The sequence below is a fragment of the Rhizobium leguminosarum genome (genome assembly GCF_019798305.1).
In the GTDB taxonomy this organism is placed as follows: domain Bacteria; phylum Pseudomonadota; class Alphaproteobacteria; order Rhizobiales; family Rhizobiaceae; genus Rhizobium; species Rhizobium leguminosarum_U.
Genome location: NZ_JAAXDD010000012.1, coordinates 1 through 57,010 on the forward strand (window position 1 = coordinate 1; position 57,010 = coordinate 57,010).

The 57,010-nt window shown below is 60.8% G+C and carries 50 protein-coding genes and 4 pseudogenes (1 of these 54 cut by a window edge); 26 read left to right on the forward strand and 28 right to left on the reverse strand.

Annotation, left to right across the window (positions count from 1 at the left end):
• Positions 1-421: 421 nt before the first annotated feature.
• The 8 genes from hflX to HFO99_RS21290 all read right to left on the reverse strand — a co-directional run bounded on the left by hflX (position 422) and on the right by HFO99_RS21290 (position 8,836).
• Positions 422-1,747 (reverse strand): GTPase HflX, encoded by a 1,326-nt coding sequence (gene hflX / locus HFO99_RS21255; protein WP_222363425.1) that lies wholly within the window; start codon positions 1,745-1,747, stop codon positions 422-424.
• Between the two features lie 77 nt (positions 1,748-1,824).
• Positions 1,825-2,067 (reverse strand): RNA chaperone Hfq, encoded by a 243-nt coding sequence (gene hfq, locus HFO99_RS21260; RefSeq protein WP_003539403.1) that lies wholly within the window; start codon positions 2,065-2,067, stop codon positions 1,825-1,827.
• Positions 2,068-2,179: 112 nt separating this feature from the next.
• On the reverse strand, positions 2,180-3,043 hold the full coding sequence (locus HFO99_RS21265; RefSeq protein WP_222335330.1) for a D-amino-acid transaminase: 864 nt from the start codon (positions 3,041-3,043) through the stop codon (positions 2,180-2,182).
• 64 nt (positions 3,044-3,107) lie between these two features.
• Complete coding sequence (locus HFO99_RS21270; protein ID WP_017960314.1) at positions 3,108-4,472, reverse strand: sigma-54-dependent transcriptional regulator; 1,365 nt, start codon at positions 4,470-4,472, stop codon at positions 3,108-3,110.
• Positions 4,462-6,729 (reverse strand): sensor histidine kinase NtrY-like, encoded by a 2,268-nt coding sequence (locus tag HFO99_RS21275; RefSeq protein ID WP_222363427.1) that lies wholly within the window; start codon positions 6,727-6,729, stop codon positions 4,462-4,464. Before HFO99_RS21275 ends, HFO99_RS21270 begins: the two co-directional genes overlap by 11 nt.
• 340 nt (positions 6,730-7,069) lie before the next feature.
• A complete protein-coding gene (locus tag HFO99_RS21280; RefSeq protein WP_222363429.1) occupies positions 7,070-7,411 on the reverse strand; it encodes a hypothetical protein in 342 nt (113 codons plus the stop codon).
• Positions 7,408-7,689 (reverse strand): hypothetical protein, encoded by a 282-nt coding sequence (locus tag HFO99_RS21285; protein ID WP_012757344.1) that lies wholly within the window; start codon positions 7,687-7,689, stop codon positions 7,408-7,410. The genes HFO99_RS21280 and HFO99_RS21285 overlap by 4 nt, the downstream gene beginning before the upstream one ends.
• 157 nt (positions 7,690-7,846) lie before the next feature.
• Positions 7,847-8,836 carry a potassium channel beta subunit family protein gene (locus HFO99_RS21290; RefSeq protein WP_222363431.1) on the reverse strand — a complete coding sequence of 330 codons (990 nt, stop codon included), beginning with the start codon at positions 8,834-8,836 and terminating at the stop codon, positions 7,847-7,849.
• A gap of 1,577 nt (positions 8,837-10,413) precedes the next feature.
• Here HFO99_RS21290 and HFO99_RS21295 point away from each other — a divergent pair.
• Positions 10,414-12,044: pseudogene (locus tag HFO99_RS21295) on the forward strand (ArnT family glycosyltransferase).
• Positions 12,045-12,185: 141 nt separating this feature from the next.
• Here the strand turns inward: HFO99_RS21295 and HFO99_RS21300 are convergent.
• Both HFO99_RS21300 and HFO99_RS21305 read right to left on the reverse strand, forming a co-directional pair.
• Positions 12,186-12,956 (reverse strand): alpha/beta fold hydrolase, encoded by a 771-nt coding sequence (locus tag HFO99_RS21300; protein WP_222363433.1) that lies wholly within the window; start codon positions 12,954-12,956, stop codon positions 12,186-12,188.
• A gap of 311 nt (positions 12,957-13,267) precedes the next feature.
• A complete protein-coding gene (locus HFO99_RS21305) occupies positions 13,268-14,020 on the reverse strand; it encodes an SDR family oxidoreductase (RefSeq protein WP_222363435.1) in 753 nt (250 codons plus the stop codon).
• A gap of 409 nt (positions 14,021-14,429) precedes the next feature.
• Here HFO99_RS21305 and HFO99_RS21310 point away from each other — a divergent pair.
• The 4 genes and pseudogenes from HFO99_RS21310 to HFO99_RS21325 all read left to right on the forward strand — a co-directional run bounded on the left by HFO99_RS21310 (position 14,430) and on the right by HFO99_RS21325 (position 19,776).
• A pseudogene (locus HFO99_RS21310) lies at positions 14,430-18,064 on the forward strand (PAS domain-containing protein).
• Positions 18,061-18,702, forward strand: a complete 642-nt coding sequence (locus HFO99_RS21315) for a response regulator transcription factor (protein ID WP_222331936.1) — start codon at positions 18,061-18,063, stop codon at positions 18,700-18,702. Before HFO99_RS21310 ends, HFO99_RS21315 begins: the two are co-directional and overlap by 4 nt.
• A gap of 2 nt (positions 18,703-18,704) precedes the next feature.
• Positions 18,705-19,082, forward strand: coding sequence for a response regulator (locus HFO99_RS21320; RefSeq protein WP_003550117.1), 378 nt, complete (start codon positions 18,705-18,707; stop codon positions 19,080-19,082).
• A 1-nt stretch (position 19,083) separates the two neighbouring features.
• Positions 19,084-19,776, forward strand: a complete 693-nt coding sequence (locus HFO99_RS21325; protein WP_222331935.1) for a response regulator transcription factor — start codon at positions 19,084-19,086, stop codon at positions 19,774-19,776.
• 1 nt (position 19,777) lies between these two features.
• Here HFO99_RS21325 and HFO99_RS21330 read toward each other — a convergent pair whose 3' ends face one another.
• A complete protein-coding gene (locus HFO99_RS21330) occupies positions 19,778-20,044 on the reverse strand; it encodes a hypothetical protein (protein ID WP_222248143.1) in 267 nt (88 codons plus the stop codon).
• On the opposite strand from HFO99_RS21330, the gene HFO99_RS21335 reads away from it, so the two are divergent.
• Positions 19,968-20,321: an ArsR/SmtB family transcription factor gene (locus HFO99_RS21335; protein WP_222247767.1), complete on the forward strand. Its 354-nt coding sequence runs from the start codon at positions 19,968-19,970 to the stop codon at positions 20,319-20,321. The genes HFO99_RS21330 and HFO99_RS21335 overlap by 77 nt on opposite strands.
• Here the strand turns inward: HFO99_RS21335 and HFO99_RS21340 are convergent.
• Positions 20,217-20,555, reverse strand: a complete 339-nt coding sequence (locus HFO99_RS21340; protein WP_222363702.1) for a hypothetical protein — start codon at positions 20,553-20,555, stop codon at positions 20,217-20,219. The two genes, HFO99_RS21335 and HFO99_RS21340, sit on opposite strands and share 105 nt — an antisense overlap.
• Before the next feature lie 174 nt (positions 20,556-20,729).
• Between HFO99_RS21340 and HFO99_RS21345 the strand changes: the two genes are divergently transcribed.
• Both HFO99_RS21345 and HFO99_RS21350 read left to right on the forward strand, forming a co-directional pair.
• Positions 20,730-21,398, forward strand: a complete 669-nt coding sequence (locus tag HFO99_RS21345; RefSeq protein WP_222363437.1) for a nitroreductase — start codon at positions 20,730-20,732, stop codon at positions 21,396-21,398.
• Positions 21,399-21,432: 34 nt separating this feature from the next.
• On the forward strand, positions 21,433-22,005 hold the full coding sequence (locus tag HFO99_RS21350) for an NADPH-dependent FMN reductase (RefSeq protein ID WP_222363439.1): 573 nt from the start codon (positions 21,433-21,435) through the stop codon (positions 22,003-22,005).
• A gap of 138 nt (positions 22,006-22,143) precedes the next feature.
• On the opposite strand, the gene HFO99_RS21355 is transcribed toward HFO99_RS21350, so the two are convergent.
• The 6 genes from HFO99_RS21355 to HFO99_RS21380 form a co-directional block, all read right to left on the reverse strand.
• Complete coding sequence (locus tag HFO99_RS21355) at positions 22,144-23,331, reverse strand: galactarate dehydratase (protein WP_011649533.1); 1,188 nt, start codon at positions 23,329-23,331, stop codon at positions 22,144-22,146.
• 12 nt (positions 23,332-23,343) lie between these two features.
• Positions 23,344-24,555, reverse strand: coding sequence for a mandelate racemase/muconate lactonizing enzyme family protein (locus HFO99_RS21360; protein ID WP_222363441.1), 1,212 nt, complete (start codon positions 24,553-24,555; stop codon positions 23,344-23,346).
• The gene (locus HFO99_RS21365) at positions 24,552-26,273 is read right to left on the reverse strand and encodes an ABC transporter ATP-binding protein (protein WP_222363443.1); all 1,722 of its coding nucleotides are present in this window, start codon (positions 26,271-26,273) and stop codon (positions 24,552-24,554) included. Before HFO99_RS21365 ends, HFO99_RS21360 begins: the two co-directional genes overlap by 4 nt.
• Before the next feature lie 7 nt (positions 26,274-26,280).
• On the reverse strand, positions 26,281-27,402 hold the full coding sequence (locus HFO99_RS21370) for an ABC transporter permease (protein ID WP_130720867.1): 1,122 nt from the start codon (positions 27,400-27,402) through the stop codon (positions 26,281-26,283).
• A gap of 8 nt (positions 27,403-27,410) precedes the next feature.
• Complete coding sequence (locus HFO99_RS21375; protein ID WP_222363445.1) at positions 27,411-28,397, reverse strand: ABC transporter permease; 987 nt, start codon at positions 28,395-28,397, stop codon at positions 27,411-27,413.
• Between the two features lie 122 nt (positions 28,398-28,519).
• Positions 28,520-30,457, reverse strand: a complete 1,938-nt coding sequence (locus HFO99_RS21380) for an ABC transporter substrate-binding protein (protein WP_222363448.1) — start codon at positions 30,455-30,457, stop codon at positions 28,520-28,522.
• 320 nt (positions 30,458-30,777) lie between these two features.
• Here HFO99_RS21380 and HFO99_RS21385 point away from each other — a divergent pair, with 320 nt between their 5' ends.
• The 9 genes from HFO99_RS21385 (at position 30,778) to HFO99_RS21425 (ending at position 39,510) form a co-directional block, all read left to right on the forward strand.
• Positions 30,778-31,491, forward strand: coding sequence for a FadR/GntR family transcriptional regulator (locus tag HFO99_RS21385; RefSeq protein ID WP_222332219.1), 714 nt, complete (start codon positions 30,778-30,780; stop codon positions 31,489-31,491).
• 21 nt (positions 31,492-31,512) lie between these two features.
• Positions 31,513-32,343 carry an NAD-dependent epimerase/dehydratase family protein gene (locus HFO99_RS21390; RefSeq protein WP_222247757.1) on the forward strand — a complete coding sequence of 277 codons (831 nt, stop codon included), beginning with the start codon at positions 31,513-31,515 and terminating at the stop codon, positions 32,341-32,343.
• Positions 32,340-33,233, forward strand: coding sequence for an SMP-30/gluconolactonase/LRE family protein (locus tag HFO99_RS21395; protein WP_222363450.1), 894 nt, complete (start codon positions 32,340-32,342; stop codon positions 33,231-33,233). Before HFO99_RS21390 ends, HFO99_RS21395 begins: the two co-directional genes overlap by 4 nt.
• Before the next feature lie 62 nt (positions 33,234-33,295).
• A complete protein-coding gene (locus tag HFO99_RS21400; protein WP_222331929.1) occupies positions 33,296-34,246 on the forward strand; it encodes a dihydrodipicolinate synthase family protein in 951 nt (316 codons plus the stop codon).
• A 42-nt stretch (positions 34,247-34,288) separates the two neighbouring features.
• Positions 34,289-35,875, forward strand: coding sequence for an ABC transporter substrate-binding protein (locus HFO99_RS21405; RefSeq protein ID WP_222363452.1), 1,587 nt, complete (start codon positions 34,289-34,291; stop codon positions 35,873-35,875).
• 6 nt (positions 35,876-35,881) lie between these two features.
• Positions 35,882-36,979: an ABC transporter permease gene (locus HFO99_RS21410; RefSeq protein WP_222363454.1), complete on the forward strand. Its 1,098-nt coding sequence runs from the start codon at positions 35,882-35,884 to the stop codon at positions 36,977-36,979.
• Between the two features lie 4 nt (positions 36,980-36,983).
• Positions 36,984-37,919 (forward strand): ABC transporter permease, encoded by a 936-nt coding sequence (locus tag HFO99_RS21415; protein ID WP_222363456.1) that lies wholly within the window; start codon positions 36,984-36,986, stop codon positions 37,917-37,919.
• Positions 37,916-38,770 carry an ABC transporter ATP-binding protein gene (locus HFO99_RS21420; RefSeq protein ID WP_222363458.1) on the forward strand — a complete coding sequence of 285 codons (855 nt, stop codon included), beginning with the start codon at positions 37,916-37,918 and terminating at the stop codon, positions 38,768-38,770. The genes HFO99_RS21415 and HFO99_RS21420 overlap by 4 nt, the downstream gene beginning before the upstream one ends.
• On the forward strand, positions 38,767-39,510 hold the full coding sequence (locus HFO99_RS21425; protein WP_222247748.1) for an ABC transporter ATP-binding protein: 744 nt from the start codon (positions 38,767-38,769) through the stop codon (positions 39,508-39,510). Before HFO99_RS21420 ends, HFO99_RS21425 begins: the two co-directional genes overlap by 4 nt.
• Before the next feature lie 14 nt (positions 39,511-39,524).
• Here HFO99_RS21425 and HFO99_RS21430 read toward each other — a convergent pair whose 3' ends face one another.
• Entirely contained in the window at positions 39,525-39,971 is a 447-nt protein-coding gene (locus tag HFO99_RS21430; protein ID WP_222247747.1) for a GNAT family N-acetyltransferase, read from the reverse strand.
• A 315-nt stretch (positions 39,972-40,286) separates the two neighbouring features.
• Here HFO99_RS21430 and HFO99_RS21435 point away from each other — a divergent pair, with 315 nt between their 5' ends.
• Complete coding sequence (locus tag HFO99_RS21435) at positions 40,287-40,907, forward strand: hypothetical protein (protein WP_222363691.1); 621 nt, start codon at positions 40,287-40,289, stop codon at positions 40,905-40,907.
• Between the two features lie 112 nt (positions 40,908-41,019).
• A complete protein-coding gene (locus tag HFO99_RS21440; protein WP_018480679.1) occupies positions 41,020-41,223 on the forward strand; it encodes a cold-shock protein in 204 nt (67 codons plus the stop codon).
• Between the two features lie 192 nt (positions 41,224-41,415).
• On the opposite strand, the gene HFO99_RS33970 is transcribed toward HFO99_RS21440, so the two are convergent.
• Together HFO99_RS33970 and HFO99_RS21450 are read right to left on the reverse strand one after the other, a co-directional pair.
• Positions 41,416-41,601: a hypothetical protein gene (locus HFO99_RS33970; RefSeq protein ID WP_409994942.1), complete on the reverse strand. Its 186-nt coding sequence runs from the start codon at positions 41,599-41,601 to the stop codon at positions 41,416-41,418.
• 134 nt (positions 41,602-41,735) lie between these two features.
• Positions 41,736-42,753: pseudogene (locus HFO99_RS21450) on the reverse strand (YeiH family protein).
• A gap of 10 nt (positions 42,754-42,763) precedes the next feature.
• On the opposite strand from HFO99_RS21450, the gene HFO99_RS21455 reads away from it, so the two are divergent.
• Positions 42,764-43,693 carry a LysR substrate-binding domain-containing protein gene (locus HFO99_RS21455; RefSeq protein WP_222363460.1) on the forward strand — a complete coding sequence of 310 codons (930 nt, stop codon included), beginning with the start codon at positions 42,764-42,766 and terminating at the stop codon, positions 43,691-43,693.
• A gap of 119 nt (positions 43,694-43,812) precedes the next feature.
• A pseudogene (locus HFO99_RS33820) lies at positions 43,813-43,898 on the forward strand (type II toxin-antitoxin system VapC family toxin); the annotation flags it as partial.
• Between the two features lie 45 nt (positions 43,899-43,943).
• On the opposite strand, the gene HFO99_RS21460 reads toward HFO99_RS33820, so the two are convergent.
• Entirely contained in the window at positions 43,944-44,756 is an 813-nt protein-coding gene (locus HFO99_RS21460) for an AraC family transcriptional regulator (RefSeq protein ID WP_261323265.1), read from the reverse strand.
• 258 nt (positions 44,757-45,014) lie between these two features.
• Here HFO99_RS21460 and HFO99_RS21465 point away from each other — a divergent pair, with 258 nt between their 5' ends.
• Together HFO99_RS21465 and HFO99_RS21470 are read left to right on the forward strand one after the other, a co-directional pair.
• Positions 45,015-45,731, forward strand: a complete 717-nt coding sequence (locus HFO99_RS21465; RefSeq protein ID WP_020047160.1) for an SDR family oxidoreductase — start codon at positions 45,015-45,017, stop codon at positions 45,729-45,731.
• Between the two features lie 265 nt (positions 45,732-45,996).
• On the forward strand, positions 45,997-46,914 hold the full coding sequence (locus tag HFO99_RS21470; RefSeq protein WP_168342446.1) for a DMT family transporter: 918 nt from the start codon (positions 45,997-45,999) through the stop codon (positions 46,912-46,914).
• A gap of 3 nt (positions 46,915-46,917) precedes the next feature.
• On the opposite strand, the gene HFO99_RS21475 is transcribed toward HFO99_RS21470, so the two are convergent.
• Positions 46,918-48,165, reverse strand: coding sequence for a DUF763 domain-containing protein (locus tag HFO99_RS21475; RefSeq protein WP_222363463.1), 1,248 nt, complete (start codon positions 48,163-48,165; stop codon positions 46,918-46,920).
• A gap of 112 nt (positions 48,166-48,277) precedes the next feature.
• Between HFO99_RS21475 and HFO99_RS21480 the strand changes: the two genes are divergently transcribed.
• Entirely contained in the window at positions 48,278-49,783 is a 1,506-nt protein-coding gene (locus HFO99_RS21480; protein ID WP_222363465.1) for a phospholipase D-like domain-containing protein, read from the forward strand.
• Here the strand turns inward: HFO99_RS21480 and HFO99_RS21485 are convergent.
• Positions 49,730-50,692 carry a lysylphosphatidylglycerol synthase domain-containing protein gene (locus HFO99_RS21485; protein ID WP_222247708.1) on the reverse strand — a complete coding sequence of 321 codons (963 nt, stop codon included), beginning with the start codon at positions 50,690-50,692 and terminating at the stop codon, positions 49,730-49,732. The genes HFO99_RS21480 and HFO99_RS21485 overlap by 54 nt on opposite strands.
• A gap of 169 nt (positions 50,693-50,861) precedes the next feature.
• Here HFO99_RS21485 and HFO99_RS21490 point away from each other — a divergent pair, with 169 nt between their 5' ends.
• A complete protein-coding gene (locus HFO99_RS21490) occupies positions 50,862-51,590 on the forward strand; it encodes an endonuclease/exonuclease/phosphatase family protein (RefSeq protein WP_222247706.1) in 729 nt (242 codons plus the stop codon).
• A gap of 23 nt (positions 51,591-51,613) precedes the next feature.
• Here HFO99_RS21490 and HFO99_RS21495 read toward each other — a convergent pair whose 3' ends face one another.
• From HFO99_RS21495 to HFO99_RS21510, 4 genes are all read right to left on the reverse strand, one after another.
• Positions 51,614-52,123, reverse strand: coding sequence for a hypothetical protein (locus tag HFO99_RS21495; RefSeq protein WP_222248103.1), 510 nt, complete (start codon positions 52,121-52,123; stop codon positions 51,614-51,616).
• 74 nt (positions 52,124-52,197) lie between these two features.
• Positions 52,198-53,334: an NAD(P)/FAD-dependent oxidoreductase gene (locus HFO99_RS21500; RefSeq protein ID WP_222363467.1), complete on the reverse strand. Its 1,137-nt coding sequence runs from the start codon at positions 53,332-53,334 to the stop codon at positions 52,198-52,200.
• A 95-nt stretch (positions 53,335-53,429) separates the two neighbouring features.
• Positions 53,430-54,965: an amino acid ABC transporter permease/ATP-binding protein gene (locus tag HFO99_RS33825; RefSeq protein WP_222247702.1), complete on the reverse strand. Its 1,536-nt coding sequence runs from the start codon at positions 54,963-54,965 to the stop codon at positions 53,430-53,432.
• A 90-nt stretch (positions 54,966-55,055) separates the two neighbouring features.
• On the reverse strand, positions 55,056-55,883 hold the full coding sequence (locus tag HFO99_RS21510; RefSeq protein ID WP_222247700.1) for an ABC transporter substrate-binding protein: 828 nt from the start codon (positions 55,881-55,883) through the stop codon (positions 55,056-55,058).
• A gap of 181 nt (positions 55,884-56,064) precedes the next feature.
• On the opposite strand from HFO99_RS21510, the gene HFO99_RS21515 reads away from it, so the two are divergent.
• Positions 56,065-57,010: the 5' portion of a LacI family DNA-binding transcriptional regulator gene (locus HFO99_RS21515; protein WP_222307512.1), read on the forward strand. 125 nt of this gene lie beyond the right edge of the window; the window shows 946 of its 1,071 coding nt (coding positions 1-946); its start codon is at positions 56,065-56,067; the stop codon falls past the right edge of the window.

Sequence of the window (57,010 nt, forward strand, 5' to 3'; positions counted from 1 at the left end):
CCCAAGGTTCCTGCAACCACACGGGCCAGATGAAGAGCCGGTTGCGATCCTGCTCCCCACAGTCCCAAACGACTGAGAAGGTGACGATCCGACAACCAGCTTCCGGGCGGGCGGCCACCCGCCCGGAGGCGTTAGTATCCTACATTTTTGTCATCCAAGAAGGTGGCCCGAAGGGTCGGATGAGGGGGCCACGCGACACGTCCTTCATTGCTCTTCGCTTGCGCTCAGCGCATTCGCTCCTGTCGTCGCTCACCCCTCATCTGCCTGCCGGCATCTTCTCCCCGCTGGGGAGAAGGGGGATGTGGCAGCGCTCTTGCTTCCTCTCAGCCAAGTCAAACCATACGGTATTCGATAGGCCGCCCGTTACGCCGATTGAGCCGAGCTTATAAAGGGAGGCGAAAGCACATCCTTAAAGGGGCGATTACCGCTCCCAATCTTCCTTATCAGACTTCGGTCCGTTGCCGATGCGGCGCTCGAGTTCGGTCGCCTCGGTTTCGGACAGGCGCAGATCAAGCGTGATCGTGCCGTCTTCGTTATCCTCGCGGCTGTCGACGATCGCGTGATCGTAAAGCCAGGGCAGCAGTGCCAGCTTGTCGACCGGAAGGCGGATCGTCGCCACGGTCATCACGCCGGACAGTCTGCGGCTGATCTCTTCCATCAGCGTATCGACGCCCTCGCCGCTGACGGCGGAAACCGCCACCACGTTGCTGGCGCCGGCCGATTTCTGCACCATGGCATCGTGCACCTCGGGCTCCAGCCGATCGATCTTGTTCCAGACCTCGATCAGCCGTTTTTCAGCTTCGGCCTCATCGATGCCGAGATCGTTCAGGATGCGCATCACGTCGGAGCTCTGCGCCTGGTTGTCGGCATCGGACATGTCGCGGACATGCAGGATGAGATCGGCCTCCAGCACCTCTTCCAGCGTCGCCCGGAAGGCGGCGACCAGATGGGTCGGCAGGTCGGAGATGAAGCCGACGGTGTCGGACAGGATGACGGTGCGGCCGTGCGGCAGCTTCATGCGCCGAAGCGTCGGGTCGAGCGTGGCAAAGAGCATGTCTTCGGCCACTACGCCAGCGCCGGTGATGCGGTTGAACAGCGTCGACTTGCCGGCATTGGTGTAACCGACCAGGGCCACGATCGGGTGCGGCACCTTGCGGCGCTTGGCGCGGTGGAGCTGGCGAGTACGCACGACCTGCTCCAGCTCGCGTTCGAGCTTGATGATGCGATCCTGCAGCATCCGCCGGTCGGCTTCGATCTGGGTTTCGCCGGGGCCGCCCATGAAGCCGCCGCCGCCGCGCTGGCGTTCAAGGTGGGTCCAGCTTCGGACCAGACGGCCCTTCTGATAATTCAGATGGGCGAGGTCGACCTGCAGCGTGCCTTCTTTGGTGGAGGCGCGGCGGCCGAAGATTTCGAGGATGAGGCCCGTCCGGTCGATGACCTTGGCGTTCCATTCCTTTTCGAGGTTGCGCTGCTGCACCGGCGTCAACGGATGATCGACGATGACGAGACCGGAATCGCGCTCATCGAGCAGCGCCTTGATCTCCTCGATCTTGCCGGTGCCGAGCAACGTGGCCGGTCTCGGATCATTGACCGGGACGATCGAGCCATTGACGACATCGAGATCGATCGCCTGGGCAAGGCCCGTCGCCTCTTCGAGCCGGCTTTCCGGCGTGCGGGTCGATGCCGATTCGCTCTGGCCGCCGCGACTGCGCGATTTCAGAACCGGCACGACGACAGTCGCGCGCATGTCGTCCCTGTGCTTGGCGGCCTCAGGGATGATCGAATCGTTCTTGGTATCGCGTGTCGAAATGACGGCTGATCCTGTTAGGACGCGGCTTCTTCGCTCTCGAACATCTGCATGGGCTGGCCCGGCATGATCGTCGATATCGCATGCTTATACACGAGCTGCGAGTGGCCGTCACGGCGAAGAAGAACACAGAAATTGTCAAAAGACGTAACAACGCCCGTGAGTTTCACGCCGTTGATCAGAAAGATTGTCAGGGAAATCTTTTGCTTGCGAACAGTATTGAGAAATAAGTCCTGAAGATTCTGAGAACGTTCCGCCATCGCGCCGCTTCTTTCTTTATTGCCGACCTGATCTGGCCGGTAGAATATCAATCAACCTCACCATGCGAAGACCGGTGGCATCCTCATTCCACCTGTCCAGCAAATCTTGGTATCAAATCGCAATCTTTTCCGCAACGTCGAAAAAGGCCTCGCGGATTTTCTGCGAAACGCTGCCCGGATGACCGTTGGCAATGGCGTGGCCATCGACGGAAACGACCGGAAAACAAATGCTTGTGGCTGCAGTGAGGAAGACCTCGCGGGCCGCGAGCATCTCCGAAACGGAGAAGTTCCGCTCCGCGATCGTCAACCCCAGCTTGGCACCGACATCCATCAAGGTGGTGCGGGTAATGCCGCGCAGGATGCCGTGTTCGGCCGGGCGCGTCACCAGCGTACCGTCGGGATCGACGATCCAGACATTGGTCGCCGCCCCTTCCTTCACCATGCCATCGCCGTCGACATAGATCGCTTCCTGGGCGCCGGCCTCCTTGGCCTGCTGGCGGGCCATGGCATTCGGCAGAAGGCCGATGGACTTGATGTCGACGCGGTCCCAGCGGTTGTCGACAAGGGTAATCGCCTTGATGCCGTTGGCGTTCTTGGCGGCAATGATCCTGGCATCTGTGCTCTTGGCGGTGATGACAAGCGAGGGCGGCGTTCCCTCTGCCGGGAAGACGTGATCGCGGCGGGCGACGCCGCGCGTCACCTGCATGTAGAAAAGCCCGTTGCGGACATGGTTGCGACGCAGCGTCTCGCGAATGACCTGCGTCAGCGCCGCCCGGCCCATCGGCCAGGCGATGCGCAACTCACTAAGCGAACGGTCGAGACGGTTCAGATGGCGTGTGAGGTCGACGATATAGCCGTGGCGCACCTCGCAGACCTCGTAGACGCCATCGGCAAACTGGTAGCCGCGATCCTCGATATGCACGCTGGCATCGGAATGCTTGACGTAGCGGCCATTCACATAGGCAATTCTCGGCATGGGAAACCTGGTCTTCCGGGAAGCAATATGGGACGCGGCGCGGCGTCGGGCGCGCCGGATACATTCAGACGCCGAGCGACTTCAGCTTGCGGTGCAGCGCCGAACGCTCCATGCCGACGAATTCCGCGGTGCGCGAGATATTGCCGCCGAAGCGGTTGATCTGGGCGATGAGATAATCCTTCTCGAACATCTCGCGGGCTTCGCGCAGCGGCAGCGTCATGATGTGATAGTCGTTCTTGGCGGAAACCTTCGGCAGCATGTCGCCGAGATCGGTCGGCAGCATGTCGGCGGTGATCGGCGCATCCGGGCCGTCGGTGCGGGCAAGGATCATCAGCCGCTCGATGTTGTTGCGCAGCTGGCGGATGTTACCGGGCCAATCATGCGCCTGCAGCACCGCCATGGCGTCGTCGCCGATGCGGCGTGGACGGATGCCGGCCTGCTCGGATATCTGGCGCATCAGCTGGTCGACGAGGAAGGGAATGTCCTCGCGTCGCTCGGCAAGGGCCGGCACACGCACCGGCACGACGGCGAGGCGATGATAGAGATCCTCGCGGAACCATCCTTCAGCGATGCGGCTCTCAAGATTATAGGCGGTCGAGGAGATGATGCGGACATCGACCTTGACGCGCTTGGAACCACCAACCCGCTCGAACTGCTGATCGACCAGCACGCGCAGGATCTTGTTCTGCGTCTCGCGCGGCATTTCGCCGACTTCGTCGAGATAGAGGATGCCGCGATGGGCTTCCTCGAGCGCGCCGATCTTGCGTGCCTGGCCGGGTGTGCCCTCGGTGCCGAAGAGCGCCACCTCCATGCGGTCGGGCGTGATGTTGGCGGCGTTGATCGCAACGAAGGGGCCGTTGGCGCGGGCCGACTTCTTGTGGATCATCCGCGCCACCAGCTCCTTGCCGGAGCCGGAGGCGCCGAGGATCATGATGCGGCTGTTGGTCGGTGCAACCTTCTCGATCGTCTGGCGCAGCTGCGAAACGGCGACCGATGTGCCGATCAGCTCCAGCGCGTCGCCGGTGCGGCGCTTCAGATCCGAGACCTCGCGCTTCAGCTTGGAATTCTCTAGCGCGCGTTCGGCGATCAGGATCAGACGGTCGGCCTTGAAGGGCTTTTCGATAAAATCGAAGGCGCCGCGCTTGATCGCCGAGACCGCGGTCTCGATGTTGCCATGGCCTGATATCATCACCACGGGAAGTTCCGGATGGCGGGTCTTGATCTCGTCGAGCAGCGACAGGCCATCGAGCTTGCTGCCCTGCATCCATATATCGAGGAAGATCAGCCGCGGTACGCGATCGGAAATCGCCGCCAGCGCGCTGTCGCTGTCATGGGCCGTGCGCGTCTCGTGTCCCTCGTCGGAGAGAATGCCGGAAACGATCTCGCGAATATCGTGCTCATCGTCGACGACGAGAATATCAGAGGCCATAAACGCTTTCCTTGTCATTGGCTGCGGGAGCAGGCGTCGGATCCAGGCGTGGCAGATGCACGCGGATCATGGCCCCTCTTCCCCGGTCAAAATCGGCGGGCGCATCATGCAGCTCGAGCTGCCCGCCATGTTCCTCGATGATCTTCTTGACGATGGCGAGGCCGAGGCCGGTGCCCTTCTCGCGCATCGTCATATAGGGCTCCAGAATGCTGTGGCGGTTCTCCACCGGCAGGCCGCGGCCATTGTCGATCACGTCGACGGTGAAGCGGTCGCGGCCGGTATCGAGGGCTGCGCGGACGAGAACCTTGCGTTCGTCCCGTTCGTCGCTCGGAACGGCCTCGATCGATTCGACGGCATTCTTGATGAGATTTCCGAAAGCCTGGCCGAGCATGCGGCTATCGAACAAGCCCTCCAGCGGCTGGTCGCCGAAATCCTGCTCGAAGGTGACGTGATGGTTACCCATCTCGCGCAGGAAGATCGCGTCGCGCAGGATATTGCGCAGGTCGCTCGGCTCCTTGGTCGGCTTCGGCATGCGGGCAAAGGCTGAGAATTCGTCGACCATGCGGCCGATATCGCCGACCTGGCGGATGATCGTATCCGTGCACTGGTCGAAGACGGTGCGGTCATCCGGGTCGATCTGCTTGCCGTAGCGGCGCTGGATGCGCTCGGCGGACAGCTGGATCGGCGTCAGCGGGTTCTTGATCTCATGGGCGATGCGCCTGGCCACGTCGCCCCAGGCGGTCGAGCGCTGGGCGATGACGAGATCGGTGATGTCGTCGAGCGTGATCACGTAGGATTCGCTCATGTCGCGCACTTCCTCGCGGGTGACCTGGACGCTCAGCGTCCTCACCGTGCCGCCGCGCACAAGGGCGATCTGCTTGCGGAAATCGCCGCGATAACGCACCGCCGCCTCGGTCAACACGTGATCGACCTCCGGCGCGATGTCAACCAGCCGCTTTCCGAGCATTTCGTCGGCCGACAGCGACATCAGCGTCTCGGCCGAACTGTTGACGATGGCGATGCGGCGGTCCTGCTCGACGCCGATGACGGCGGCGGTGACGCCCGACAGCACCGCCTCGATGAAGCGGCGGCGGTCGTCGACCTCGTCCTTGGCCTCCAGGATCTCGTCGCGCTGGGTGCGGATTTCCGAGATCATCTTGTTGAAGGTGCGCGAGAGGTTGGCGACGTCGCCGTCGACGGCATGCACCGGCACGACGATGTCCATATTGCCCGATGCAACGCTGTCGGCTGCGGTGATCAGCAGGCGGATCGGCCGGACGATGCGGTCGGCGACGGCGATCGCGGTCCAGATCGCCGCCAGGAGCACGATCAGCGCGAAGCCGATATAGAGCACGGCGAAGGCGACCTGCAGCGAGAAGCGGTTGGCCTCCATCGAGCGGTATTCGGTGGCGTTCTCCTCCATCATGCGCATGGCGCCCATGACCTTGGGATCGACGGCGCGCACCGTATAGAGAAAGGTGCCCTGGATGGCATCGAGCTTGATGATGGCGCCGACGAGATTGGTGACGCCGGGCGGGATCAGCGTCGGCTGACCGGCAGCCGCCTTTTCCAACGCGTCCTGCGGAATGGCCGGCAGCGGCTTTTCGGTGGCGATATCGGCCTGGACGATCACCGAGCCGTCGCGCTCGACGAGAAAGGCGCCGAGCAGGCCGCGGCCCCTCGCCTGGCGGGTCATGAGGTCGGCAAAACCCGTCCGGTCGAGGCTGTAGAGCGCTCGGTTGCGCTCCAGGTCGTTGGCCATGGAGACCGTCTGCCCCTGCAGATAGCTGGCATTCTCCATCATGTAGGCCTGGCCGATATTGCGCGACGAACTGACGATCGACTGGGTGCGCAGGGCAAACCAGCGGTCAAGGCCGGCATTCAGCGTGATACTGGCGAAGATGGCGACGAGGATCGCCGGCGTGATCGCCACGATCGAGAAGAGCACGACGATGCGAATATGCAGGCGGGCTGCCGCACGGCCGCGGGTGCGCGCCTTGAGCAGCCTTGCCACCTCGCGAGCGATCAAGGCGAGCAGCGTCAGGACAAAGAAGGAATTGACGATCACCGAGGTGATGACGACATGCGACGTCGGCGCGATCGGCGTCAGACCGAGCAGCACGAAAAGCGTCGCCGTGGCGCAGAGGAGCGCGCCGCCGGCGAGCACGAGGCCGGGCACGGCAAAAAGGGCGCGGCGATCGGTCACCGTCGTCACCGTCTCGCTCGCCGCGGGCGGCGATACCCCATCCTGCGTCATTCGGCCTCTCTTCAGACGGCACCTGCCGCCCTCGCCATCCGATCGAAACCAAGGAAACGCCGGCTTAAAGAAGCCAGCGTTGCAACGACTCGATCGGGAGCGAATGTCCAAAACCCGTGCGTGACCTTTAAGCAACGCATTGTGGCGAAAATGCAACGCGTCTCGTCACATTGTCAAGCCGTATTAACCTTGTCTCGTCGGCCATGCTTTCGCAGTCGCGGCGTCGCGGTTGCCGGATGATGCACTGACGAGCAGGCGCTGTAGGCTGGGCAAATCGCCTGCCGTTTGCCATGCTGTGTGCCGTCAGCCTTTCCGTCGTGTTGGAAACTAGACTGCAGGCTCATTTACTATGATCCCTGTATTGGATCAGAAAATCTAAGACCCGTTTGAGCGTCTTCTCGTCGTCATCGCGTATTACACCCATACCGACCAGGTCAGAGAACTCGTTGATGAGTCGTAGAGACCTTCTGCAACTGGCATCACCGATCGCACTTGCAACGTCCATGGCGATCCGGCAGCGAGTGAAGGATTCATCGAAAGCGTTTATTCTCAGATACATACTGGCAAAGCTATCAGGTCTTGCGAAAAGACTGATCCCTGTCAAATTCGCCTCGATTTTCCCCTGACTGATGGCGCAGAAAAATAACAGCCACGCAAGGATACGAAACTTAGAGCGTTTCATTTTGCCTTACTGATCAAGTAAACCGCCACAGGCATCATGAACACGACCATGAAAACGATCCAACACTGCCGGTAAAGCACGAATTGACTCTTCAATTCCCGTGGAATCACTTGGCTGTTCTGATCAATTTCGGGGAGCGCCCTTCCCCTTTTCGTTACCAAGTTCGGCCCATATTTGTTGATCTTACTGGTCAGGTGCTCGAAGGCGAAGAGCATGCAGACGTGAAAAATTCCAGCGGCTATAAGACTTCCGATCGCGAAAACTTCAAGAAAATGCATCCCGCTTCTCTATCATGTCACTGTTGCAAAAAGCTCATTACAGCCGATCCAACCTAGTCACGGATACGCAGGCCCTCTCACGCGCCATCGCTGGAACGATTGGCCAGCGACGTCTCTCGACGGGCCTTGATCTGGCCCGTCGAGAGGTTTGTTTTCTCTAGAAGCGACGTGGTCCTTCGGGTTTGTTTCCGACGATCGTGTCGATCCGGTCCAGCACGTCAGACGTCATCTTTTCTCGGTGTGAGAGGGCAGCGAGGTTGTCCTGCAGCTGGCTGGCGCGCGAGGCTCCGAGAATGACCGTCGAGACGTTCCGGTTGGCGAGGCACCACAAAAGGGCGAGATGCGTGATCGACATGCCGATCTCGTCGGCGAGCTTTGCGAGCTCGCCAACTTGCCTGAGCTGGACCCGGCCGGCATCGCTGGACCACTTTTCCTTGAGCCATTCGTAGCCCGGCAGGTTCATACGGCTATCGGCCGGCACACCGTCATTGTATTTGCCGGTCAGGACGCCCGAGGCAAGCGGCGACCAGATCGTAGTGCCAAGGCCGATCAGGTCGTAGAGCGGCAGGTAGTCAGATTCAACCTTCTGGCGTTCGAAGATGTTGTACTGCGGCTGTTCCATGGTCGGCGGCGTGATGCGCAAATCCCGGGCGACGGCATAGGCTTCCGTCAATTGCTGCGCGGACCATTCCGACGTCCCCCAGTAGAGCACCTTGCCCTGGGCGACGAGGTCGTGCATCGCCCGGACCGTTTCCTCGATCGGCGTGTCGATATCCGGGCGGTGGCAGAAGTAAAGGTCGAGGTAGTCGACCTGAAGCCGCTTGAGCGCTGCGTGGCAGGCGTCGGTCACATGCTTGCGCGACAGGCCGCGCTGCGTCGGCCTCTCACCTCCCCAGAAGACCTTGCTGGAGACGACGAAGCTGTCACGGCTCCAGCCAAGCCTGCTGAGCGCCTCGCCCATCACGATCTCGGACTTGCCGCTCTCGTATCCTTCGGCGTTGTCGAAGAAGTTCACCCCGTTGTCATACGCAAGCTTCATGAGGTCGACGGCGTCGCCTCCATTGACCTGCTTGCCGAACGTCACCCAGGAACCGAAGGAGAACTCGCTCACCTGCAGGCCCGACTTTCCCAAACGTCGATATTCCATCATGCAACTCCCGCAAATTATGAACATGTGCCGGCCTGTCACCGGGGGCGCATCGCCCGATTGATCGACGACCGATTGGCGTAATCTATGGCATGCGCAACGATATACGAGGCTCAGTGCGCCAAGTTGACCAAAATACGACGTCGCAGTTTCGGTCAGCCCCAGACGGTAAAGAAAAGGGCGCTCCACGACATCAGTCGGAGCGCCCCGTGGCATGCGATCGACGACGTTTGCGGCGGAGGTCGACAGCAGCAACGGCAGAATGATGAGATTCGGAACGGATAGGCAACATGCAATTGGCATCGGCGACGTTATCGCCCGCTGATTGATCGTGTCATCCACCGGATATCCACAGCCTATCCACAGGCACGGCGACGACGACCGCAACAACTTCAATGACATTCGCCTCTCGGCAAAACACTCCTCACAAATGCTTATGTGACTGTCGAATGACACCGCATCTTTGTTTGTCTGCTTGGATACAAACCGTGGCCTGGCTCAGATAGGCTCAGCGCTCCTCCCGACCGTGGCGGCGGACGCCGGGAGGGGTGGGCGGTGGGCAACATGAGGGCCTGCCGCCTTCTTTTAACCGCGACCCGGCCCGGCCGGTTCACACGTAGAGTTTGACAATTCCCTTGGCTGCCCGGCCCTCGACCGACCTCCGGCAAGATACGCCCTGGCGATATCATCGGCGTCGACCTTCCCGGGGCGCCTCACCGAAAACTCGAGGCGGTCTAACATCCGCTAGATCTGTGGGCCACTACCTGCCGCCGCCACTTCGACGCTTTAGCCGTCAGAATCCGGCCCAACGTTGACTTGCCCGGCAAATGAATGTTTGCCATTTCTTGTTTTGCAGTGCACAATATTTGCTGCTAAAAGGACTTGAGCCGGTGAGAATTTGCATCTACAAATCAGATGAAGCTCCTGAAGTAACGCTGTTTTTGCGAGAAGGCGTACCGGTGCCTGCACATCCGACAGGCCAAAAGTGGCGGCACTTAAAAGCGGTTGTTGGCGAAGAGGTAAGGGCGGACCTTCTGACACAAATAGAGATTGGCAATGGATGTCTTTTTGTCAACCTTGGGGCACCCCCGAAGCACTGATCTAGGATGCTGCGGTGCACGCTGTTCACCCGACATGGAAATATACTCGCTCATTATCGTACCCGCCCCCAGATCACCAATCGGCTGTCTTTCCAGCAGAATGCCGATAGTGGCGCCCTTCGATAGGCGATTACCTCCTCACGGTCATCGTCTCCCACGGCTTCGCTGATCGGCGGCTCGCGCATCCCGCACTCCATAGCTCAGTTTTCAGACTGGCAGCCACCCCGTCGATGTTCTCATTATGTTCGAATGGATCAATAATCAATCTTGGTGAATTGCTTTTTAAGGCTTTGCTGATGAACTGCCATCATGAGAAAACCGCCCCGCAAGCCTTCCAAGACGCTGCTCGGTGAAGCCTCCGAGCCGCTCCGCAGCCGACCGCGCCGGCGGCGAGATCCCGCTCAGCCTAATCTTCCTATCGATCCGATGCCGGCGCATATCACGCCGCGTCGGGCGGAAGGGAGGACACGGTTTCAGATAAGGCACGACCCGGAATTGAATCAGGCCAAAGGTCTGCAATGTCAGCAGCAGAGGACCGACCGGGACTTGGCTGCTCGCAACTACCTGAACCTCGACACCGCGATCTTCCTGGGAATCCTGTTTATTGCGATCGTCTTCAGATTCCACAAGATCACCTTGCCGCTGATCGACGGCTTCAGCTGGCGCGAGATAAGCACTGCAATGATGGCCGACAATTTCCGGCAGCGCAGCTGGAACATTTTCTTTCCGGAGGTCAGCTGGACCGGACCCGGGCCAAGCTATCAGGGCCGCGAGTTCCAGATCGTCAGCTATCTCACAGCCCTGCTCTACCAGCTCTTCGGCTGGCACGACTGGTTCGGCCGCATGGTTGCTGCCTTCTTCGGTCTGCTGACGGTGTTTTCGCTACACCGGCTAACTGCGCTCTGCTGGGACGAGATGCACGCCCACGCGACGGCACTTGCCTACGCGCTGATGCCGGCGGCGATCATGATCGACAGCTCGTTTCTTCCCGATCCCGCGATGCTGGCCTTGGTGACCCTTGGCGTCTGGCTGTTGGCCAAATACTGGGCCGGCGGAAGCGGCTGGCTCTTGCCGCTCGCCACCGTCTGCTTCTCTCTCGGCGTGCTGTCAAAGCCACCAGGCATCGCTGCCGGCGCCGTCATCTTCTATCTGATGGTCTGCTGGATTCTGGAGAAGAAGCGAAAGCAGGCGACCTGGGTTTTCCTGTCGGGGCTTTTGAGCCTGGCGATCATTGGCGCCTATTTCAGCTGGGCGATTTATCTCGGCCGCAGCTATCCGCCGTTTCATGTCGCCGGCACCGGCGGCTATATCTGGGATTACGGCTTCTGGACATATGTCAGGGACAGGTTCTATTTCGAATCCTTATGGAACACCTCGGTCTTGTGGTTCTACGGCTATCCGTTCTTGGTGCTGCTGGCCGTCGGCTTGTGGCTGCCGCCCAGCCCCGCCGAAGACCCGAAGCAACGCACCCTTTCGGCCATTCCCTATGTGTGGCTGGCTGCTGCCATGATCGTCTATCTGGCTGCGGCCGGCGAGATCACCAGCAATGTGTGGAACTTCCACATCTTCCATGTGCCGGTCGCGATGTTCTGCGGCCACGGCGCGCTTCTTCTGGCAACGCTTGCATCGCGAAGCATTCTGACGCCGGCGGTTGTGCTTCGCTCGATCTGCATCGTGGCCGTCGGGCTCGCCTGGTCGACCTTGCCCCTCGTCAGGACGATGAAGAAGCCAATCGCCATGAAGGGCAAGCTGCTTGGCGAGGAACTGGCGCGGTTGGCGCAACCGGGCGACCTTGTCGTCGCCATCGCGCCCGAGGTCGGCGATCCCGTCGCAGTCTACTACAGCAGGGCGCGCGGCTGGTGTTCCCGCCTGGCGGAGGCGATGTCGAATGGTCGAAATTCGTCGCGGATGACGCCACCGCGATCGCACAGCTCGAGGAACTGCGCGCGCAGGGCGCGGATCTGTTCGGCGCGGCCAAGAACGCCGTCGACAAGCAGGACCGGCTATTCGTCGAGCATCATGATGGTGTCATCGACTATCTGGACAAGACCGCAACCAAGCTTGTGGATTCGGATGATTTGCTGGTCTATAGGATCACCCGTCCATGAGATCGCGACTGTCCAGGGCCATCGGCCCCGGGATATGGCCTCGACGGTTCGAGAGAAAAGAGACTTCGGTATCTCGCATTGCGTATTGCCTTGCCACGACCGGATCAATGCTGATCCGGTCGCAGAAATACAATGCGCCGTTTATTTGTTGGACGCAGCGTCTTCGATGATCTTCGCGACTTTATCGGGATGAGAGACCATCACGACGTGAGACGCGCCTTTAACCACAACCGTCTCTTTAGAACCCGCTCGTTCTGCCATCCATCCTAGCGCCTTTGGCGGTATGTTTTTATCCGCGTCACCATAGACGAACCAAGACGGGATCTTCTTCCAGCTCGCCACAGTCGAGGCCTCGCCAAGAGCCTTATCGGTGATTGGGCGCTGTGTTGCGGCCATCAGCTTGCCCTCCGCCTTGGATACATCTGCAGCGAATTGATCGTGAAACGCGCTCTGCTTGATGTACAGGTCCTTTACTCCACCATCCAACGGGACGGGTTCCGCAAGGGTCGGCGCGAGCGTGCTTCCGGGAAACTTGCCCGAAAGCACGAGGGCAGTTTCCCCAACATCGGGCGCGAACGCCGCGACGAAGACGAGCGATTTGACATTGGTGCTGCCTGCTGCTGCCTCGTTGATCACTGAACCACCGTAGGAGTGCCCGACGAGAACGACGTCGGTCTTCAATCCCGCAACCACTTTGCCTACGTAATCGCCATCGGACGTTACACTTCGAAGCGGATTAGCGACCGCCACCACCGGATATCCATCTTTTTCGAGACGTGTGATCACGCCATTCCAACTGGAGGCGTCGGCAAATGCGCCATGCACAAGGACGACCGTCGGCTTTTCGGCCGCATGGGCGTTCAAAAGGCCGCCTGCGGTGATCGCGACAGCGGCGACAAATATCTTCAACATAGTCAAACTCCTTTTGTATCGCGCCCGATTCCTTAGTGCACAATCTTTCAGAAGACAAGTCCTGAAATTCCCGTTCACCTCGATTGACGATTGCGGTGAGCCATGAGGCCACACGCATTGCTCAGACCAGACCCGGCAACGATGCCGGTCCATCGCCGCATCCGGCTCTTACTCTAGGAAACTGTTGCGATTCCACTGGGCCGCGCCATTTGGCGTATTCAAAAGGCGCCAGGGCTCCAATCGAAGTGAGGTGAAAGTTCAGCGGCAGGTCAATTTTAAATCCCTTAGCTGCCGGCAAAAAGCCGTGCGGCCTACTCCCCCATCGATTGATAGAGCCAGTCGGAGAGCTTCTCGGTCGCCACTCGCGCGCCGGCGCCCGGAAGCAACGCGTCGTCGGTCAATTCAACGCCGAAATAGGAGGCGGATCGATCCGTTATCACCTGCCGTTCATCTTCATTCGCGGCGAGATAGATCCGAGCGATTTCATCAATACCGAGTTGCTCCGGGCCGCCGATTTCGGCGACATCGTCCAGCGGCGCTCCCATTGCCAGTTCCGCCAGCAACGCGGCGACGTCTCCAGCTGCGACCGGTTTCATGAACGCCGGCGGCAATCGAAAGACATCACCATCGGCACCGGTATCGATCAATCCGCTGATGAACTCGTAAAACTGTGTGGAGCGGAGAATGGTATAGGGTCGCTTTGACGCCCTGATGAGATTCTCCTGGACCATTTTCGCGCGGAAGTAATCGCTTTCAACGAGACGCGGCGTGCCGACGACGGAAAGTGCAAGATAGTGGCTGACGCCGGCCTCAGCTGCGGCAGCAAGCAAATTCCTGGTCGAAGCCCTGAAAAATTCGTGCGCTGCGCGGTCGCCGAAGGACGCCGCGTTGGTAACATCAACAATGACCTCAGCCCCTGCCAAGGCCGTATCAAGGCCTTTTCCGGTGATGGTGTCGACGCCGAGCGACAACGACGCGGCCGCGACTTGATGACCGGACTGGCGCAAGTTTTCACTGAGCCGTGTTCCGACAACACCGGTTGCTCCCGCCACTGTGATTTTCATCTCAGCACCCCTTTGTTGCATTGCGCGGCGCGAATAAGGACGAGATCGCCGACGGGCTTCCCGTCTTCAATGTCTGGCGATCGATTGGATCGACAATGACCGGAAAGCCAGGCGCGCTCTATCGTCCATGGGGTTCGGTCGCTTTAGCCGTAGGTCTAGGAAAGCCAGCCCAACGGTTAGGATGACGCACCAGGAAGGCAGAACAGGTCCCCAATTCCTCGTGCGCGCAAAAGTGCCGACCCCGGCACGGCGGCTACATCCCCGCGCAATGCATGGGTTTCCATGAGTTGCGGTTGTAATGTGGCGGGGTTACGGTTTGAACATGAGCTCGCCAGCCCCGAAATCGAGAAGAACTACGGTACGAAACGCCGACGATCCGTTGGCTTTGTCTGTCCGGCAGGAGCAGCTGATGATGAGCGTCTGGTCGCACCGCCCCCAACCCCTGTATCTAGGGCTTTTCATCGTGGCCTATGTGCTGGCCTGCGGATTCGCACAGTCGCTGGCGATCGTCCCTGGAACCGGCATTTCCATCTGGCCCGCGAGCGGGCTTTTCATCGCAACACTTGTCCTCGCCTCCCGCTACAGCTGGCCTTGGTGGGTACTGGGGGGCTGCCTGGCTGAATTGTTCAGCAATTACGTGTGGTTTCACAGCCCCCTGCCTGCGGCCGTCCTGATCTACATCGGCAACGCTCTTGAAGCGGTGGCCGGAGCATGGCTCGTCAACCAGGCTTTGAAGCGGCCAGTTCGGTTTGAAACCCTGCAGGACGTTTTCGCATTTGTCGTACTGGGCGCAGGGATTGCGCCCATCGTCAGCGCGACTGTGGGAAGTGCGACCCTGGCATGGTTTGGCATGCAATCGCAATCCTTCGCAACGGCTTGGCCTCTATGGTGGATCGGAGACGCCACCGGTGTCTTGATCGTCGCGCCGCTGGCGCTGGTTGTGTTTCATAGCTGGCGCGGCAAGACCCAGCTCTCGGCCGCGCAATGGGTGGAAGCTGGCGTCCTGGGGTTAATCTTTCTCGGCGTTGCCGCTCTTTCTCTGAGCGGCTACCTCCCCTTCGCATACATCATCATGCCGCCCCTTCTTTGGGCTGCCGTTCGCTTCGAGTTCAAAGGTGCTGCCGTATCCTTGGCTCTCCTCGCACTGATCACGGCGCTGTTTACGATAACGGGGACCAGCCAGTTCGCCGGCGATCCCGAGTCCCAGAAGCACAAGCAGGTCATGCTGCAGCTTTTTTTGGCCATCTCGGCATTTTCGGCGCTCATCGTGGCCGCCATTTCCCGGCAGCACCAGTCGGCATTGCTCAATTTGCGCCAAAGCATAGAAACATTGCGGGAACGGGAGGAGGAGCTTTCGCATCTCGTGGATATGGTTCCGAGCCATGTGTGGCGCCTGACGCCCGATGGCGAGCCGACATTCTTCAATAGGCGGATGGTCGATTTTCTCGGTCTGGATGTCGTGGATTTCGACAAGCCGGGCATGAGTCGGCTGGAGGCGCTCCTGGACGCCACTGTTCATCCCGAGATGCGGTGGGGTTCGGTGATGCCCTGCGGAGGTGTATTCTCACGGGCGAGAACTTCGCCATCCGCTATCGCTTGCGCCGCGCCGACGGAATTTATCGCTGGATGTCGAGCCGGGCCGAGCCAATGCGGGATCAGGCGGGGCGCATCGTCCAGTGGTACGGCCTTTGTCACGACATCGACGATCAGGTCCAGGCCGAGGACGCTGTGCGTCGGAGCCAACAACAGCTTCAGCAGATCATAGACGCCGTGCCGGTCCGCATCTGGAGTGTAGAGCCTAGCGGCGGGTCGTTCTATTTCAACAAGCGGTATCAGGACCATTTCCGCTCGGTTATCGCCGATTTCGACGCTCTCGGTGAACCGCGCATCGACGATCTGCTGCAGCAGCTGGTTCATCCCGAAGACGCTCCCGATATCCAGCGCACGCTCCGGAACTGCTTCGAAACCGGCGACGGCTCCGCGATGCGATTTCGCTGGCGCGAAAAGGATGACGTCTACCGCTGGGCGGAGTGCCGGGTGGAGCCTCGGCGCGACGAAAGCGGAACGGTCGCGGAATGGTATGGCGTTTCTCTCGACATCGACGATGAGGTACGCGCACTGGAGGCGTTGCGCAACCGAGAGCGCGAACTCTCGCAGCTCGTCGACATGGTCCCGGCTCAGATCAGGCGCCTGACGCCGGAAGGCGAGCCGGTCTTCTTCAACAAACGGCTGATCGACTTTTTCGGTCTCGACGTAGGCGACATGGACAGGCCCGACATGAGCCGCCTCGCCTCGGTCATTCACACCCTCGTCCATCCCGATGACGCACCGAGGTTGCTGGAGACGGTTCACCATTCCCTCGCCAGCGGCGATCCCTTCTCGATAAAATACCGCATGCGCCGTTTCGACGGTGCCTATCGCTGGGTCGACGGCCGCGCGGAACCGCTGCGGGATCAAAGCGGCGCAATCATGCAATGGTATGTGATCTCAGTCGACATCGACGACGAGATGCGTGCGCAGGAAGCGCTGCGCGACCGCGAGCGAGAGCTTTCGCAACTGGTGGATATGGTTCCCAGCCTGCTCTGGCGGCTCAACTCGGAAGGCACCCCGACCTTCTTCAACCAGCGCCTGATCGATTTTCTCGGTCTCGGCATCGCCGATATGGAAAAGCCCGGCTTGAGCCGGCTGGCAGCCCTCATCGAAGCCGCCGTCCATCCCGATGATGCCGCCAGCCTCGCCGAAGCGCTCAACCATTCCCTCGTCACCGGCGAGGGCTTTTCGAAGCAGTATCGCCTGCGGCGCGCCGACGGCGTCTACCGATGGGTGAAAGGCAGCGCGGAGCCGTTGCGGGATGAAAGCGGCCGGATCGTGCAATGGTATGGTCTCTCGCATGACATCGACGATCAACTACGCGTCGAGGAGGCGTTGCGGGAAAGAGAACGATCGCTCTCGCAGCTCGTTGAAACGCTGCCGGCAATGATCGATTGCGCAGCACCTGATGGGGAGCCGATCTATCGCAGCCAGCAACTGCGCGACTTCCTCGGTTATAATCTCGATGAGTTGGATGGAACAGGCAAAACCCGGCTGGACGGCACACTCGATGCCGGGGTTCATCCTGACGATGTGGCAGGGGTCAAAGAAAACTATGCCCATTCATTGTCCACTGGCGAGCCCTATGCGCGTAGGCACCGTCTGCGGCGCCATGATGGTGAATACCGTTGGGTCGAGACGCGCGCGGCACCGATGCGCAATGCCGAAGGCGTCATCGTCCAGTGGAATGTCATCTGCCTCGATATCGACGGTGAAGTTCACGCGGAGGAAGATTTGCGTCGGGCGCGAGAGGGTCTTGCACGGGCGAGCCAGGTGGCGAGCCTGGCCGAGCTTTCAGCCTCCATTGCCCACGAGGTGAACCAGCCGCTTGCGGCCGTCGTGGCCAACTCACACGCCTGCCAGCGTTGGCTCATGGCCGAGCCGCCGAATATGGAGCGGGCACAGAGGACGGTCGAGCGTATCATCCGGGATGCCAACTCGGCCGCAGATGTCGTCAGCCGTATTCGCGCTCTGTTCAAGCAATCCGTGGACAGGAGGATCCCATCGACGCTCTCCGGTATCGTCAACGAAGTGCGCAACCTGATGGCTGACGAGGCCTGGCGTCGTCACGTTCGGATAGAGGCGGAGGTCGACGCCACCCTTCCGCTCATCGCAATCGACCGCGTCCAGATCCAGCAGGTTCTGATCAATCTCATCCGCAACGGCATCGAGGCAATGGACGCCACGACAGGTGACAACGTCATCGAAATCCGCGTGCGCCTGATTGGGAATATCCTCCAGACCGAGATCAGCGATCGCGGACAGGGCATCGACTTTCCCGAAAGGATGTTTGAGCCGTTCTTTACGACGAAAGAATACGGCATGGGCATGGGGCTGGCCATCTGCCGCTCGATCGTCGAATTGCACGGCGGACGATTGTGGGCCGAGAAGAACAATCCGTGCGGAGCCACGTTGATCTTCACATTGCCTATTGAAACGAAGGCGGTGCCATGACGGTTGACGACCATATCGTCTTCATCGTCGACGATGATGAACGTGTTCGGGAAGCGCTCGGCGAGTTGCTGGACTCGCACGGCATGCGCGCCATTACCTTCGCATCTGCAGGCGACTATGTGAGAGCGGACAAGCCGGACGTGCCCGCCTGCCTCGTGCTGGATATCGAGCTGCCTGACATCAACGGCCTCGATCTGCAGAGGCAGATCGCCGACAGGGATCATCCGCCGATCGTCTTCATTACGGGACACGGCGACATTCCCTCCTCCGTGCGTGCGATCAAGCATGGCGCGGTAGATTTCCTGACCAAACCGTTCAGCGATGCGGATCTCATGGCGGCAATCCAGGCGGCGCTTGCTCAGGATCGGGAAAAGAGAGCCGAGCGCGCCGAGATCGACATGCTCAGACGGCACTATCTCGACCTGACGCCGCGAGAGCGCGAGGTGCTGCCACTCGTTGTCAGCGGCCTTCTCAATAAGCAGGCGGCAGCCGAATTGGGGATCAGCGAAGTGACGCTGCAAATCCACAGAAGAAATGTGATGCAGAAAATGGCGGCGGCGTCGCTCGCCGATCTGGTGCGGATCGCGGAGAGATTGGAAATACCAATAACCCACTCGCGACGAGTGGGAGGGACTTGAACATGAACAAGACAAGACACGTCGTGGCAATTGTCGATGACGATCCAAGGTTGCTGGAATCGATGGGCGACCTTCTGGAATCTGCGGGTTATGTGGCCCGCAGCTTCTCGTCGGCGGGCTCGCTGCTCGTCAACGGGCTGTCGGACCTCGACCTGCTCATCACCGATATCGGAATGCCTGGCATCGACGGCTTCGAACTTCGTGACCTCGTGAGGAAGTCACGTCCGGAGCTGCCGGTCTTCATGATCACCGGCCGCCACGAGATAGCCGATCAGGGACGCGCTCAAGGCGCGAGCGGATTTTTCCGCAAGCCGTTCGATGCCCAGGCCCTGCTGGCGGCCATCGCCAATGCTTTGCATAAATCGACAGATGGAGGGTGACATGAGAGTTGACCAGCCGTTGCAGCGGAGATCGGCGCCGTTATCACTGCAGTGCACTTATGAAGAGAACCAGCCGCTTGTCATAATCGTCGATGACGACGCCTCGGTGCGCGAGGCACTGTCTGAGCTGATCTTGTCGGCGGGTTTCCAGTCGACCAGTTTTGCTTCGACCCGCGAATTGCTTGACGCCGATATCTTGGATAGTCCCGGCTGCCTGATCCTTGATGTACGCATGCCGGGAGCAAGTGGCCTCCACCTGCAGAGTCATCTGGCCGAAAACGGCATTTCCAAACCGATCATCTTCCTGACCGGACATGGCGACATCCCGATGACCGTTCAGGCGATGAAGGCCGGCGCTGTGGACTTTCTCACCAAACCGGCGCGGGACCAGACGCTGCTCGACGCCATCAGTGCGGCCATTGCGATGGATGCCGAGCGACGGGCGGAAGCTGCCATCGCCAAGCGCAATATCAAGCGCTTGGAGACGCTGACGCAGCGCGAGCGCGAGGTGTTGCATGAAGTGGCACGCGGACGCCTCAACAAGCAGATCGCTTTCGATCTGGGCATCAGCGAAGTGACGGTAAAGCTGCACCGCAGCAATGTCATGCACAAGATGGAGGCCGCCTCCATCGGCGAACTGATCCGGGCCTGGGAAACACTGCCCGCACAAATGCGCCAGGTCGGCCCGCGCTAGCTTACAGGCGAAGGATGCCGGCCTCGAACATGATCTGCCGCCGCTGTCCATTTGATGCGCGCCGTATCCGATTCGCGCCGGAAAAGACGATGCGGCGCCGATAATGGGTTTCGGCCCCGCACCCATGCGTTATCTCTAAATTAAAGCTCGGGGATATGACCCGGCTTTGGTTCCCCAAAGGAGATCTCGCCTTGAACAATCGATCGTCAACCGCGCCTTCCCCTGAAACCAACGCCTTCGAAAACGAAGCAAACTTCTTGTCGGCCATAGGGAACGCCAAACGGCTTCACATTCTGCATCTGCTGGCCGAAGGAGAAATGTCCGTGGGCGTTCTGGCCGACGAGGTGGGATTGAGCCAATCTTCGACTTCCCAGCATTTGGCAATTCTTCGAGAGCAGGAACTCGTGCAGCCGCGAAGGGCTGCCCAGACGATCTACTATTCACTTCAATCCGCCGCGGCCACGCCGATGCTCGATACGCTCGCCGACATCTTCGGATGGCACCGTGGCACCGAAGGAGAACGTGCCCGAGCCGCAGGCGCCTGACGAAATGACGAAGCGTTGCTCTTGCAGCTCATGATTGGCGTCCATTCTGCTGAGGTTGATCTTGTAGGCACTCGGGATCGGCACCGCGGCAACGAAGAGCAGCGCAATGGCGAAGAAAGCGGTTTTGAAAGAGATGACTGCGGCTTGAGCGTAAGCGCCAAGCTGAGGCCGTTCAGGGGCGTAATTCCAGGCCGGGATGCCCGTGGCACGGGAATCCCGCGATGCTTCGCCCACATGCCCCTCGAACGCATCGGTCCCTGATGTACGTTTGATGTACGCCTCCTAGACCACGGTGTGATTACGTCTCCATTGCGAATGGAGATAATGAATCACATCAGGAACGGAACAGTCAGCAGGAGACGGCCATGACTATGGACGTAACGAACGGCCGGCGGTATGGGGGCGATCATGGACGTATATGAGGCTGTCAAAAGTCGACGGTCGGTGCGCGGATTTAAAGGCGAGTCCGTGAAGAGGGAGGTACTTGAGCGTGTGCTGGCCGCCGCAGCTTGGTCGCCATCAGGGTCGAACATCCAGCCGTGGAACACCTACGTGATGACCGGTGCACCGCTGGCAGAGCTCAAGACGTCCGCCGTCGAGCGCGTGGCCCATGGCGACGCCTGGGACAAGCGGCAGTACGAGATGTACCCTCCCGGGCTGAAGCCCCCCTACGGGGAGCGCCGCTCCGCCTTCGGCAAGGAGCGCTACAGCGCGCTCGGCATTGCACGCGAGGACTGGGAGGCGCGCCAGCGGGCAGCAATCGCCAACTGGAACTGTTTCGGCGCGCCCGCCGCCCTGTTTTGCTACATCGACCGTGACCTGGGCCTACCCCAATGGGCCGACGTCGGCATGTATCTGCAGACCGTCATGCTGCTGCTCCGCGCCGAAGGTCTGCACAGTTGCCCGCAGATGGCGTGGTCGCAGGTTCGCGAGACGGTCGCGGAGGTCCTGTCACCCCCGGATGGGCTGATCCTCTTCTGCGGCATGTCGATCGGGTACGAGGACCCCACGGTCAGTTACGCCCGTACGGGCCGCGCCCCGCTCGACGAGACGGTCACGTTCCTCGGCGATCAGTGACTTGCGATCATCATGCGAGACATTGGAAAACGCCATGACCACACATAAAGTAGGCTATCTCATCGGCAGCCTCGCCAAGGGCTCGATCAACCGCAAGCTCGCCAAGGCGTTGGTACGGTTCGCCCCGCCGGAACTTGAAATGTCGGAGATATCCTTCAAGGACCTGCCGCTCTACAGCTACGACTATGACGCCGACTACCCTCCGGCTGGCAAGGGATTCAAGGCGGCAATCGCGGCCGTCGACGCCGTGCTGTTCGTCACGCCCGAATACAATCGGTCCATACCCGGCGGGCTGAAAAACGCAATTGACTGGGCGAGCCGCCCCTACGGCACCAACTCGTTCACACGTAAGCCGTCAGCAGTGATCGGCACGTCGCCGGGCGCGATAGGCACAGCAGTCGCCCAGCAGAATTTGCGCAGCGTGCTCAGTTTCTGCAACTCTCCTCAGATGAATGCCCCGGAAGCCTACATCCAGTTCACACCAGGGCTGATCACCGATGACGGCGAGGTCACGAACGACACCACCGCCGATTTCCTTCGCACTTTCATGCAGGACTTCCATGTCTTCATCGCAAGGGTTCGCTCAGTGCTGCCGAAAGATGCCTAGAGGGCGCTTGGACCAAGGATCGCGATATCCTGTTCCTTCCAATCGCAAAGGGTCTGTTCCTCAGATGCCTGGAAGGGTCGCAAAGCTGGCCGCGTCCATCCGGGCGGCCAACTCCTGTTTTTAAAGCGCGCAATGCCCTCAGGCGAAGGCGTAGGAGCCGTCGGGCCGCTTCGGCACGCGCCGCTGCCAATGGATGTAGCCTTCCTCTTCCATCGCCTTCTCGTCCATTTCGACGCCCCAGCCCGGCCGATCGGGACGCAATTCGAGATAGCCGTCCTTCGGCAGATAGGGATCAACGACGTAACGGGTTTCTCCCTCCCGCTTCTCGATATCGAGGCCGCCGTAGACATAGGCCTGTCCTTTTGGCAGCCGGTATTCGAGGATGCGGAAATTCTGTGCCGCCGCCGAAAAATGAACATTGACCGCCGTTGCAAGCGGGCCCATCGGGTTGTGCGGCGCCACGCCGACGAAGAAGGCTTCGGCGAGTGTGGCGATGCGGCGCATTTCGCTGATGCCGCCGACGACGCAGATGTCGGGCTGGATGAGGTCGGCGCCCTTGACCTGCAGCAGCCGCAGGAACTCGTTTCTGTTGTAGAGCGACTCGCCGGTCGCAAGTGTGCAGTTGAGCCCTTGTTTCAGGTCGCCCCAAGCCTCGATGTTCTCGGGACGCAGCGGCTCCTCGAAAAACAGCGGGTCATAAGGCGCCAGCGCATTGCCGAGCTGACGAGCGGCGATCGGTTCGAAAATCTTCGCATGGGCATCGAAGGCGATCTCGTATTCGTCATTGACCGTTTCGCGCAGCGAGCGGAAATAATCCGCCGAGGCTTTGACGACATTGCCCCAGCGGTTGGAGTGCATGTCGATCCGCCAGGGGCTGAGCTTGAAGGCGGTGAACCCCCATCCCTCCTTCAGACGATCGAACTCGTCGCGGGCCGCCGGCGCATCCGGTGCGGTGTATACTCCGGCATAGACCTTGATGCGGTCGCGCACTTCGCCGCCCAGCAGCTTGTAGACTGGGACATTCACTGCCTTGGCCGCAAGGTCCCACAGGCAGTGATCGAGCGCGGAGATCGCGGCAAGGCCAAGCGCCCCCGGCGGAAAGCGGCTCTGCTGGATCAGCAGATTGACGAGATACTCCACGCGTGTCGGGTCCTGGCCGGAGACAAATCCGTAGAGATAATCGAGCAGCGGCGGCAGCGCCTTGTCGGGGCCGTGATTGTAGCATTCGCCCCAACCCGTCAGCCCGTCATCGGTGTCGAGCGCGACGATCACGCGCGGACGGTCCTTGTCGCGGGTCATGAAAACCCGCATGCGGTCGATCTTCATCTTTCTGTCCTTCTAGCGATTGAAATAGCTACGGCGCGACTGGCGCGTCTGCACGTAGAGATGCTCGTTGTCGGTTCCGGGATTGTAAGCACCGGCACTTTGCGGCACCGAGACATTGCCGTTGCTGGGGAAGCGCGCCACGAAGGCCTCGTCGATATCGCAGCCAAGTCCCGGGCCATCAGGAACGGCGATCAAGCCGTCGACCTGCTCGGGATGCGGCAAGATCGTCTGGCGGCGGCCATCCCAGTCATCATCGAGGCGCTCGAGGATGAGGGCGTTCGGGATCGCCGCAAGCAGATGCAAAGCCGCATATTCCGCCACCGGCCCGAGCGAGCCCGAATGCGGCGCCATCTGGATATGATGGGCTTCGGCCATGGCCGCGATCTTCTTCATCTGGGTGATGCCGCCGGCGCGGCCGGTATCCGGCTGGATCACGTCGACCAGTTCCTTTTCGATGAGTTCGCGCTCGCCGAAGATGGTTGCAAAGCGCTCGCCGGCCGCCAGCGGCACATGCGCTGCGTCGCGGATCCGTCGGTAGCCGTCGATATTCTCCGGCGCGATCGGATCTTCCACCCACATCAATTCATAGGGTTCGAGCGCCCGAACCAGCCGGCAGGCATCCGACGGTGTCAGCCATGGCGGCCCATGCAGATCGATGGCGATGTCCATATCGTCGCCGACGGCGTCGCGCAGGGCGGCAACCTTGCGGACCGGATCGGCGACACCGCCGCATTTGATCGCCTTTATGCCGCGTGCTTTGATGGCAAGCGCGCGCTCGGGCGTATTCGCATGCGAATAGATCGGGATACGGTCGCGCATCTTGCCGCCGAGCAGCATCCAGACAGGGACACCGAGCGCCTTGCCCTTGATGTCCCATAGCGCCATGTCGATGCCGGTCATCGCACCGCCTCCGACCGTCCCGAGCACGCCGTGGCCCATCATCGCGATATGCATTTTCTGCCACAGCCGTTCGATATGGGCCGGATCTTCGCCCACGAGGAGTGGGGCGAGATCATGGATCGCCGTCTCGACGACGCGCGGCCAGCCTGAGCATTCACCGATACCGGTGATGCCCTCGTCGGTATCGATCTTCAGAAAGAGCCAGTTTCTGGTGCCGCCGAACTGCTTGGAGGCGCCACCACCGGAACATTGGTCGGAAACCCATTTGGCGGGATCGGGCTGACCGACATGCATGAGAAAAGTGCGGATCCCGGTGATTTTCATCGCAGAGAACTCCCATTCTTCAGAATGTCCGGCGCGACGTAGCGAAAACGCCGCGACTGATCGCGATCACGCGGATCCGGACGCGGGATCGCTGATATGAGCGCCTGCGTATAGGCGTGCTCGGGCGTGCGGCAGACCTTCTCCGCATCGCCGATTTCCACGAGCTGGCCTTTGTACATGACGCCGACACGGTCGCACATGTAGCGGATAACGCCGATGTCATGGCTGATGAAGATATAGGCGAGGCCAAGTTCGTCCTGCAGGCGCATCAACAGATCGAGCACCTGCGAGCGCACGGAGACGTCGAGCGCCGAGGTTGCCTCATCGGCAACGATGACACGCGGATTGAGCGTGATGGCGCGGGCAATGCCGATGCGCTGACGCTGGCCGCCGGAGAATGCGTGCGGGTAGCGTTCGCGCGCCCTCGGGTCGAGGCCAACCTGCTCCATCAGGTGGCAAACACGCTCTTCCAGAGCCCGCCCCTTTGCGACGCCATTGACGAGCAGCGGCTCGCCTATGATCTGGGAGACGGTCATGCGCGGGTTGAGGGAGCCGAAAGGATCTTGAAACACCATTCGCAATTCCCGCCTTGCGGCGGCAAGCGTCTGACCTTTTGCCGTTGCCAGGTCGATGATGTCGCCGTCGGCGCGGCGATAACGGATTTCGCCGGCTGTGGGGTCAATCAGCCGCATGATCGAGCGACCCATCGTCGTCTTGCCAGATCCGCTCTCGCCGACGATGCCGAGCGTTTCGCCCGGCAGAAGCGAAATGGAAACATCGTCCAGCGCTTTCACCTCGCCGAAATCCATCGACACATTGCGGAGTTCGAGGATCGGTGGCGCCGTTGTGTCGAGCGGCGGGCGCGCCAACCGGATTTCGGCCTTCGCTTCCAGCTTCAGCACCGAGCCGATCAGCATCCGGGTATAGTCGTCTTTCGGCGCATGAAAAATCTGCTCGACCGGCGCATATTCCTTGGCGACCCCGTTGTGCATGACGAGCACATCGTCGGCAATCTGCGCCACGACGCCCATGTCATGCGTGATGAACAGAACGGCCATGCCCTTGGCCTTCTGCAGCCGGGCGATCAGGTCGAGAATTTCAGCCTGGGTCGTCACGTCGAGTGCCGTGGTCGGCTCGTCGGCGATCAGCAGCTGCGGTTTGCAGGCGAGCGCCATGGCAATCATCGCGCGCTGACGCATCCCGCCGGAATATTGAAAGGCATATCGGTCCAGCGCTTTATCAGGCGAGGGAATCTCGACCTGCTTAAGCAGCGATATGGCTTCAGCACGCGCCTCTGCCTTGCTCATCCTGGTGTGAAGGCGAAGCGCCTCGACGATCTGGTTGCCGACCGTGTGGATCGGCGACAGCGACGACATCGGCTCCTGGAAGATCATGGCGATGTCGCGGCCGCGGATCGCTCGGATCTGACGCCCGCGCGGATTGAGGCTGGTCAGATCGATCGAGCCGCCGTTCTGATCGTTCAGTGTAATCGATCCGCCGGATATGCGGCCAGGCGCATCGACGATCTGCAGGATCGAACGCGCCGTCACCGACTTGCCGGATCCGCTTTCGCCGACGACACAGAGCGTCTTGCCCGGCTCGATCGAGAAAGACAGATCGCTGACGGCGCGAAAGACGCCGGTGCGCAGAGGGAACTCGACCGTCAGATTTTTCACCTGGAGCAGCGGCCTGCCGGCAATGGGAAGGATATCGGTCATGCCGGCCTCATTTGTTGTAGGGGTCGGCCGCATCGCGCAGGCCGTCGCCGAGAAGATTGAGCGCCATCACGGCGACCACGACGGCACAGCCCGGCATGAAGAGCCATGGCGCGGTGGCGATCGAGCGAATGTTCTGGGCCTCGCGCAGAAGCACGCCCCAGGAGATGGTCGGCGGCTGCAGCCCGAGTCCCAGGAAGGAGAGAGAGGTTTCGGCAAGGATCATCGCCGGCACCGCAAGCGTGATCGACGCAATGATATGGCTGGCGAAACTCGGCAGCATATGGCGAAAGATGATGCGCCTTTCGCGTACACCGTCGAGCCTCGCGGCAGCGACGAATTCCTCGGTGCGCAAGGACAGGAAGCGGCCGCGAACGACGCGGGCAAGCTGCGCCCAACCGGTCAGCGACAGGATGATCGTAATCATCATATATTGCAGCGTCGCAGGCCAGTCCTGCGGCAGGGCTGCGGCCATTGCGAGCCAGATCGGGATCGTCGGCAGCGACAGCACGAAATCGATCACCCGCTGCAGGAAGAAATCGATGCGGCCACCGTAATATCCCGAGATGCCGCCGAGCACGATGCCGAGGATGAGCGAGAAGAAGACACCGACGAGGCCGATCGACAACGAGATCTGCGAGCCCTGCACCGTTCGGCTGAAAACATCGCGCCCAAGCCTGTCGGCGCCGAACAGAAGCAGCGGCGTCGTCTTGTCGGGCGAGGCGATCAGATGGATGTTGGTCCTGAACAGGCCGAACACCGAATATTCATAGCCGCGCCCGAAGAACTGGACGTCGACACGTTTTGTCGTGTCTTCCTTGAAGATGGCGGCCAGCGTTTCCGGATCGCGGGTCAGCTTCATCGGATAATAATGCGGGCCAAAAGAGAACCCGTTCTGCGTATCGATCAGATGCAATCTCTGCGGCGGGTGAAAAGTCGCTCGCGCATTTTGCAGATTCGGATCGTTGATGGCGAAGAAGCCGGGAAGCAGGGCGACGATATACATCAGCACGGTGACGACGAGCGCGACCATGGCCAGCCGATGCCGGCGGAAAGCCCACCAGATAAGCTGCCACTGCGATGCGACGGCGGCGCGGTCCGGCGGAATGTTCGTAACGGTGATGTCGGCCATATCGGCTCCTATTCCAACCGGATGCGGGGATCGACCAGCGCAAGCAGGATATCGCTGATCAGGGAGCCTATCAGCGTCAGCGCGCAGATCAGCAGAACGAAGGCGCCGGCGAGATACATGTCCTGGGCCATCAGCGCCTGCAGCAGCAAAGGTGCTGCCGTCGGCAGATTGAGGACAATGGCGACGACGACCGAGCCGGAGATGAGGTTGGGCAGCAGCCAGGCAATCGTCGAGATGAACGGATTGAGCGCGATCATCAGAGGATATTTCACCAGCAGCCGGAACTCGGAGAGACCTTTTGCCCGTGCCGTGGTCACGTATGGCTTCGGCAGCTCATCGAGCATGTTGGCGCGCATCACGCGGATAAGGCTCGCCGTCGAGGAGACGGCAAGAATGATGACGGGAAGCCAGAGATGCGAGAAAAGATCGCCCATCTTGGCGAAGCTCCACGCCGCGTTCTCATATCCCGGCGAAAAGAGACCGCCGACATCCTGGCCGAATTCGACTGCTGCGACATACATCAGTACGAGCGCCAGCAGGAAGGACGGAACGGCCAAGCCGAAGAAGGTGAAGGCAGTGAAGAAATAGTCGCCGATCGAATATTTGCGCACGGCGGAAAAGACGCCGATCGGCAGCGCGATCGCCCAGGTGGCGATCAATGTCGACAGAGCCAGAACGAGCGTCAGCGCCATGCGCTCCCAGATCAGGTCAGAGACCGGCTGCTGCCATTCGAAGGAAATGCCGAAGTCGCCGCGTGTGAGAATGCCCCATATCCACTTGAAATATTGGACGAGCATCGGGTCGCCGAGGCCGAAGCGCTCGCGCAATTGCGCCGCCGTGTTCTGATCGACGATCTCGTTGGAGGCTGCTAGCGTCGCAATATAGGTCGTGACATAATCGCCCGGCGGCAGCTGGATCAGCACGAAAGCGAGGAAGCTGACGGCAAACAGCGATGGAATCATCCATAGGAAGCGTTTGGCGATAAAGACCAGCATGAGGCGCCTCTTGCATTGAACGCCGCCCTCCGAGCCTTGTCGGCCGTCAGGGCCGGCAAGGCATCTCGGAGGGCGAACTGAAAGAAAGCGCCGTACCGTCGGGCACGGCGCTTAAGACGAAATCAGCTCGTGAAGGTGAACTGCTGCGGCATTGCCGGCCCCGGATTGGGCCAGGACCAGCTATCCGGCTGCTTTTCGGGAACATTGCGCAGATTGTTGCGGATGATGCCGAAGCCGCCAACGGCAAGGCAAAGCCCGACGGTCTCGAATTCTTCCGCCGCGATGTCGAAGATCTGCTTCATGATTGCGCCGCGCTTGTCGAGATCGGCCGTCGAACGCGCCTCGTCGAACAGCTTCATACGCTTCTTCTGGCTTTCCGGCGGCTCTTCGCCGCGTGCACCGTTGGAAGTGTACCAAAGCGTCCACGGAATGGCGTAACGCGAACCCTGCGGATGGAAGGCGAAGAAATCGCGTGGATCGAGCATCGGATCGAGGCCGCCCGGCCCCGGCCATACCTGCGCATCATGGGCATTGTCGTCGCCGCGGGTATAATAAAGCGCCCGCTCGATCGTGTTGACCTTCATGTCGATACCGATCTGGGCCCAATGCGTCTTGACCAGTTCCAGGGCATCGACGAGGTCGGGATTGAGGGTGGGAATGACGTCGATCGAGAAGAACACCTTCTGGCCGTCGGGCCGCAGCCGGAAGCCGTCGCCGCCTTTCTTGTAGCCGGCCTCATCGAGCATCGCGCCCGCCTTGTCGGCGTCATATTCGGTGAATTGCCGCGCGTACTTCTCGTGATACCAGGGATGGGTCGGACGCGGCCCGGCCTGGTAGGGCTCGGTTTGTCCGAAATAGACGATGTCGATGAGCTCCGGGCGATTGATGCCGATCGAGAGCGCTTGCCGGAACGACTTGTCGGCAAACATCTTGCGCATGGCAGGATCTTTGTGGGTGATGTTGAAGTAGATCTGGCACTGCTGCGACGCCGAAGGCACGAGCGTCAGCAAGCGATAATCGCCTTTCTCCATGTTCTTCGACAGCGTCGGCTTGTTGGCGAGCACGCTGATATGGCGTTCCTGGATGTCGATCTTTCCCGAGATGACATTCAGCATCAGCGATTCGACGTCCTGCGAGATGCTGAAGTTGATTTCATCGATGTAGGGAAGCTGGTTGCCCTCGGTGTCGACCTGCCAGAAATAAGGGTTGCGGGTCATGACGACGCGCGTCGCACCCCCGGCGTAGGGCTCCTTGACCACCCATGGATCGAGCGTCGGCTTGTCGACATTGCCCCATCGCGACGGGATCTCGATGTCGCCGCAACGGCTGCGGAACAGCTCCGTCCAGCTGGTGACGCCGGCCTTTTTCGCTTCGGCCTCGATATTGGGATTATATTTCGGCAGGAAATGGCTGCAGTAATGCTTGGGGAACAGCGTCGGATGCTGGCCAAGCGGTGTGGCGAGGTTCTCCAGGTAAAGCGCGTTGGCCGCAGCAAAGGTGAACTTCACCGTATGATCGTCGATCTTCTCGACCGTGACCGGCTTGCCGGCGACGGCGAGCTGCGCCGGTGTCGAGCTGTAGAGTTCGGTGTTCTTGACGCAATCTTCGATCGCAAAAACCACGTCATCAGCCGTAAAGGGATGACCGTCCGACCAGCGCACGCCTTCGATCAGATGGAAGGTGAATTGCGTCGCGTCGTCGCTGACTTCCCAGCGCTCGGCAAGATTCGGCTCCACGGCGGTAAATTCGAGGTTCCAGCGCACGAGACTCTGGTTGCCGACCATGCGCAGAATGCCGTTGTGGTCAGATGAACCACGAAGGCCGCGGCGTAGCGAGCCGCCATAGGTGCCGACTTTTTCGAACGGCTTGACGACCATCGGCTTCTTCGGCAGGCGCTCGGCGAGCGGCGGCAGCTTTCCATCCTTGGCGAGCTGCGCAAGGGCCGGCGCTTCGCCGCCTGCGGCAGACACGCGACCGGCGATAGACAGCGCGGCGACACCAGCCATGCCACCAAGCACGGCGCGGCGGGTGACACCACGCGACAGTATTTCTTTGGCCATCGAATTCCTCCCTTTTGTGCCGGCGCAGCCTTTGCTCCGACTGATGCGGCGGGCTCCCGACCCGACGCTGACGCCCTCCTCGGCGCTACGACCGAAACCATAGACACGTTCCCAAATGATTACAAGAGTTGACAGATAATTACAAATTTCGTAGCGATGCAGCATCGATATACGATGTTGTGCCGCTAAAAACACGGCCAATAGGACGAAAAACGTTAGATCTGTCAGATGCTGTATGCCGCCCTGAACATTATGGTCGGCAACAGCCAAGGTGCGGCTGCCAACTACGGCGCACGCGGCGTTGAGAGAAAAGGACAATGGTGACATTCGCTGTCGATGCCGTTTCGAACAAGGGCGCAACGCGCTTCAGCGACATCATCTACGAGAAGATCGTGGGGATGATCGCCGACGGCAATTTTCCGGTGAACGAACGACTGCCGCCAGAGACGAAGCTCGCCGCTGATTTCGGCGCGTCGAGACCCGTCGTGCGCGAAGCGCTCGAACGCTTGAGAGCCGATGGTCTGGTCATTTCGCGTAAAGGTTCCGGTTCCTATGTCAGGCAAAGACCGGATTCGTCGATGCTGAAAATGGTGCCGGTCGGATCGCTCGCCGATGTCCAGCGGTTCTTCGAATTCCGCGCCGGCCTCGAAGCCGAGGCGGCGGAGCTTGCAGCGCGAAACTGGCAACCGGCCGACAAGGAGCGGATAACGGCAGCGCTTCTTTCGATCGAGCAATGTTTGCGCAACGGGGAGCTTGGCGCCGAGGAGGACCAGGCTCTGCACGATGCAATTGCCATGGCGACCGGTAACCAGTTCCACATCACCCTACGCGAGTGGTTCAAGCCGCATTTCGCCATCGGACATTCCGTTACGCGAAGCTTGAGTTTGAAGCGGACGCCGGAACAGATTCGCAGTGTCCAGGATGAGCATGCGGTGATCGTCGAGGCGATCTTCGCGCACCGGGAAACAGAGGCGCATGATGCGATGAAGACACACATACTGAATGCTCGCGCCCGGATGTTCCAGGGCGTTTGAGCGATAATGAGAGGAGAGACGATGAAACGGGTCGCTGTGACGGGTGCTGCCGGACGTGTGGGGACGCTGCTGCGCCCTCTTCTTCGGTCGCATTTCGAGCACCTCATCCTGATCGATTTGCAGGAGCCTGACGGGCTTGCCGAAAACGAGACTTTCGTCAGGGCCGACTTTACAAATCTCGATGAGGCGACGGCTGCGCTGAAGGAAATCGACGGCGTCGTCCATCTGGCGGGTATCGCCAGCGGCATCGATATGAACGCCATTCTGCATGCGAACGTGCTTGGAACATACAATCTCTACGAAGCGGCGCGGATCAACAAGGTCCAGCGGGTCGTCTATGCATCGAGCAATCATGCCACCGGCTTTTATCCGCGCGGCCAGCTCGTGTCGCCGCTCGACCCGATGCGTCCCGACAGCCCGTATGGACTTTCCAAATGCTGGGGCGAACTTGTAGCGGGGCTTTATTACGACACATCGGGTATTCGCTCTCTTTCCATCCGCATCGGCAATGCGGGCACCTATCCCAACAGCGAGAGATCCATTGCGATCTGGATCAGCGCGCGAGACTTGGCGCAATTGGTCAGGATCGGCCTCACCCACTCACAGATCGCTGCAACAGTCGTCTACGGCGTTTCCGACACGGACACGCAATGGTGGGACAACGAGCTGGCGGCACGATTGGGCTACCAGCCGCAGGATCGGCCGCGCGATTACGCCCACATCGAAGAGGGGTCCGAAGGGCCGGTCGCGCTGGCATTCCAGGGTGGCGGGTTCTGTGAGATCAATCACGACGGCACCATCCGCATGCGCGACGCTGATGGCTTGGCGAAAAGCCCGGAGACGGTTGAATGACGCCGCCTCGGGTCATCCGCCCGGACGTTCGTTCCGTTATCCAGCAACCGCTGACGGTTGGTGAATCACCGGTTTGGGACGAAGAGACCGGCACTTTGTGGTTCGTCGATATTCTGGCACCGGCGATCGTCCGGCTCTCCGCTTCTGGAAAGATCGACCGCTTCGACATGCCGGCTGCAATCGGCGCCCTCGGGCTTTGCCGCGATCATGGGATCGTCGTGGCGCTTCAGACGGGCGTCCATCTCTTCGATCCAGTCTCGGGAGATTTCGAGCTGGTGTCGGATCCAGTCGGGCGCCGCATCAACTGCCGCCTCAATGACGGAAAGGTCGGCCCCGACGGGCACTTCTGGATCGGTTCGTTCAGCGAAGCCAAGCCGCAGACCGATGAGGCCGCCCTTTACCGCGTAGGCGCCGATGGCCGCACGCGGACCGTTGCAACCGGACTGACGAGTTCCAACGGCCTTGCCTGGTCGCCGGACGGCCGGCGGATGTATCACTCCGACAGCCGGCAATGCTTCCTGCAGGCATTCGACTTCAATCCTGATACGGGCGATCTCGGCGATGGGCGCCGGCTTCGCAGCTTCACGGAAGACGAGGGTCGGCCCGACGGCGCGACAACCGATCGTGACGGGTTCTACTGGAGTGCCGGCGTTTCCGCCGGTCGCCTCAACCGAATATCGCCCGAGGGCGACATCGTCGAGATCTACATTCTGCCGGTCGCGGCACCGACCATGCCGTGTTTCGGAGGGCCGGATCTGCGCACCCTCTTTGTCACGAGCCTGTCGACGGACCGCACCGGACGTTTCGAGGCGGGGACGGTCATCGCCTTCGACGTGGATGCAGAGGGTCTACCGCCCTTCCGCTTTGGTGCCGGCCACCCTCCAGGATGACAGGGAGCCGATCATCCCTTCGAAATGACAGCGAATAGATGGAAAGATAACGGGGAAGAAAGATGAGCATCGCAACCATGCGCAAGGCGCTTACAGGCGTATCGGGTGTTCCCGTCACCGCCTATGACGGCAAAGGTGAAGTCGAACCCCGGATCACGGCGAAAGTCTATGAGCGGGTCGCGGCAGCGGGCATTCACAACATCGTCGCTGCCGGCAATACCGGGGAATTCTATGCTCTGACGCCGCAGGAAATCAGGATCGTCCATGAGGCGGCGGTTTCAGGCGTCAACGGCAAGGCGCCGGTGACGGCGGCAATCGGCCGATCGCTGCGCGAGGCAATCGGCATGGCGAAAGATGCGGCGACGATCGGCGCATCCGCCGTCATGTCGCATCAGCCCGTCGATCCCTTCGCAGCACCTGCGGCCCAGATCGACTATTTCTGCAATCTTGCAGATGCTTCCGCCCTGCCGCTTATCGCCTATGTCAGGGCGGATGGTTTCGCCGTCGCCGATATCGTCCGCCTCGCTAATCACGGCAATGTTGTCGGCATCAAGTTCGCCACGACCGATCTGATGCTGCTGTCCAGAGCGATCCCGGCGGCGGATCCCGGAGGCGCGCTGTTCGTTTGCGGCCTAGCGGAGAGCTGGGCGCCGACATTTACCGCAGCCGGCGCCCGCGGCTTCACGTCCGGCCTCGTCAACGTCGCGCCGAAGCTCTCGCTTGCCGTCCACGCTGCGCTCGAAAAAGGCGAATTCGCCGCGGCCAGGGCGATTGTCAACAAGCTCGAACCATTCGAGCGGATGCGGACCAAATTCCGCAATGGCGCGAACGTGACCGTCGTCAAGGAAGCCGTCACCTATTCCGGTCTCGATGTCGGTCCCGTGCGCGTGCCGGGATTGCCACAGCTCGACCAGCATGACCGCGAGGAGCTTCATCGGCTGCTTCAAGGCTGGGAGGCCGAAGGCGACATTCAAACTCATTCAGACCAGCCGGCCGTAAAGGCGGCCGGCTGATTTCGACACTATCCATAAACAACAGGATTGGGAGGTCTTGAGATGCTGAGACAAGTACTGACAACGATCGCAATTGCCGGCGCCCTGACGACGGCGCAGCCCAGCTTCGCGGCGTCGCCGCCCAATATGCTGGTGATCGGCACCAATCTCACCGGTATAAGGACGCTCGATCCGGCCCAGAACAATGCCCGTACGGTTTCCGAGCTGATCTCTAACCTCTACGACAACCTCGTGCAGCTGTCGCCGGACGATCTTAAAACGCTGAAGCCGATGCTCGCGACGCAATGGAGCGTCTCGGCGGATGGCAAGATCATCACACTGACATTACGCGACGACGCGGTGTTCCAGAGCGGCAACAAGGTGACCGCCGAGGATGCGGCCTGGTCGATCCAGCGCGTCATCAAGATGGGACAGGTCGGTTCCACCGACATCGCGCTGTGGGGCTTCACGCCTGAAAACGTCGAAAAGCTCGTTCGCGCAAAAGACGAACACACGCTCGAGATCGAGCTGCCGCAGTCGGTCAATACCGATCTGGTGCTCTATTCGCTGGCGGGCTCGTCGATCGGCATCGTCGACAAGAAGACGGTGCTGTCGCACGAGGCGAACGGCGATTTCGGCGGCGCCTGGCTTTCCGCCAATTCCGCCGGCAGCGGCCCATTCAGTCTGGCACAGTGGCGGCCGAACGATGTCGCGATCTTCAATGCGCAGCCGAAATATTGGGACGGCAAGCCGGCCATGGCGCGCGTCGTCGCTCGTCATATCCCGGAATCCGGCAATCTCCGGCTTCAGCTCGAAGCCGGCGACGTCGATGTCGGTCAGTATGTGGCAAGCGGCGACCTCGATGCGCTCGCCAGCAAGAAGGACATGGTCATCGAGAATGTCCCCGGTCTCGGCTTCTACTACATCGCCCTCAACCAGAAGGACCCGGATCTGCAGAAGCCGATGGTTCGCGAGGCCTTCCAGCATGCCTTCGATTGGAAAGCGATCTCCGGCAACATCATGCGCCATACCGGCTTTCCCTGGCAGTCGATGATCCCGCGTGGCATGATCGGCGCCCCTGAGCAAGCTGCCTCGCACTACGATTACGATCCCGCCAAGGCCAAGCAATTGCTGGCGGAGGCCGGATATCCCAATGGCCTGAAGAAGGTGCTCAATCCGTCGGGAGCCCCGACCCTGCCCTTCGCCGAAGCGCTGCAGGCAAGTGCCCGCGCCGCCGGCATCGATCTCGATCTCGTGCCCGGCGAATTCACGCCCGCCTTCCGCGAGCGCAAATTCGAAGTGCTGCTCGGCAATTCCGGCGCCCGCCTGCCCGATCCCTTCGCCGTCGCCACGCAATATGCCTTCAACCCCGACAATAGCGACGAGGCACGCCTCGGCAGCTATTACCTCTGGCGCACGGGCATGAAGGTGGACGAGCTCAACACGCTCATCGACCAATCGATGAAGGAGCGCGACACGGAAAAGCGCACCGACATCTTCAAGAAGATGGATGGCATCTATGCCGGCATGGCTTCGCCGCTGGTCATCTTCTTCCAGCGAACCGACCCCTATGTCATGCGCGCCAACGTCAAGGGCTATCACGGACATACGACATGGTCGACGCGCTGGCACGACGTGACCAAGGAGTAGAACGCCGTGGCGAGCGCCGATATGACATCGAAGGGGGGGAGCAGCCGGTACTCCCCGGCGGGTGGGTTCGCCGAGGCGGCCCCGCACCCGGCACTGAGCCTGCTGCGACGCCTGGCGGGACGCGTTGTGGCCGTCGTGACGACGCTGCTCGGCCTGCTCTTCCTGACCTTCTCGATGGGCCGCCTGCTGCCCGCCGACCCGGTGCTATCAATCACCGGGGCGGAAGTCAGCAAGGAGGTTTACGATCGCGTCTATAACGAGCTGGGTCTTGGGCAGCCGATCTGGATGCAGTTCCTCTCCTATGTCGGCAAGATCGCCACAGGCGATCTCGGCATGTCGGCGACGACGGGCCAGCCGATCCTCACCGATCTGACGACGATCTTTCCCGCAACGATCGAACTTGCGATCATCGCCATGATCATCGGGGCGATCGTCGGTATTCCTTTAGGGATCACCGCTGCGGTCAGGCGCGGAACCGTTATCGACCACATCGCGCGGATCGTTGCCCTTGCCGGCCACTCCGTCCCGATTTTCTGGACCGGACTGATGGCGCTCTTCATCTTCTATGCGAAGCTGAAGCTCGTCGGCGCATCGGGCCGGATCGATGTCTTCTATGAAGGCCTCGTCACGCCGATGACGGGCTTTCTCCTGATCGACGCAGCGATTCAGGGCCAATGGGACGTGTTTTACAACGCCCTTGGCCACATCATCCTGCCGGCCGCCATCCTCGGCTACTATTCCGTTGCCTATATCAGCCGCATGTCGCGGAGCTTCATGCTGGAGCAACTGAGCCAGGAATACATCATCACGGCGCGGGCAAAGGGGCTCGGCACCCGCAAGGTGGTCTGGCGCCATGCATTCAGGAACATCCGCGTGCAGCTTTTGACGATCATGGCGCTGACCTTCGGCGGTCTGCTCGAAGGCGCGGTGCTGATCGAGACCGTCTTCGGGTGGCCGGGGCTCGGCCAGTACCTGACCCGGGGGCTGCAGATGAACGACATGAACGTGGTCATGGGTTCGGTGCTGACGATCGGCGCCGTCTTCCTGACGATCAACATCCTGTCGGACTTCCTTTATCGCATTCTTGATCCGAGGACACGGTGACGCCATGACGATCTCCTCTGAGCATGCAGACAGCGCTAACACCGGCGGCCTTCGCAACTGGCTGCTCGCGCCGGAACCGCGAGACTGGTTTCAGTCGTCGGTGCAGCAAATTCATCAGGGCTGGCGGAAATTCAGCCTGCACCCGCTTGGCCTGGCGGGACTGGCCATCATCGTAGTGCTGATCGTCGTGGCGCTGGCCGCACCCCTGCTGACGAGCTATGATCCGATCGTTCAGGACATGGCCGGGCGGCTTGCCCCGCCATCGGCGAGCCATTGGCTCGGCACCGACAATTTCGGCCGTGACGTCTTTTCCCGTGTGATCTATGGCGCCCGCACCACGCTCTACATCATCATGCTCGTCACGGTCATCGTCGCCCCGCTCGGCCTGCTGATCGGCACTGTCTCAGGCTATTTCGGCGGCATCGTCGATGAAATCCTGATGCGCGTCACCGATATTTTTCTTTCCTTCCCCGGCCTCGTGCTGGCGCTCGGCTTTGCCGCAGCGCTCGGTCCGGGCATCACCAATGCAATCATCGCGATTTCACTGACGGCCTGGCCACCGATCGCGCGTCTTGCGCGCGCCGAGACGCTCAGCCTTCGCAAGGCGGATTACATCGCCGCCGTGCGCCTGCAAGGCGCGACATCACTCGCGATCATCACTCGTCACATCCTGCCGATGTGCATTCCCTCGGTGATCGTCCGCGTCACCCTCAATATGGCCGGCATCATCATCACTGCCGCCGGTCTCGGCTTCCTCGGCCTCGGCGCGCAGCCGCCATGGCCGGAATGGGGGTCGATGGCCGCCAGCGGACGTGAATTCATGCTCGACAGCCCCTGGGTCATCGCAGCACCCGGCATTGCCATTGCGCTCGTCAGCCTCGCCTTCAACCTCGTCGGCGATGCCCTTCGCGATGTTCTCGATCCCCGAGGTTCAGAATGACGGACTTGATCGATATTCAGAACCTCGAAATCGCCTTCGGCGGCGGACAGGTGCGTGCCGTGCGCGGCGTCAGCTTTTCGCTTGGACAGGAAAAGCTCGGGATCGTCGGTGAATCCGGATCGGGAAAGTCGACCGTTGGCCGCGCCATCATGAAGCTGCTGCCGCCGACCGCGATCATCAATGCCGAGCGGATGCGCTTTCGCGACGTCGATCTGCTCAAGGCGACCGAAAAAACGATGATGACGATCAGGGGACGGCGGATCGGCCTGATCCTGCAGGATCCGAAATATTCGCTCAATCCCGTCATGCGGATCGGCGAACAGATTGCCGAGACCTACCGCTTCCATCATCCGAGGACGAGCAAGAGCAAGACCTACAGCCAAGCCCTCGACATGCTCGAAGCCGTCCAGATCCGTGATCCCGAGCGCGTGGCCCGCCTTTATCCGCACGAAATCTCGGGCGGCATGGGCCAGCGGGCGATGATCGCCATGATGTTGATTGCCGAACCCGAAGTGCTGATCGCCGACGAACCGACGTCAGCACTCGATGTGACGGTGAGGCTCGAGATCCTGGCCCTGCTCGATGAACTCGTCTTGCGCCGCAATCTCGGGCTGATCTTCATCAGTCATGATCTCAATCTCATCCGGAATTTCTGCGACCGCGTCCTCATCATGTATGCGGGGCGGGTGGTGGAAGTGCTCGAGGCGTGCGATCTCGACAAGGCCCGCCATCCTTATACCCAAGGGTTGCTGGCATCCCTGCCGACGATCGAAGATCCCCCTGCCCGGCTGCCGATCCTGAAACGAGATCCGGCCTGGCTTGAAGAATTCGCATTGGAGCCGCCGCGGTGATTAAAATCGACAATCTTACGGTCCGTTTCGGACCCGGGCAGCGGCCTGTCGTCCGAGACGTAAGCTTCGCCATCGAAAGGGGAACTGCTTTCGGCCTGGTCGGCGAGTCCGGCTGCGGGAAGTCCACTGTCCTGAGGGCGCTTTCCGGCCTCAACGCTAACTATGACGGCCGGATCGAGCTCCACGGCGAGCCGTTGAATCAACGGCGCAGCCGGCCATTCTTCCGCCGGGTGCAGATGGTGTTCCAGGACCCTTATGGATCGCTCCATCCCCGCAAGACCATCCGCTCGCAGCTGAAAGAACCGCTGCGCAACCAGGGGCTGGACACGAATTCCGTCGACGTGAACGCAGTCCTGAGATCGGTTGGCCTCGACCCGGCGCTGAGCTACAGATTTCCGCACCAGCTCTCCGGCGGCCAGCGCCAGCGCGTCGCGATCGCCCGCGCGCTGATGCTGGATCCGGACGTTCTGCTTCTCGACGAACCGACATCGGCGCTCGACGTGTCCGTTCAGGCCGAAATCCTCAATCTCCTCCAGGATTTGCGAACCAATCGCGGTCTGACCTATCTGCTCGTCAGCCATGATCTCGCCGTCGTCTCCCACATGTGCAGCCGCGTCGCCATCATGGAAGCGGGCGAGATCGTCGAACAGGTCGATGTCGGTGCCTTGCGAAGAAGTGCGGTCGAACATCCTTATTCGCAACGCTTGCTGCGGGCGAGCCGGATGTATGGAAAGGCGTAATTTTCGATCTAGCCTTATCCGCTCGATCTAGAATACAGGCTAAGGTCGCTTCTCATCGCAAATTCGCAACGCTGATAGAACTCCGACAGCGCCCCTCTCCGCTTTGAGATCAGCCAGACGCTGCTACATCCTTCAGCTGTGGCTGTTTCGAACATTGCAGAAATCAGAGCGGTCCCAATTCCCTGACCCTGTGCGTCGGGCTGCACAGAAAGCTCGTCCAGATAAATGACGGGGCCGGTATGGCGCCGCTGTCGTATCCCGAGCGCAATGCCGAGCACCTTGCTTCCGTCAACTGCCGCAAGTGCAATTGACCTCGGAGTTTCAAGCACATAGGTCACATTTTCTGCAGCCGCTTCAAGGGACCAGCTCTCGTTCCACGGAGGCAGGGCGTAGGCATTTACCAATACGACGGCCGCACCGCCAATGTGTTCTTGAACCAGACGCTCGATCCGAAATGTCATGAACTTGTCTCACGCTACGTGAGGTGACATTCGCCGAAGGCTATCGGTTTCGCAATGGTATGTTGCCTGCATCCGCAGGTTTTTCTCCGCGCTTGTCCCTGAAAAGGTAAGATCGCTGCTGCCCCAGACAGGTCCGGGCCAGTCCGCCCGGCTGAGCCCAGCATTGAAAATGCCCTATTTCCACCCCGCGCGAAGCCGCAAGATCCCAGGCGGGGCTGGACGGAACTCTTCGAGCGCAGGCAGCATCCCCTTTTTCGGTAAACCGCAGCATTGGTAGGTTGATCCTGTTGAAAACGCGTGCGCTGCGGCGAGCGAATACGTCCCATACGGAACCAATTCACCGCCGAGCGGTTATATGACACCCTCCTCCTCGATCAGACGAGCGTCGTCATGCGGATGTTACGCGGCCCGAAAGTTACTCAGACGATCAAGGTCTTTGCATGCGCCATTGCCACTGCAACGGCGACAATGTTCATGGCCGGCGCCGTCAAAGCAGACGAGTCTGCCTTCCTCAAGACACTGGCGGGAAATTGGAGCGGTAAGGGTACGGTGAAAGTACGGACAAATGCACCCACCATGACAGTCACTTGCCGTTTCAAGTCGGACGCGAATGCGAGTTCCCTTGCACTCAACGGGCGCTGCACCAGCCTTGTCGTTTTTTCCCGCGTCATCAGCGCTAACCTCAAGGCCAGCGGTGATACCTACACCGGCTCCTACGTGGGTGCGGGCACTGGCACTGCGGGTCTTGGCGGAAAGCGCGCTGGTAATGCCATAAGCCTCGCGATCAGATGGGCGAAAGAAGTTAATGGCGATCGCCTTGCGCAGATGACGATCGAAAAAACCGGGGCGTCGGGCATGCGCCTCACAACCGTCGATACCGACCCCGCTACAGGTCGATCGGTTGTTACCAGCCGCATTGAGCTTCGCCGGAGCTGATATCTTTTTGCATTCAAAGAGCCGCCGGCGTGCTAAAGGGTTGATAGAGAAGCCCCGAAGCTATAGTTTCGCCTTCGCAAATCGCTGAACGATACAAGGAAATAGTTATCTCATGCCGACAGGTACCGTTAAATTCTTCAATGACGACAAGGGCTTCGGCTTCATCACCCCTGAGGGTGGCGGGCAGGACGTTTTTGTTCACGTGTCTGCGCTGCAAAGCGGCGGGTCGCTCCGCGAAGGCGACAAGGTCAGCTTCGAAGTCGGACAGGATCGCAAGACCGGAAAATCGAAGGCTGAGAACGTCTCGACCATCTGATCGAAAACCGAAGATGGCCCAGCCTGCGTGAGCAGGTTGGGCTCGTCGTCATGGCGACCTGCGATGTCGCCCTGTTCCGCAAACGACTCCAGCCGGAGCGTTTCCGCTTTTCCGCGTGTCACAAAAACGCTCTATCGTTTTGTTCTGCGCAATTCCGGGCGCAAGACCGCTCCGCAATATGCCGGAGTTGCTCTACAGCCGATTGGCGCGCAATAAGGTGTCACGAGACAAATATTCCGCAAGCGTCCCATCGGCGGCTCTGACATGCAGCCCCGGTATCTCACCGGAGAGGATGAGCGCCAAGGCGTCGTGAACCGTGGCGTCGGCGGCGATCTCGGCATCGGCGCTAGACCGTTCCGGAGCGGTGGTCATGATCATCGACACGCCAATCAAGCTCAACCTTTTTATGGCTCGGTGGTGACCTAGGAAACTCTCGACAAATTCATTGACGGGACGCGCAAGATTTCTTGTGGGGTATCATATTGAAAGAGGCGTCCGTCCGGCATGATCGATCAGACGACATTCAGCAGCCCGATCAGGCAAAGTCCAAGAGCCCCTAGCGCCAACAGCGACAGCGTTGCCGCGGCGAGGACACGACTGCCGGTATGCGCGACGGATCTGACATCGACCGAGAGGCCTAAAGCGGCCATCGCGGTGACGGTGAAGGCGGCGGAGACCGCCGCTATCCCGGGCAGCAGTAGTGCCGGGATCGCTTCGAGGGAACGAAGCGTCGCCATGGCTGCAAAACCGAGGATGAACCATGGGAGAACATGGCGGAGCTTGACTGGCGAACCGCCAGGACGGCGGCCATGAACCGCACCGAGCACGAGGATGACGGGTCCGAGCATCATCACGCGGATCAGTTTGACGAGCGTGCCCACCTGAGTGCTGACGACTCCGGCAGAGGCGGTGGCCGCCAAGACCTGCGGGACGGCATAGGCCGTCAGCCCGGCGAAAACGCCATATTGTAGGGCGCTGAGACCAAAGAGCAGGTGGAGAAGCGGCAGCGTCAGCACTGCACCGATGCCGAGCAGTGCGGTAAAGGCTATCGAGGCCGCGATATCGTCGGGTTTAGCGCCGATCACCGGCGCTGCATCGGCAATTGCAGAATTGCCGCAGATCGAGTTGCCGCAAGCAACCAACGTCGCCAGGCTGGCCGGCAGCCCGAAGAGCCGCCCGACAACAAAGCTACCGGCCAAAGACAGAGCAACCAGAACGGCAATTCCGCCGACAAGCGGCAGTCCAGCCTGCCTGATGGCAGCCGTGCTGAGCGAGGCGCCGAGCAGCACGACCGCAATTTCGAGCAAGGTCTTGGCGGCGAATTGGGTGCCCGGAATGAAGGTCTGCGGCAGGCAGACCGAAGAGCGCACGGCAATGCCGATCAGAATGGCTAGCACAAGGCTCTCGATCCAATGCGAGCCGAAAATCATCATCTGTAGCTGCTCAACGACATACACAGAGAGCGTGACTGCCGCACACAGGACGAGTCCCGGCAGGAAGCGACAGGGAACGCGAGGCGGAAACGAGCATTGGCAAAACCTTGCGGAGGACGTTTGAACAGCTTTCCATTTTCGTCGCGGTTGCGGAACGCGAGCATCTGACCAAAGCCGCCTTTGCGATCGGGCTGACGCCATCGGCCGTCAGCTCGGCTATCCGCAATCTCGAGACCTCCTACGGCGTGAAGCTTTTCCATCGCGTCGGACGCCGCATAGAGCTGACATATGAAGGACGGGTGTTTATGGGGGAGGCTAGAGCGACGCTGGCGCGCGCAAAGGCCGCAGCGCTCGTCTTGTCCGACCTCGGCGGCCTGCAAAAGGGTGAGCTTGTCGTTTTTTCAAGCCAAACGATCGCGAGCTATTGGCTACCGGCGATGCTGATGCGTTTCAAGATCCGCTACCCGGGCATTGACCTGAAGCTGATGATTGGCAACACGACCACGGCGGCAAAAGCGGTCCTCGATGGATTGGCTGAAGTCGGCTTCGTCGAAGGCAGCGTTGACGAGCCGGCACTGAATGTTCAGCCGCTTGCCGAGGACGAACTCCTTGTCGTCGTCGGTCCCCGTCATCCCTGGGCGCGTGGCAAACCAATTGCGCCGGCGGACCTGATTTCAGGCACGAAATGGGTCATGCGGGAAAAGGGGTCCGGAACCCGGTCGGCTTTCGAGGCGGCGATTTCCAATCTCGGCATAGACCCCGCAGATCTGGCTGTCGCGCTGCAACTGCCATCGAACAAGGCGGTCATATCGGCGGCAAGAGAGGGCCTCTGCGCGACAGTCGTTTCGGGAGCCGTGGCAGCACCACTCTTGACGCAAGGCCTGCTGGTAAAGGCGCGCTTCCCTCTGCCATCCCGCCAATTTGCAATCCTGCGGCATAAACAAAGGCACTCCAGTCGTGCCTCGCTGGCGCTGGAAACCATTTGCCGCGAGGACAAAGCTGCCGAAGTCAAAAATGGGGAGGACTGGGCGCTCTAGCTGATCCAAGCCGCCGAAGGTCTTTGTCGTTGCTGTTCAAAGGCGCGTCAGCGGTACTCTTCCACGCCCGCGGGAACGGCTTGGCTGCTTCATGGCATTGTGGTGGTCGCCACGCACGACGTCATGACGTTTTCAACATGGGCATGGCTTCATGGATGCCCACTTGCTGGCATCGGTGCTCCTTGATCAGCGAGCGGGCTTATGGATGACGTGCCAGCCAAATCCTGAAGCAATACTATCACGAGGCTCGCTAGGTTGCGCGTCCGAAACTTGTCACCGCATCGTCTGATGCGTCCGACGTCACCGGCGCAATAGGTTTCGCGCGAAGCCGGCTTGCGTCGCGGGCGGGCGGAAGTCCGAACAGCCGCCCGTATTCCCGGCTGAATTGGGATGCGCTTTCATAGCCGACGGCGAAAGCGACGCGGGCGGCGTCGCCCGGAGTCTCGAGTAACAGACGGCGTGCCTCATGGAGACGGAACCGCTTCTGATACTGGATGGGCGTCATGGTCGTTGCCGCCTTGAAATGGCGGTGGAACACCGAAGCACTCATTCCCGTCATCCGCGCCAGATCTTCGACCTTGAAAGATTCCGTGAAGTTTTCGCGAACCCAGGCGAGCGCCCGCCTGACCTGAGACTGGCGGCCGTCGATCTGTGCGATCTGCCGCAGCTTCGCTCCCTGCGGTCCCCGCAATAGGCGGAACAGGATTTCCCGCTCGATCATTGGTGCCATGACGGAAATTTCGTTTGGCCTATCGAGAAGTCGCATCATCCGTAGAAACGCTTCCTCGAGCTGAGGATCGGTCGGACTCACGCCGAGGCCACACAAGAATTCCGGATCGTGAACATCAGGCATCTCAATCAGAAGGTCGGCGATGTTACGGGCGTCAAAGCTGAACCCGACGCCGAGAAATGGCTTCTGGAGGCTCGCTTCGGATATTCTGCCAAAGACAGGAACCTCGACCGAGGCCACGAAGTAGCTGCCCGCTCCATAGTGCAATACGCTCTCGCCGCAAGTGATTGCCTTGGCGCCTTGTAACACCAAGCATATGACAAGCTCCGTCATGCCTGCCGTCGGCTCAGTCGTGCGTTCTGCTCTTTGCAAACCGACGCGTGGAATGGCGGTCGTCGTACGACCGCCACGCGAGTGCCTCTCGATCAAGGACCTTAGTTCTTCGCCCACATTGTCCATGCTGTTAAATTGCACCCTCCTCCAACGCGCGCAAGTCTTTCGGCAGGATTAGGCAAGAGTTCAATAGAATTTGGCACGCGGCCGGAAAGGCGCCTGCTCATATTGGACGGGCAACCAGAATGGAGAACCACCATGTTGAAGAATGCATTGATCACCGGCGCCAACAAGAGCATCGGCTTTGAAACCGCTCGACGGCTCGGGGGAATGGGTTATCGTGTTTGGCTTGGTGCCCGCGATGCGGGGCGCGGTGAGAGTGCGGCGGAAACTTTGCGAGCTCAGGGTCACGATGTGCGCTTCCTTGAAATTGCCGTCGAGGACGACGCAAGTGTGAAGGCAGCCGCGGATCGTGTCAGACAGGAAGACGGCAAACTCGACGCACTGGTCAACAATGCGGGCATACCCGGAGCATTCATCGACCCGGCGGATCAGACCGTAGACGACATCCGCCAGGTCTACGAGATCAACGTGTTCGGGCCGATTCGAATTACGCAAGCTTTCCTGCCTCTGCTCAAAGCAGCGAGTTCCGCCAATGTCGTCAACGTCAGCAGCGAGCTCGGTTCGCTTGGCGCCCTGACAGACCCGGAGAGCGAATTCTATGGTGTGAACAGTCTGGGCTACAACAGCTCGAAGACGGCCCTCAACGCAGTAACCGTGTCGTTTTCCAAGGCCCTCGCGTCGTTCGGCATCAGGGTCAACAGCGCGGATCCCGGATACACGAAGACCGATTTTAACGGCAATACAGGCTATCGGACGGTCGAGCAGGCGGCTGAGATCATCGTCCAGCTTGCAGTCGCGAACGACGGCCAGACGGGTGCCTTCATCAATGACAAGGGCACGCTACCTTGGTGAGCCTGACTTAATGTTTAGGGCGGGCGGCGGTGCGCCCTTTTCCTAAAGACGGCCAATTTAATCGCCGGCTCCACGACTGTACGTCACGGCGCCCCGATCAGAAGACAGGTAAGCTGTCGGTCAAGGTGAACGAAGACGGTCGCTCGCCATACCCCTATGACAAATTCGGGTACAGGCGCTTCAAACTGACCATTGACATCGGCAGTGTTAAGGCAGAAGCCGCACTCGGCCGCGCATGCGCGGCCGTTTTGCGAGGATGCCAAAGATGACGACCAAGACTGGCGTAGCCGATGCCGGAAACCTGATCATAACAGGCGTCGTGCTGATGCTGATTGGCGATCTGCTCTTTGCGCTGAACGATGCAATGGGCAAATGGCTGGTCGCCAGCTTTGCCGTCGGCCAGGTGCTGGTGATCCGCTCGGTCGGCGCTTTCATCGTGCTCGGACCAATGATCCTCCGGCAAGGACCGATGGCCTTGTTCCGCGTCGAGCAGAAGGGCCTGCAGTTCATCCGTGTTTTCATGGCGACCTGCGATGTCGCCTTGTTCTATGCCGCCGTCACCTATCTGCCGCTCGCAGACGTCATGACCTTCTATATGGCCGGACCGATCTATATCGCAGCGCTTTCGCATTTCTTTCTCGGGGAGAAGATCGGCTGGCGCCGCTGGCTTGCCGTTCTGATCGGCTTTGCCGGCGTCGTCATCGCGCTGCGTCCGTCCACGGCGATGCTGTCGCTTCCATCGCTCTTTGGCCTTGCGGGGAGTTTCGCCTTTGCACTGTCGCTGGTGATGAGCCGCTATCTGCGCTCGACCAGCGACACGACGCTGGTGACATGGCAGACGATCGCGGCGCTCGTCACCGGCATCGTCCTGAGCATCGGTCACTGGCAGCCAGCAACGCTCATCGACTGGTCCGGCATGCTGCTGCTTGGCATCGTTGCCACCTGCGCACATCTGCTCATCACGCGCTCGCTGAAGCTCGCACCGGCATCGCTGCTCGCCCCGCTGCAATATACGCTGCTGCTCTGGGCGATCGTCCTCGGCTACCTCTTCTTCGACGATATTCCCGATGCACAGATCATCATCGGCGCCGCAATCATCGTCGTGGCGGGGCTCTTCATCTTCCACCGGAAGAATCTGAAGGAGACGGTTCCGGCCGAAGCGGTTCCGCCCGACGGCCATTGAAAACTAACTCTGGGTCTCCGGCTCCTCCCAGCCGAAGACGCTGCGGCCGCCGAAATCGGCGGATTGGCGGAATTCGCCGGCGATGATTTCCTTGAGGTCGGGACCTGTCACATAGCGTTCCATCTGCCTGGATTGATCGTCCAGGCGCTTGAGCGCCTGCAACTCCTCCTCGCGTCCGAGTCTGCCCTTCTGCACCGCCGATTTCATCACGGCGATCGTCTCGTCATAGACCTTGAGCGGGACCGGAAAGGGATGGCGGTCCTTGCCGACTTGGGCGATCGAGAATCGCGCCGGATCGGAAAAACGGCAGGGCGCCCCGTGGACAACTTCCGCCACCAGCGCCAAAGCCTTCACCGTGCGGGCGCCGACGCCTGGAACGAGCAGCAGCTCTTCGAAATCCGCCGGCCCGCGGTCGGCCGCGGCAGCCAGATTTCCATGCAGGCGCCGCATGTTGACGTCGCTCTCGCGGACATCGTGATGGGCGGGCATGATCAGGTGCGGCAGCATCGGCTGTTCGGCAGGTTCCGGCGCCGGCCCTTCGGCACGCAGCAGGGCGGCGGCTTCGCGGATGATCCGGTCGGGACCGAGGGTCGCCAGCAGGTCGAGCTGACCGCGCCGCGAGCGTTCGGCGCGCCGGTCGGCGAGGTTGACGATCTCGCCCTGGCTCCTTCCCTCGATTGCCGCATGCGGCGAGTCGACGAAACTCTCCAGCCCTTCGGACAGCCAGTGATAGCGCCGGGCCTGCCGCCTGTCGCCGTTCATGCCTTGCTGCACGACCACCCAATGGCCGTCATCGGCGACGATGAACCCGTGCAGATAAAGATCGAACCCATCCTGAAGGGCGGCGCTGTCGACCTTGGCGATGAGACGGCTCGTGGTCGCGAGCCCCTCGCCGTCGAGACCGACACGCTCGCCGATCGACACGAGCTCCTGCGGGGTCTTGCGCGAATGCGCGCCGCGGCCGCCGCAGACATGCAGGCCGAGCTCGCCGGCACGCGGCTTCAGCCCGCGTTTCAGCGCGCCGAGAACGCTGGTGGTGATGCCGGAGGAATGCCAGTCCATGCCCATGACCGCGCCGAAGGACTGGAACCAGAAGGGATGCGCCAGCCTGCGCAAAAACTCGTCGCGGCCATAGTGATGGACGACCGCCTCGGTGATCAGCGTCCCGAGCCGCGTCATTCGGTCGCCCAGCCAATGCGGCACGCGTCCCCCGTGAAGGGGAAGATCGGCGCTGCCTGCTCGTTGTGACATTTCGCTGTGTCAATCCTGTATGGCGGGCCGCCCATTGCGACTGCCGCGTCCTGCGATCGGGAACCCGGTGTAATTCCAGGCGTTTGTTCTCCGTCGAGAGGCTGAGGCAAACATGACCGCATTTGAAACCATGCCCGATCAATCGTACCTGACCCGAACAAAAGCGCAACATCCGGGCGGCGAAAAACAGGAAAAGATGGCATGGCGCCTGCAAGGACATGCGGAAAAGGCCGCTTTCCTGATCAATGGTAACCGCTATTTCTCAGAACTGGCGCGTGCGTTGCGGCAGGCGCGACGCACGGCGTGGATCATTGGGTGGGATTTCCATCCCGACATTCGGATCGAGCCCGAAAAATCCGAAGAAACCTTGGCCGACCTGCTGCATTCCGCAGTGGCGACGAATCCCGACCTCGAAATACGCATCCTCGTTTGGGCGCTCGGACCGATCTATTCGGATAAATCAATCCAGTTGCTTCGGAAGAAGGATTTTCCAAAAAATGCCAGGATCGATCTGCGCTTCGACCTTCCAGGCACCGTGCGCGGCTGCCATCATCAAAAGCTCGTCTGCATTGATGATGCCGTCGCCTTCATCGGCGGCATCGATCTGACGTCGCGGCGATGGGACACAAGGCGCCATCGCGTCATGGACAGGTGGCGGCGCGACCCCGGTGGCGTGCCTTACGATCCTCTGCATGACGTTCAGGCGATGATCACCGGCGATGCCGCCCGGATGATCGGCGACATCGCCAGGCGGCGCTGGGAGAGAGCCACGGGCGAAAGCCACCGGCCATTGACCGAGAGCGTTCCCTTCACCTGGCCCGCCAATCTCGCCGTTTCCATGCAGGAGATCCCGGTCACCCTGGCGCTGACCGAACCGTCGACCGCTTTTCGCACCGGCATCAGCGACGGCATCGCCATGACATTGGCCGTCATCGCCCGGGCGCGACGGCAGCTGTACATCGAGGCACAATATCTCGCCTCCTTCCGCGTCGCCGACGCCATTGCCGCGCGGCTGCAGGAGGAGGACGGGCCCGAAGTCATCATCATCTGCACGCGGAGCTCTCACGGGTTGATCGAAAAGATCGTCATGGGCGGCAATCGCGACCGCGTCATCCGCCGCCTCAAACGCGCCGATCGCGCAGCCCGCCTGCGCGTCTACTATCCCGTCGTGCCCGGGCCAGTGCCGAAAAAGGACAACGAGGCGGAGGTGCTCATCCACTCCAAGCTGATGATTGCCGATGATGAGCTGATCCGCATCGGTTCCTCCAATCTCAACAATCGCTCGGAAGGGCTGGATTGCGAATGCGACATGCTGTTCGAGGCCGACAAGGGCGAGCACCGCCGCGCGATCGCTGATCTGCGCAACCGGCTTCTGGCGGAATATCTCGGCATCGCCACGGAGTCCTTTGCCGCAGCCTTCATGCGAAGCGGCTCGGTGATCGAGGCGGTCGACGCACTCAACGACGGGCCACGGGGTTTGCGGGAATTCGCCGTCGAGCTGTCGGGCAGCATTTCACCGATCCCGGGCACCGGCCTCTTCGATCCGGCTCGGCCGTTCGCACTCCTAGACCGACTGGGCCTCGGCGCGCTCGTCCGCTTCCTCATCCGCCCTGCGTGATTTCCGCCGGAAGATCATTTCGCTGACAATGAGGAGAGCAGCGCCGAGCGCCAGCGGAATGAAAAAATAGGCACAGCGGAACGCAAGCAGCGCGCCGATCGACGCCTCCTTCGGCACGGCATAGGAGACAGTCGCCTCGAGCACGCCGAGACCGCCCGGAACATGCGTTGCGATGATCGCCGAATTGGCGAGCACGTAAGCCGTTACCGATCTGAAGAAGGCCACGTCACCGAAGGTGGAAAGCATCTGATGCAGACAGGCGGAGACAAACATGAAGTTGATCGTCCCAATTCCGACCTGGGCAACCGCGATCGAAAATCGCGGCAGCTGAAACGACCAGCGCCACAGCCGCAACGTGCCGCGGACGAAAAACGCCAGAGACGCATAGACGACCGGCACGATCAGCGCCAGTGAACCGAAGACACGGACGCTTGCAGGATCGATGCGCAACAGGCGCCCGGCATCGCCGGGATTGATAATCATGGCGAGGCCGCCGAGCGTGATGAGCCCGAGCCCCACGGTGACACCGCAAAACAAGATGACTTTCGTCACGTCTTCCGTCGTCAGCCCCCAACGCGAATAGTACCGATAGCGGAAGGCGCCGCTGCTTAACCCGGCAAAGCCGATATTGTGGCCGAGCGAAAGGCTGACGAACGAGGCAAGCAGAATGTTCCGGTATGGCAAGGATTTGCCGAGCGAGCGGATCGCCAGGAGGTCGAAGCAACTGAGGCAGAGATAAGATGCCGCGGTAAACAGAAGCGCTGTGCAGAAGGTCAAGAATGGAATGCTGCGAACCGATTGGACGATCTCATCCAGGCTGTACTGTTGGAAGATCCGATAGAGAAGGAAGACCGCAAGACAAAGGGCGGCAACCAGCAGTCCATTCCAGATTATGCTTTTCCAGCTCATCGATTATCCATTCCGAAGCGCGATACGAGGATTGAAAAAGCTAAAGCGTCATTTGTGCGTCCGAAGATGCGCGGCGCTTCAGGCTCGATTATCCGGAACGATCAAACGAGTTCTGTGTTCCCCCGGGGGACAAGTTCTATATCTTGGGGGAACGAGTTCAGCGGGGCCTATGCCGGATCAATCAATCAAACTCCTGACCTATAACGTGCACAGTTGCATCGGCGGCGACCGGAAGCTCGATCCCGGCCGCATCGCTTCTGTCATCGCCGAGGCGAAGGCTGATATCGTCGCTCTTCAGGAGGTCGATGTCCTCCGGCGCAGGACCGGCGGTGTTGACCAGGCCCATGCGATCGCCTCGCTTTTGAAGATGCAGGCTCATTTCCATCCGGCGCTGTCGATTGCCGAGGAGCAGTATGGCGATGCGATCATCACTTCGCTGCCGACAGGTGCGGTCAAGGCCGGACCATTGCCATCCATCGGGGAACAGCGCGGCGCCATTTCCGTCGAAATAATGGTCGGCGACAGAAAACTGCTGGTCGTCAACACCCATCTCGGCCTTCGTGGCCGCGAACGCATCCGGCAGATGACGACATTGCTGAACCCCGGCTGGCTGCGCGGCACGGCGGATGAGCCTCTTCCAACCATCCTCTGCGGCGATTTCAACGCCATTCCCTCCTCGGCGACCTACCGACTGGCCGCGCGGTCATTGAAAGACGCCCAGGTCGCAGGCGGCGCCGCGCCGAAAGCGACCTTTCCGTCGCGCTACCCGCTGATGCGCCTCGACCACATCTTCGTCACTGACGATCTCATCGTCAAACAGGCGGCGGTCCTGGAAAACCGCCTGACAAGGATCGCATCGGACCACCTGCCCCTGCTCGCCGAAATCGGCTTCGCCTGATCCGTCATCGACGCTGACGATTTTCACCGGGCAAATTTCCGGTTCACCGCCGCCGCCACCAACGGCAGCGCCGTCGTCGCCACCGCTCCCAGAGGCAACCGCATGATGCCCCGCGTGACGACGAAGGTCGCCGCCATTGCACCTGCCAGCTTGAGCCAAGGCTGATTGCCGAGCTGCGCATGGGCGCTGGCATCGGCCCATCGAACGTTTTCCGTCACGACGGTCGCGGCCTGATGTTGGATCACGTGAAGGCGAGCGCGGAGGTTTTCGAGTTCTTCTCTCAGTTCTTGCAGACGGCCTTCCAGGACATGACCCTCGTAGTTCGGGAGGGGCTCCTCGACGGTGTCTCCAACGGAAGCATAACCACCGCCGAGCGTCGCAATATATGCCCGATATTCGGCCTCGCTGGCGAAACCCTCAGGTCTGATAAGATCAGGGTTGATGCTCGCCTCTTCGAAGGAGGCCGGCGCGGTTTCTACACCGTCGCGCATATCCTTGTTTGTTGCGGTGTCCCCAAGTTCGTCCTTGAACATCATGCGTCTCCAGTTGTTCCTGGCAATAGAACGCTCGACGGCTCAGAAGGATGCATCGGCCTCTGCTGCTGCCTTCATCTTCGCGACGCGCCGAAACGCTCTGGCCGAAAGTCCGCCAGCAGGGGATGGCGGTGCCCGGTGGCGATCTCGTCTGCCAGCAATTCGCCGGCAATCAGGCCGAGTGTGGCGCCACTATGGCTGAAGGCGACGAAATAACCCGCGATCGACGGCAGTTCGCCGAAGACCGGATCGCCGTCGCCCGGAATGGGCTTCGGGCCGACCCCATAATCTTTGACCTCCAGCGCTGGATTGCGTTCGAGAACTTTTGAGGCCTCGCGCAGCAATCCTTCCAGCGTCGATTGCCTGACATCATAACTGCCGTCGGGCTTCACGCTCACCTCTTCTTCGGACCAGGCGGCGTCAAGCGCGAAGCCGCCGCTGGGCGTCGGCCGGATGGCGACGCGAGGGGTGTTGAGCACGGCCTTCAGCGGGTGGCGGATCGGCTTCGTCCGGACGAGAAGCGCGACGGGCGTTGCATCGCCGATATGCTGACCGGCCTCGGCCACGATTGCCGGTACCTCGCCGCCGGCAGCGAGCAGCACGGCATCCGCATCGCGGCGCATGCCGTCTGCCGTGATCACGCCACGGGCACGCCCGCCTTCGACGTCGACCGTCGCGCGACCCGCGTCCGTGATGATCTCGCCGCCCAGCATGCGGAATTCCTGTGCGAGCACGCCGATCAAGGACGGAAGATCGACCCAGCCCTCCCCGGGATTGAAGATCGCGCCTTGGCGCGTCACAGTACTGGCGTCCACACCCGGCGTTACCCCAGCAATTCCATCCGGGGAGAGCCATTGCGCGTGATAGCCGAGGTCGCGTTCATAGTCGAAGATTTCGGCAATCTCGTTGCCGGCATCGTCCGCATCCCAGGTCAGGCCGCCGTCGAAGCGCAGCCACGGCGCGTCGGGATTCCGGACGGCCAGCGTGCGGTAGCGATCTATGCCGGCCAACCGCAGCTTGTGATAGGCATCGGTGCGTTTGCGCGCCGAATTGAGCCAGGCGAGCGAACGGCCGGAGGCGCCGTTGGCAAGCGGGCCGTCATTGATGAGCACGGTACGGACTCCGAGCCGTGCCAGATGCACAGCGGTTGAGACGCCAAAGATGCCGCCGCCGATGACGACGACCTTCGAAGGTTTGGTGGAAGCATTCATGTCGATGACCTTGTTGTCTGCTCTTGCTGGATCGGTTGAAATCCGGCACGCCGGGCGTGAGGGCGACCGGGGCGCCATTCGTTGCCTCAGGCGCTTCAGAGAACTTCGGCAAGGAAGCGCTTCAGCCGCTCGCTTCGGGGATTGTCGAAGATTTGCTGCGGACAGCCTGCCTCGACGATGCGGCCCTCATCCATGAAGACGACCTGATCGGCCACCCTGCGCGCAAATCCCATCTCGTGCGTCACCACGGCCATCGTCATGCCCTGGCGGCCGAGGGCGGCCATCAGGTCGAGCACGCCCTTCACCAGTTCGGGATCGAGCGCACTCGTCACTTCGTCAAAGAGCATGACCTCCGGATCCATGGCCAGCGCGCGGGCGATGGCGACGCGCTGCTGCTGCCCACCAGACAGGCCTGCGGGCCGATGATCCCGACGCTCTGCGAGACCGACATCGGCCAGACGCGCCTCTGCGATGCGCCGCGCCTCCCGCCTCGGCATCTTCTTGATCTTGGTCAGCGAAAGCATGACGTTCTCGAGTGCCGTGTGGTCGGGAAACAGGTTGAAGTGCTGGAACACCATGCCCACACGCCGGCGCAGCCTCTCCGGCTTCATCGCCAGGATGCTCTCGCCATCGAGCAGGATGTCGCCGCCCTTGGACTCGACAAGCCTGTTCATGCAGCGCAGCAGCGTCGACTTGCCCGAGCCGGAAGGGCCGATGATGCAGGTGACAGTACCGGCTGCGATATCGAGATCGACACCCTTCAGCACGTTGAGATCGCCATAGGCCATGGTGAGGTCGCGGATGTTCAGGACGCCGCCTTTGAAGCGCGGCGTACTCTCCTCGACCGTGCCCGTGGGATGGGGGCCGGAAGCGGCCTGCAACTCGCTTACCTCGACCAATCCGCTTGCAGCACCCGAGCCGCGACCTTGTTTTCCCAACCGCAGTCTCGTATCGATATAATTGACGAAGTGGGTCAGCGGCACGGTGATGACGAGATAGAAGACGCCCGCCAACAGCAGCGGTGACAGATTGCCGGTGACGACGGCCTGATCCTGGCCGACCCGGAAGATCTCCCGCTCGGAAGCGAGCAATCCCAGGAAGTAGACAAGGCTGGAATCCTTGACGTTTCCGATGAATTGATTGACCAGCGCCGGCAGAACCCGCCTGATGCCTTGTGGAATGACGATCAGGCGCATGCCCTGCCCATGGCTCATACTGAGCGCCCGGCAGGCGTCCATCTGGCCGCGCTCGACGCTTTGAATGCCGGACCGGAAGATTTCGCCTATATAGGCTCCGGCGATCAGGCTGAGCGCCAGGATGCCGAGCGGAAATGGCGACGGACCGAAGATCTCGCGCCCGATCCGGGCAAAACCCTGGCCGATGATCAGGATCGTGACGATCGCCGGAAGCCCACGGAAAACATCGGTATAGATGCGCGCCGGCAGCCGCAGCCAGCGGGACTGCGAGATACCCATCACGGCAAGCGCCATCCCGATGACGACGCCGAGCACGGTCGAGGCAGCTGCCAGGATCAGTGTATTCTTCAGGCCGACGCTGATCATGCTCGGCAGAACTTCCGCCATGGCGTCCCAGTCCAGGAAGCTGCGGCGCAGATTTTCAAGCCAGTTCATTCAGATCCCCATGAATTCTTTCCCGGCGCAGACGCCGCCGTCCGGCAGAGCCTTGGTAAGTCGCCCGCCATGAGCGGGCGGCTTACGGCGTCACTTCTTGGGAAGATACTGTTCCGGCATCGGTGAGCCGGGGAACCACTTTTCGTAAAGGGTCTTCCAGGTGCCATCCTGCATCGCGTCGTGAAGCGCGCCGTTCAGCGCCGTGCGGAAGGCATCATTTCCTTTTCGGATGACGAAGCCAGCAGGCGCATCAAAGGACGGTATATTCACGGCAACCTTCAGCGCGGGATAGCGCTCGCCATATTGCTTGGCCGCCTCGTAGTCGAGAAAATGCGCATCGACCGTTCCGTTGTTGAGCGCCGCCACGGCAGAATTGTTGTCGGGGAATTTCACCAGATCGGTTCCCCCGAAATTCTTGGCTGCATAGACTTCCTGCAAGGTTCCCTGCACGACGCCGAGACGCTTGCCCTTGAGGCCATCGGCATCCTTGATGCCGGCGTCCGGGGTCAGGACGGAGAGATAACCGGCAAGATAGCCATCGGAAAAGTCGACGGTCTTCTTGCGGGCTTCCGTGGTTCCGATCGCGGCAACGGCAACGTCGAACCTTTCGTTTGCGACCGACGGCAGGAGTGCTGAAAATTCCTGGCCCGTGAACGTAACCTTGTCTTTTTGAAAGCCGAGGCGGGAAACGACGTTGAGAAACAGCTCGATATCGAAACCCGTGAACTGGCCGTCCGCCGTCGCAAACGTATAGGGCTTTGAATCACCCATCGTGCCAACGCTGATAGTTCCGGGCTCGATCAGGTTATAGGGATTGTCGGCGGCGGCCGCAGAGCCTGCCCCGATCGCAAGAAGGCATGTCAAAAGGCCGGCCCGCAACGGGGCCATGATGGCCGGAAGTGATTCAAAAGGCTTCATCGTCGTTCTCCGCTCTGAAAGGAATGCTCTTGTCGGCATCGTCTGTCGCCCTGCTCCACCGCACATTGCGGCAGAGACTTCTGGACAAGATACCGGTCTCCCGTCTAAAGAGACCGGTCTCACAACATATTTGATATCTGTCAATTGACCGGTCGTCAACAACTCTTGTAGTCCTCGGCTCATGGAAGATTCCGCCCATCCGAAACGTGCAGTCACGGTCGCCGACGTCGCGAAGGCCGCCAAGGTCTCGAAGGCGACGGCCGCCCGCGTTCTCGGCGGCTACGGCGTGGTCAGCGCCAAGATCACAGATCAGGTCATTGCGGCGGCCGCCGCCCTCGAATACCGCCCAAACGAACTCGCCCGAAGCATGAGCACCGGAAGATCCGGCATCATCGGGGTCGTGGTCGGCGATATCGAAAACGCTTTCTTCAGCCTGGCGGTGCGCGGCATCAGCGATGCGGCGCGTCTTGCGGGCTTCAACGTCATCATCGCGAATTCAGGCGAAGAGCTCGCTGCGGAAAAATCAGCCGTCGACCTCCTTATCGGCAAACGCGTCGATGGCCTGATCGTGACGCCAGCCCGCTGCGACAGCATCGATCATCTCCAGCACGTCCGCCGCGCCGGCGTGCCACTCGTCCTGTTCGACCGGGCCATCCCGGAACTCGAAGCCGACGCCGTGACCGGCGACGACCGGGATGCGGCCATCGTGGCGACCCGGTATCTGATCGGGCAAGGACATCGCCGCCTCGCCTACGTCTCGGCCATGGATGACGAGGGCGGCGGGCTCACCGTTCTCGAGCGGATCTCGAATTCCGCCGTGCGCGAACGCGTCGAAGGTTTTGTCAGCAGCCTGACCGAGGCGGGTTTGCCGAACCCTCTTCATTATGTCAGGCTCGGCGCCACGGACCAGCATCACACGGACGGCGTGATCAAACGCCTGCTCTCCGACAGTGCTCCGCCGACGGCACTGCTGGCTTCAGACAGCCTCGTGGGCTTGCGCATCTTCAAATCGCTGCGATCGCTCGGCCTGTCGATCCCCAACGACGTGTCGATGATTTCGTTTCTCGACGCCGACTGGACCAGCGTCACCGTTCCGCCGATCACCATCGTCAACCAGCGCGTCTACG

What these genes read in the sequence shown, in the direction of transcription:
- hflX (WP_222363425.1), bottom strand. Translation starts at nt 1,747, where the DNA reads ATGCGCGCGACTGTCGTCGTGCCGGTTCTGAAATCGCGCAGTCGCGGC.
- hfq (WP_003539403.1), bottom strand. Translation starts at nt 2,067, where the DNA reads ATGGCGGAACGTTCTCAGAATCTTCAGGACTTATTTCTCAATACTGTT.
- HFO99_RS21265 (WP_222335330.1), bottom strand. Translation starts at nt 3,043, where the DNA reads ATGCCGAGAATTGCCTATGTGAATGGCCGCTACGTCAAGCATTCCGAT.
- HFO99_RS21270 (WP_017960314.1), bottom strand. Translation starts at nt 4,472, where the DNA reads ATGGCCTCTGATATTCTCGTCGTCGACGATGAGCACGATATTCGCGAG.
- HFO99_RS21275 (WP_222363427.1), bottom strand. Translation starts at nt 6,729, where the DNA reads ATGACGCAGGATGGGGTATCGCCGCCCGCGGCGAGCGAGACGGTGACG.
- HFO99_RS21280 (WP_222363429.1), bottom strand. Translation starts at nt 7,411, where the DNA reads ATGAAACGCTCTAAGTTTCGTATCCTTGCGTGGCTGTTATTTTTCTGC.
- HFO99_RS21285 (WP_012757344.1), bottom strand. Translation starts at nt 7,689, where the DNA reads ATGCATTTTCTTGAAGTTTTCGCGATCGGAAGTCTTATAGCCGCTGGA.
- HFO99_RS21290 (WP_222363431.1), bottom strand. Translation starts at nt 8,836, where the DNA reads ATGGAATATCGACGTTTGGGAAAGTCGGGCCTGCAGGTGAGCGAGTTC.
- HFO99_RS21300 (WP_222363433.1), bottom strand. Translation starts at nt 12,956, where the DNA reads ATGTTGAAGATATTTGTCGCCGCTGTCGCGATCACCGCAGGCGGCCTT.
- HFO99_RS21305 (WP_222363435.1), bottom strand. Translation starts at nt 14,020, where the DNA reads ATGAAAATCACAGTGGCGGGAGCAACCGGTGTTGTCGGAACACGGCTC.
- HFO99_RS21315 (WP_222331936.1), top strand. Translation starts at nt 18,061, where the DNA reads ATGACGGTTGACGACCATATCGTCTTCATCGTCGACGATGATGAACGT.
- HFO99_RS21320 (WP_003550117.1), top strand. Translation starts at nt 18,705, where the DNA reads ATGAACAAGACAAGACACGTCGTGGCAATTGTCGATGACGATCCAAGG.
- HFO99_RS21325 (WP_222331935.1), top strand. Translation starts at nt 19,084, where the DNA reads ATGAGAGTTGACCAGCCGTTGCAGCGGAGATCGGCGCCGTTATCACTG.
- HFO99_RS21330 (WP_222248143.1), bottom strand. Translation starts at nt 20,044, where the DNA reads ATGGCCGACAAGAAGTTTGCTTCGTTTTCGAAGGCGTTGGTTTCAGGG.
- HFO99_RS21345 (WP_222363437.1), top strand. Translation starts at nt 20,730, where the DNA reads ATGGACGTATATGAGGCTGTCAAAAGTCGACGGTCGGTGCGCGGATTT.
- HFO99_RS21350 (WP_222363439.1), top strand. Translation starts at nt 21,433, where the DNA reads ATGACCACACATAAAGTAGGCTATCTCATCGGCAGCCTCGCCAAGGGC.
- HFO99_RS21355 (WP_011649533.1), bottom strand. Translation starts at nt 23,331, where the DNA reads ATGAAGATCGACCGCATGCGGGTTTTCATGACCCGCGACAAGGACCGT.
- HFO99_RS21360 (WP_222363441.1), bottom strand. Translation starts at nt 24,555, where the DNA reads ATGAAAATCACCGGGATCCGCACTTTTCTCATGCATGTCGGTCAGCCC.
- HFO99_RS21365 (WP_222363443.1), bottom strand. Translation starts at nt 26,273, where the DNA reads ATGACCGATATCCTTCCCATTGCCGGCAGGCCGCTGCTCCAGGTGAAA.
- HFO99_RS21370 (WP_130720867.1), bottom strand. Translation starts at nt 27,402, where the DNA reads ATGGCCGACATCACCGTTACGAACATTCCGCCGGACCGCGCCGCCGTC.
- HFO99_RS21375 (WP_222363445.1), bottom strand. Translation starts at nt 28,397, where the DNA reads ATGCTGGTCTTTATCGCCAAACGCTTCCTATGGATGATTCCATCGCTG.
- HFO99_RS21380 (WP_222363448.1), bottom strand. Translation starts at nt 30,457, where the DNA reads ATGGCCAAAGAAATACTGTCGCGTGGTGTCACCCGCCGCGCCGTGCTT.
- HFO99_RS21390 (WP_222247757.1), top strand. Translation starts at nt 31,513, where the DNA reads ATGAAACGGGTCGCTGTGACGGGTGCTGCCGGACGTGTGGGGACGCTG.
- HFO99_RS21395 (WP_222363450.1), top strand. Translation starts at nt 32,340, where the DNA reads ATGACGCCGCCTCGGGTCATCCGCCCGGACGTTCGTTCCGTTATCCAG.
- HFO99_RS21400 (WP_222331929.1), top strand. Translation starts at nt 33,296, where the DNA reads ATGAGCATCGCAACCATGCGCAAGGCGCTTACAGGCGTATCGGGTGTT.
- HFO99_RS21405 (WP_222363452.1), top strand. Translation starts at nt 34,289, where the DNA reads ATGCTGAGACAAGTACTGACAACGATCGCAATTGCCGGCGCCCTGACG.
- HFO99_RS21415 (WP_222363456.1), top strand. Translation starts at nt 36,984, where the DNA reads ATGACGATCTCCTCTGAGCATGCAGACAGCGCTAACACCGGCGGCCTT.
- HFO99_RS21420 (WP_222363458.1), top strand. Translation starts at nt 37,916, where the DNA reads ATGACGGACTTGATCGATATTCAGAACCTCGAAATCGCCTTCGGCGGC.
- HFO99_RS21430 (WP_222247747.1), bottom strand. Translation starts at nt 39,971, where the DNA reads ATGACATTTCGGATCGAGCGTCTGGTTCAAGAACACATTGGCGGTGCG.
- HFO99_RS21440 (WP_018480679.1), top strand. Translation starts at nt 41,020, where the DNA reads ATGCCGACAGGTACCGTTAAATTCTTCAATGACGACAAGGGCTTCGGC.
- HFO99_RS33970 (WP_409994942.1), bottom strand. Translation starts at nt 41,601, where the DNA reads ATGATCATGACCACCGCTCCGGAACGGTCTAGCGCCGATGCCGAGATC.
- HFO99_RS21460 (WP_261323265.1), bottom strand. Translation starts at nt 44,756, where the DNA reads ATGACGGAGCTTGTCATATGCTTGGTGTTACAAGGCGCCAAGGCAATC.
- HFO99_RS21465 (WP_020047160.1), top strand. Translation starts at nt 45,015, where the DNA reads ATGTTGAAGAATGCATTGATCACCGGCGCCAACAAGAGCATCGGCTTT.
- HFO99_RS21470 (WP_168342446.1), top strand. Translation starts at nt 45,997, where the DNA reads ATGACGACCAAGACTGGCGTAGCCGATGCCGGAAACCTGATCATAACA.
- HFO99_RS21475 (WP_222363463.1), bottom strand. Translation starts at nt 48,165, where the DNA reads ATGTCACAACGAGCAGGCAGCGCCGATCTTCCCCTTCACGGGGGACGC.
- HFO99_RS21480 (WP_222363465.1), top strand. Translation starts at nt 48,278, where the DNA reads ATGACCGCATTTGAAACCATGCCCGATCAATCGTACCTGACCCGAACA.
- HFO99_RS21485 (WP_222247708.1), bottom strand. Translation starts at nt 50,692, where the DNA reads ATGAGCTGGAAAAGCATAATCTGGAATGGACTGCTGGTTGCCGCCCTT.
- HFO99_RS21490 (WP_222247706.1), top strand. Translation starts at nt 50,862, where the DNA reads ATGCCGGATCAATCAATCAAACTCCTGACCTATAACGTGCACAGTTGC.
- HFO99_RS21495 (WP_222248103.1), bottom strand. Translation starts at nt 52,123, where the DNA reads ATGTTCAAGGACGAACTTGGGGACACCGCAACAAACAAGGATATGCGC.
- HFO99_RS21500 (WP_222363467.1), bottom strand. Translation starts at nt 53,334, where the DNA reads ATGAATGCTTCCACCAAACCTTCGAAGGTCGTCGTCATCGGCGGCGGC.
- HFO99_RS33825 (WP_222247702.1), bottom strand. Translation starts at nt 54,965, where the DNA reads ATGAACTGGCTTGAAAATCTGCGCCGCAGCTTCCTGGACTGGGACGCC.
- HFO99_RS21510 (WP_222247700.1), bottom strand. Translation starts at nt 55,883, where the DNA reads ATGAAGCCTTTTGAATCACTTCCGGCCATCATGGCCCCGTTGCGGGCC.